Here is a 56,405-nt window from a genome sequence, read left to right as displayed (position 1 = left end):
GCGGCACCGAACAGCAAGCTGTCGACGACCTGGTCGCGCCGGGCCGGCCGCGCGGTGGTGTACCTCAGCAGATCTTCGAAGTGAGAGAACACGACGACCGCTTCTTCGAACTCTGGCTCGGAACCGTGGACGACTGCTCCGTCGTCTCGCACCGCCAGGTACTCGTATCCGTTGCGAACGGAAAGCAGGATGGGTGCGTGGCGCCTCCAGAAACGGGAGACCGCGACCGCCTCATCATCCGTCGTCGCAGCCTGGATACTCAGCAGTTCACACTCGTTCCACGCGAACGCCCCCTCCGCGCCGGTCGAGTAGTCGTCGCGGGACAAGAACCACACCGTCTCGTCTGAGCTCGACAGGAGTGAGAACGAGGACACCCAGCGGATCACCGTTTCGGGTGCCGAGCGCAGCGGGGAGGGAACGCCGTTCTCCATCGACGTCGGCGGCTCAAACGTCCACCCGGCTTCCTGCAAGCTTCCGGCGGCACTTCGGAAGAGTTCCGGCATGCTCCCAGGCTACCGATCCGCCTGGCATAGGCAGGCGGTCCACCGGTTGAAGTTCTTGTAGATCGTGTTCCAGTTCCCGAATCGCTCAGGGACATCCCGCCATGGCGCGCCGGTCCGGTATCCCCACGCGGTCGCCTCAACGACAGCGCGGCGATCCACCGGCGGACGCCCCGTCGCCTTCACGGCAGGAAACAGCGGCCCGATCACAGCCCAGGCCTCATCGGAGATCTCAGTACGCGACACGCTCCAAGCGTCACGCGCACACCACGAATCAACCTTCAGCAACACGCCCTAATCGAGTCCGCGACGAGTCGCGTCGTGCACGAGGGCAAGGAGGTTCTCGGCGAGTTCCTCGGCCGTGGTCTGCCACTTGTCGGTGTGGAGAAGACCGCTCATTTCCAGACCCACCGCACCATGTACACCCGTGAGGAGCATGGCGGCGTAGCGCTCAGCGTCGCCACGACCGGAAATACCGCTTACGATGCTCTGGAACTCATCGCACATGCGTTGTGCGGCAGTGAAAACAGCCGACGGATCCCCCTCCGGTGGGCGGAACATCAGGCGGTACAGATGCGGTTGGTGTCGGCTCATGGTGACGACTGTGGCCAGCGCGGTCCGCACCTTCTCGAGGGGTGAAAGGCCGGCATCGGCTCGCAACTCCGCCATCGCCTCCGCGAGGCGTTCCCAGCCGTCGGCGGTCACCGCCGTGAGTAGGCCGTCCTTATCGGCGAAATGCCGATACGGGGCACCGCGACTCACCCCCGCGCGGGCGCCGACCTCGCGCAACGTCACCGCCTCGAGTCCTCCACCGTCGAGCAGCTGGGCGGCCTGATCGATCAGCGCGCGGCGGGTAGCGGCGGCCGATTCCTTGCGATTCATAACACGATCACTTTAGTTGACAACGTCAACTCTCTACGTACGATCGTGAGATGACATTGTCAACTCAAACAGAGCTCATCGTGATTACCGGCGCCTCAACCGGTATCGGCGCGGCCACCGCCCGCGAGATGGCGCAACGAGGCTTCCACGTGCTCGCCGGGGTGCGACGGGAACGCGATGCCGACATCCTCCGAAGGGCGAATATCGAACCCCTGATACTCGACATCACCAATCCTGACCACGTCCGCGCGCTCGCCGAGAGAGTGCGCGACGATCCGCACCACCGCCCGCTGCGCGCGGTGGTCAACAACGCAGCCGTGCAGGCCAACGTTCCGGTTGAAGCCTTTGCGATCGACCGGTGGCGAGACATGTTCGAGGTCAACCTTTTCGGGCACGTCGCGGTGATCCAGGCGCTGCTGCCATCCCTGATCGGCAGCAGGGGGCGGGTGGTCAACGTCAGCTCGGTGGGAGGGAAGATTGCGATGGCCACCTACGGTCCGTACTCAGGCTCGAAGTTCGCGCTCGAGGCCGTGAGCGACGCCCTGCGCCGCGAGGTAGGCCCCCATGGGGTCGAGGTCGTCGTGATCGAACCCGGCGCTGTACGCACCGAGATGCTCGGCAGGGTGATCGCCGGCGCGCGCGACACAGTCGCGGCAATGACGGCAGAGCAGCGCCGCCGGTACGCCGGGCTGGTCCGGGCGGTGAGTGCGCAAGCCGAAGCGTCGACCAAATCTGGACTGCCCGCAGGGGCCGCGGCCGCGGTGATCGCCAAGGCGATCACCGCCCCCAATCCTCGACCGCGGTACACCGTAGGTCGCGAAGCCGCACTGCTCTCGGTGACACGACTGCTGCCCGACCGGCTCCTCGATCGCATCTTCGCTGCGGCGCTGGGGCGGTACCTGGTGAAAGATGCGAATGCGGCGGTGTGAGACTGGGCGAACCAAACGCGGACCGACCGGTTTCAACGCCCGGGAATCTCGGGCGCGGGCTCTGGCAGGGCGCTCGCCCCATCCGGACGGAGCCCATCGAAGATGATCGCCAGGTAGCGTCGCCACAGGTCGGGCGGTGCGGCGGGCAATCCTTCGGCCACGTGCACGGGTGCGCACATCAGTAGGAAGACGTCGGTCCCGGTGACGTCGGGGCGGATCGCGCCCGCAGCACGAGCTCTGGCAACGAGCTCCTCCACGCCGGCAAGCACATCGTCGCGGATGGCTATCACCCTGGCGTCGTTGGCGCTGAATGCCTGGAGGTAAGTCAGATCGTGCTGCCGGCGCTGGTCGGCAGCGATGGTGAGGAATTCCAGCAAGGCCGCACCAGCATCGTCCGCTTTGGCCAATCGCGCTGCGGCATCGGTGAGCGTCACCATGTGTTCGCAGACGAGCGAGGCGACCAGATCCTCCTTCGAGGCGAAGTGCCTGAAGACCGTTCCTTTGGCCACCCCGGCGCGCCGGGCGATATCCGCGATCGACGCCTCGACGCCGCGCTCGGCAAACACTTCCTCGGCCGCGGTCAACAGCGACTCGCGGTTGCGCGCCGCGTCAGCCCGCAGGGCGCGCGCAGGTGAGGTCATTTCCGCATTCTAGCAAGTTGACCGTACGGTCACCTTATGCCTATCGTGGAGGCGCAAGGTGACCAATCGGTCATTTTTTTGTGTGACTCGGATTGTCTTGGAGGACAGATGAAATTGGCAGGCGCTACGGCTTTGGTCACCGGTTCCAACCGCGGCATCGGCACCTCGTTTGCGACCGAACTCCTGCGTCGCGGCGCCAAGGTGTATGCGACGGCGCGACGGCCTGAGCTTGTCGACATACCGGGGGCCGACGTACTTCGTCTCGACATCACCGAACCGAGCTCGGTCCAGGCGGCCGCCGCCATCGCAGGCGATGTCGATATCCTGATCAACAACGCAGCCGAAACCGATGGTGGCAGCCTGGTGACCGGTGATATGCAGGCGATCAGGCGGGTGATGGAGTCGAACTATTTCGGCACGTTGAACGTCATCCGGGCCTTTGCACCGGTTCTGGGCCGCAACGGCGGCGGTGCCATCGTGAACGTACTTTCGGCGGCCGCATGGCTTACGGTCGAGGGCAACACCGCCTACGCGGCGGCAAAGTCGGCCGAGTGGGGGCTCACCAACGGAGTACGCCTCGAACTGGCCGGCCAGGGAACACAGGTCGTCGGTCTCATGCCTGGCCTCATCGGCACCGAGACCTTGTTCGACTTCGCCCGCTCGGCTGGGATCGAGTTTGCCGAAGGGACGGTCACCGAACCGGCCGACCTTGTCACACTGGCCCTCGATGGACTCGAGGCGGGTGAGATCGAAATCGCCGACGCGATCGGGCTTCAGGCCAAGGCGACTCTGGCCGGGCCGCCACAGGCCTTCGCACTCTGAGGTTCTGGGTCCGCGAGCCACTGCACCGCAGTGGAGCTTGGTGAGCGTTGATCAGGATGTGATCACGCGTTCTTCGGCCTGTCGAAGCGGTGGCGTCGTAGGCCCGGTGGGAGATCGACGACACCGGGCCCACCGTCACGCAGCCAGTCGGCAATAGCCGATCCCGCGTGGTCCTCCAGTACATCCCCGAGCCAGGTCGCCCGCCCGCCCCGGCGGCGCCCACCACTCGACGGCGAAACCACCAGGACGTTCGAACGCTCGCACGGGCCAAGGCAATCCGTCACCCGCAGATCGGCGATGTCTCGAACCAAATCGCGAAGTTCGGCAAGTTGGGCCTCGTGGTCGATACGCGGGTGCTTCTTGGCCGTGCCGCAGCAACACCCACGGCACACGGTGACGCTGGGTCGGGTTCGGTCCAACGGCACGGTACCCGTCCTCCTCGTTGTCTATGTAATGCAGACTGCTTGTCGTCGCCCACCGGTCGTCAGCATACGAGGCTGCTTACAGCCGGACGCGAGCGCGCGTTGAACGCGGTACACGCACTGCATGATCGCCCCACCGGGATCGAATCCACACGCAGCGCAGCGGCAGGCGCGCAGCTTCTCCGTCGCCCGAACTGTCGACTTCCGCGTCACATTCGCCTGGCTGTGCACTGATCGGTAGCTGACAGGTGCCGGCGAAGCGATTCCGTGATAGTAATGAGGTCTCTTTAATTATATCGCGGTGAGCAGAGGTGGCGCATGGATGAGTACGGCGTGAACGCACGATCTGATCGTCCCAATGTGGTGATGATCGTCCTGGACGACCTCGGCTTCGCCCAGCTGGGCTGTTACGGCTCCGACATCCGTACTCCGGCCATTGATCGCTTGGCCAGAAATGGTCTCCGGTACAACCGCTTTCACGTCACCGGCCTGTGTTCGCCTACACGGGCCGCATTGCTCACCGGCCGAAACCACCATTCGGTCGGGATGGGCTTTCTCGCCGACATCCCGACCGCGCACGCGGGTTACACCGGCAAGATCCCGGACTCGACGCCGACCCTGCCGCGCATACTCCGGGATTCTGGCTGGAGCACGATGGCCGTCGGAAAATGGCATCTGGCGCCCCGTGGCGAGCGGACGAGCGCCGGTCCGTTCAGCCGTTGGCCATTGGGACTCGGGTTCGAGCGTTACTACGGATTTCTGCTCGGCGATGCCAACCACTGGGACCCGCAACTGGTACGCGACAACAGCTATATCGACGGGCCCGATGTGCGCCCAGCGGGTTACCACTTGACCGAAGACCTCACCGACGAGGCGATTTCCATGGTGGTGAGCCAGCAACAGTCCGCGCCGGGCAAACCGTTCATTCTCTACTTCGCCACCGGGGCCATGCACTCACCGCATCATGTGCACAAGGAATGGGCGGACAGGTACACAGGGCAGTTCGACATCGGCTGGGACGCCTGGCGGCGCGGAGTATTCGAACGCCAGCTTGCCGAGGGCGTCGTGCCCGCAGGCACCACCCTCACCGATCGGCCCGGATGGGTCCCCGACTGGAACAACCTCAGCGACGACGAACGCGCCGTGTACGCGCGGATGCACGAGGTCTACGCGGGATTTCTCAGCCATACCGACAGCCAGATCGACCGATTGCTCACGGCTTTGGAACAACTCGATGTCCTCGATGACACCCTCGTCCTGATCATGAGCGACAACGGGGCCAGCGCGGAGGGCGGTGTCGCGGGAACCAGCAACGAACACCGATTCACCCATCGGGTGCAGGAATCAGCGGCCGACAACCTCGATCAGCTGACCGACTGGGGCGGAACGGCGGGATACCCCCACTATGCGTGGGGCTGGGCATGGGCCGGTAACACACCCTTTCGACTGTGGAAGCGGTATGCGTGGCTCGGCGGTACGCGCGTACCGCTCATCGCGCACTGGCCCCGTGGCATCCGCGGCGGTGGCGCGGTCCGCCCACAGTTCGCACACGCTATAGACATCATGCCGACGATCTTGGATGCCTGCGGAATCCGACCGCCGAAGCCTACTTCGGCCGCGGTCGACAGCGCGATGCACGGCGCAAGCTTCCTGACGACCTTCGACGATGCGGCGGCGCCGGCACCCCGATCCACTCAGTACTTCGAGGTAGTCGGTTCTCGCTCCATCATCGCCGACGGCTGGAAGGCCACGACCGACCATGTGAGCCACGGCGTCATGGACGAGGAGACATTGCTCGATGGCAGCCGTGACTTCGCCGCAGACCGGTGGTCGTTGTTTCACCCCGACGACTTCTCGGAAGCCGACGATATCGCTGCGACACACCCTGGCGTGGTTTCGCGCTTGAGCGCTTTCTGGGACCGTGAAGCCGCCCGCCATGAGGTGAATCCGCTGACCGACTCATTGGTGGCCCGAGCAGCAGACATGGTGTGGCCCGACTTCCCACCCGGCCAGCGTGTGGTGTTGAGACCCGAGGGCGGACCCGTCGTCGATGAGGCGCTCCCCTTGTTGTACAGCCGCATGACCGCCGACATCGAGATTCCTCCCGAAGGCGCCCACGGGGTGCTGTTCGCGATCGGCAACTGGACCGGCGGGCTCGCGGCATACGTGATCGGCTCCAGACTGCATATCGCCATCGCCGCACCCGGTGGCGACATTCGAGTGCAATCGGACCGAGTGCTGATGGGCGGCCGGCACAGCGCGGGTTGTCGGCTTCATCGCCTCGGCGACGGGACGCGGGTGGAAGCGGTGATCGACGATGCTGTCGCAGGATCGGTGTTCACACCGTTGACGCTGCCGCACGTCTGGCAGCACGGCGGAACAGCATTGATCCTGGGACGGGATCGCGGCATGCCGGTCTGCGCCGACTACCGGCCACCTTTCGAGTGGAATGGCCGATTGTATTCGGTGACAGTCGAATCCGATCTGGACTCGCTACCGGGCAGGGAACTTCTCGAGGCTGCGCTCAAGTCAGAGTGATGCGGCGTCGTCAAGGTTGCAAGGTGTCGGCGGTGTACGTCGATGCCGGTGCGCGGATGACCGCGGTCAGTGAATCGATGAGGTCGGCCGCGAACACGGCCGTCGGCGGTGCACCGGCCACGGTTGCGCGTTGGCGCTGGTGGTCAGCGACTGCGTTCAGACAACTGGTGTAGACGAAACGAAGACGCGCCGCTGCGACGACGTCAGATAGGTCCGAAAGATGCTGCCAGAGAATCTGGTTGAGCCGTTGACCATGCTCGGTCATGGCCGGATCGGCAAGAATCCACGCAGGCCCGCCCGGTTCGGCGTATCCGTGGAACATCAGCTGGGTTACCAGCTCGACATGCCGCTCTCCTCGGTTGATGCTGTCGATCTGCGGAAGGACCAAAGCTTGGAGCACGCTCCTGAGTTCGGGCGGTCGACGCGCCGAAAGAGCGTCGTCGAGAATGCGTCCGCGATCTCTGTCGATGCGTTCGAGACGGTACTCCAGAATCGCCTTGATGAGGTCATCCTTGGACCCGAAGTGATAGTTCACCGCCGCGGCGTTGCTTTGTCCGGCAGCAAGTCTGATCTCGTTGAGGCTCACGGCCGCGATCCCTCGATCGGCGAACATCGTCTCCGCGACAGTGATGAGCTTGATGCGCGTCGCTTCTCCGCTGCTGTTGCGGCCGCGTCTGCGCACCGGTTCCCCGATGCGGTCGGACTCCATGGGCATTGACTGATCGTACTTATCAACGGCGAGGGGTACATGAATGAGGTTTGGTTGTTTGCCGGTCGACCGCGTGGCGGCGAGGGTGTCCGATGTGGGCTGAGCTGATGTCGCTGGCCGTAGTCGTCGCAGTATCACCCGCATCGGTGGTTCCTGCGATCCTGATGCTGCACACACCGCGGCCACTGGCAGCCGGGTGGTCGTTCGCCACAGGATGGGTGCTGTCCCTGATGGTGGCAACAGGTCTGTTCGTGCAACTATCCGGGAGACTGGCCACGGCAGGAGGTTCCGCGCCCGAGTGGGTACGACCCGCCACCATGGCGTTGGCTGTGCTCCTCGTCCTGGCCGGCGTTGTCACATGGGTTCGTCGTGGGCGGAGCACTCGGGCACCGGTCTGGCTACGCGGATTGGATTCCGTCACCGCGTGGCGGGCGCTCGCGGCGGCCCCCGTTCTGGCGATCGTGAATCCCAAAGTGTTGTCCGTTTGTGCCGCAGCAGGTTTCAGCATCGGATCAACCGATGGCGTGAACGCGTTGGCGGAAATGGCCGCGTTCGCCGTGATGGCTGGTCTGACCGTGATCTTGCCGGTGCTGAGTTACGCGATCTGGCGCGAACGCATGGAAGGGCCCTTGCACCGTCTCCGTGTCGTCCTTGAGCGACACAACGCCGCGATCCTCGCGGTGGTTCTCGTCGCCGTCGGGTCGATGTTGTTACTGAACGCCGCTTGATCCTGCCGCTGCTGATTACCGATACCGAGAAGAGCGCCCATGTCAGAACCCACGCCGCACCGTCCCAGCCGTCGGCTGGCCACTTTTCAGAAGCTCGCGCTGTTGGCGGCATCGAAGGCACGCGGCCCCCACGACGTCGACAGAACACGCACGATCACCCGTTCGATGGAGATGCGCCAGCGCCGTGCGCGCGGAGTCGAGGAACACACCGCTACGGTGGCCGATGTTCCCGTTCGCTGGTTTCGTCCGGTTGGTGCCGGCCGAGGGTTGATCTTCCATGTGCACGGCGGGGCTTTTGTCGCAGGTAGTTCTGTGGCGGCGCGCTCACATAGCGGGTTGGCGCGTTCCAGCAGTGCAGAACTGGTCAGTGTCGATTACCGGCTTGCGCCGGAGCATCCGTTCCCGGCCGCGCTCGATGACCTGTGGGCGGTGTACTCGCAGGTGTCGCGCGGTCGACCGACGATCATCATCGGCGAGTCCGCCGGGGGTGGACTCGCCCTGTCCCTGACGCGGCGAGTCCTCGACGAGAGGACCGAGCCGCCCAAGTCGCTGGTAACCCTGTTTCCCTGGGCCGATCTGACCAACGTCTCCGACAGCTTCCTGTCCAACGAACACCGCGATCTTTTGTCCCGCGCGGGACTGAACCGCAGTGCCGCCGCGTATGCGGGCGACCACGAGCTGACGGCGCCGCTGGTCTCACCGCTGTACGGCTCATTCGCCGGCTTTCCGCCCACGCTCATCATTGTCGGCACGCACGATTGTCTGCTCGATGATTCACGCAATACCGCCGCCCGCATGCACGCCGCCGGCGTCGACACCACTCTCGTGGAGGTGCCCGGCGGATTCCACGGATTCATCCTGCTACCGGTTCCGGAAGCCGACGCAGCCAGGCAACGCATCGCGTCCTTTGTGAAGACGGCTCTCGCCGATCGGTGATGGTGGTCCGTGCTCGCCGAGCAGGGCTCAGCTGAGGGCGTCGATCAGCTGACCCACACTGTGTGCCGACTCCAGCGGGTGGCGCAGGCGTCCTGACCGGTTGACGCTGTAGCGATTGCGCCGCCCGACCTTGGACTTCTTCAGGTAGCCATCGGCGATCAGGTCGGCGAGGATTGCTTGCACCGAGCGCTCGGTGATGCCGATCAGCACGCTCAGCTCCCGCGCCGTCAGCGACTCCCCCTGCGCCAGACACAACAGCACATGGGCGTGGTTGGTCAGAAATGTCCATGTGCGCTGTGGCGCGACCGCGGGTTGCGCGGTCGCGGGCGCGGCCGCCTTCCGCGGTGCCGCTGCCTTCTCTGTGCTCTTCCGGGACGCAGGCATCCCGGACAGCATATGTGATTCGCGTAACGCACTTCGGTAATAGGCACGTTTCGTGTCGCGCCATATCTCCTGCTGGCAGCGCTTCTCCCGGATGCGTCGCACGGCTCGACAGTATTACGAAGCTTGACACGTGAGAACTAATACGCGTAATTTGCTTCGCATGTTGGAGCTCGCCTTGAAGCCACCCTTACTGACACTGCTCATCGCGCTGCTGGCGGTGGCTGCACTGGCCGCGACCGTCGGCCGACGCGCACCGGTGATCGTCGGACGGTTGGGCACATCGGTCGCCGTCGTCGGTGTGCTCGTGGCAATCGCGGGATTGGCCTCGGCGCCCGAACGACTCGGGGCAGCACTGTTGGTACTGGTATTCGGTGTAAGCGCCATCGCGCAGGGTTACGCAGTGCGTTACCTGGCCGGTGATGATCGATCACACTGGTTCTCCTGCGGTGCAACACTTCTCACAGCCGCGTCGGTGGTCATGGCGACTTCGACCACGATGGTGGCTCTGGCAATCGGGTGGACCGCAGTCGGGCTGGCGCTGTGCCTGCTGTTGGCCACTTATCGCGAACTGCCTGCCGCGCGCGATGGTGTTCGCCGCACCGCGCAGGCATTCGCGCTCGGCGACGGCGCGCTATGGGTCGGGGTCGGACTGCACCAACTGGACGCCGGTCGTTCCGCACCCGCTGTCGCGGTACTGATCGCCATCGCCGCACTCTCCCGCAGCGCGCAGATACCCTTTCATCGCTGGCTGCCGGCCACTCTCGCGGCACCCACGCCGGTGTCTGCTCTTCTACACGCCGGAGTGGTCAACGGCGGCGGAGTGCTACTGGTCAAGCTCGCCGACCTGGCAACCCCGCCGGCGGCCGGGATCATCATCGTTGTCGGCATCGCTTCCATGGCCTATGGCGTCCTGATGATGCTCGTGCGACCGGATATCAAAGGAGCGCTGGCCTATTCGACCATGGCCCAGATGGGCTTCATGATGCTCACCTGCGGCTTGGGACTCTGGGCGGCCGCGGTGATCCACCTGATCGGACACGGGTTCTACAAGGCCACGTTGTTTCTGTCCTCCGGCACGGCAATCGCCCGGCATCGGCGACACCATATGCGCGCAGCGCCTGCGGGGCTCGGTCGCCGCGCCGCATGGTGTCTCGCTGTGACCGCGGCACTGCTGCCGCTGAGCGCACTGGCCACCGGAGCTGCGATATCAGCGGCCTGGCAGGAAGGGCACGCCGCCGAACTCGCCTTGCTGGTCTTCGCGTGGTTGGCCGGTGCCGCCGCAACGTGGGGGTGGCTGCGCAGGCAGCCCACCGCGCTCGGTGTTCTCGGAGCGACGGCGGTGATGTTTGTCGCCGCGGTGGCCTATGTGACGACGATCGGCACCGTCAGCAGATATCTGGCTCCCGCGCTACCGGAATCGACCGCATCACCGATGACGGTGTGGGTGGTGATGGTCGGCGGCCTGGCCGTGCTCGGCACCCTGGCATCGGTGCGGACCTGGCCCCGTGCCCGCGGCGTTCAACGAGCCCTCTACACCCACGCGATCAGCGCCGGAACCCTTCATCCGACAGGAGCACATCGATGACAACGACCGATATCGCCGCACGGCGGGCTCAGCTCCGCAGTGACATCCGAATCGCTGCGCGGGCACTACCCACTCATCATCCCCTCGGTACCTTCATCGCGGTCAATCCGCTCGCCGGTCTGCAGAACATGCCCTTCGAACAGGCCATCCGGCGCGCAAGCGATGTCTACGGGATGCGGGGAAGCCTGTCGGAAAACGTCTTTCGAGCGCTGTACCGGCAGGGTCGCATCACTGACACCGATCTCGACGCGGTACTGCTGAGGCGGCACCCCAATTTGGCGGACGAACCGGACGTCCGGCTGGCCGAGCGCAACGTCGCAGCCATCGACATCCTGCGAGCCGATCTGCTTCATGGCCACGCCGCACCGGAACCGCAGCGCCGCTTCACAACCCGTGCCGAGCAGGCCTCACACGAGCTCGCTGACGATATCGACGCATACGCTGCCACCTGGTGCGCGGCCTTCCTCGGTGGCGGCAGTTGGGCCATGCCAGACCACGCGGAGGGCTTCTATACCGCCTGGCGGAAATCGATACGCCACGACCGGACCTTGTCCCGCGCGGCACGCCGCAAGCTGCGTGCGGCACCGGAACGGCCGGACGACGCCGTACTGAACGCGCTGGAGGTTCTGCGTATCGGCGATGAGGATCGCGTCGTTTATCTGCAGGCGCATCTGACCCGCTTGCCGGGATGGGCAGCCCATATTCAGTGGGGTGCCGACCGGGCGGCGGGGATCGATCTGCTGCAGTATCTGGCGCTCCGGTTGCAACTGGAGGCCACGTTGGTGCAACAGCCGTCGAGAACAGCGGTGGCCGAAGCACTCCGCTCGCCGGCGCCTACCGCGCGTGAGCGCGCGCACCACCTTCTGGCGCTCTGGCACGAAGGGACGTTTGATGAGACCGAACAGGCGACCGTGGCAAGGATTCTGGCCACGGTCCCGGTCGCTGTCCGGGAAGTCCTGTGGCAGCAGGCGTTTGAAGGCCACTATCAGGATCAGTTACTGAGTGCGCTGACAAAGGCGGATGCCGACAGGGAAGTCGATGCCGTGCCTGTGCACGCCCAGGTGGTCACCTGCATCGACACCCGTTCGGAGGGGTTGCGCAGGCATCTGGAGAGCCACGGCGGCTATCAGACGTTCGGCTTCGCCGGTTTCTTCGCCGTCGCCATCCGGTTCACCGGTCTGCTCGGCGGGGATCCGATGGATCTTTGCCCGGTGCTCATCTCACCCCGTCACCAGGTATCCGAGAAGCCGGCGGGCGATGTGCGTCGGCACGTTGCCGGAGTCACCGGCCTGGCCGCGGCCGAATCGTCATTCCACACCGCGAAGCACTCGCACACGGGGTCCTTCACCCTCGCCGAGGCGGCCGGTTTTCTGGCCGCCCCCCTTGCCGCGGCCAAAACCGCTGCCCCGGCCGCCAGCGGGACAATCCGCAGGCGCCTGCGTGAGTGGGTTGCGCCGACACCGCCGACCGTGCTGGCGGTGAGCGATATGCCGGTGTCCGAGCGAGTTCTGTTCGCCCAGGCGCTCTTCCAGTCGATCGGACTGACCGACAATTTCGCTCGGCTGCTGGTGCTCTGCGGCCATCACAGCACCACCGAGAACAACCCATATCAAGCGTCGTTGGATTGCGGGGCCTGCGGCGGGCAGGGCGGGGCCCCGAACGCGCGCACTGCCGCGCTGATCCTCAACGATCCCGAGGTTCGTGCCGGGCTGCGTGCTTCGGGGATCGCTGTTCCCGACGACACCGTCGTCATCGCCGCTGTACACGACACCACCACTGACCGCGTCACGATACTCGACGAGCATCTGATCCCGCCGGGGCACCGGGCCGATATCGACCGGCTCAAAACACATCTCGCCCTCGCCGGTGAGGCCCTTGCCGGCGAGCGGTGTGCCGTTCTGCCGGGCGCACCCCGGCGGCGCTCATCGGCCAGAGCGGCCCGGCACGTCGAAAAGCGCTCGCTGGACTGGGCTCAGGTGTATCCGGAGTGGGGTCTGGCGGGCAACGCAGCCTTCATCATCGGTCCGCGGGACATCACCACCGGAATCGATCTGCATCGCCGGGTATTCCTGCACTCCTATGAGGCCGAAGTCGACGCCGACGGGACCGCATTGGAGAACATCATGACTGCGCCCCTGGTCGTGGCGCAGTGGATCAACTGCCAGTACTACTTCTCGACGGTGGCCCCCGACACCTTCGGTGCAGGCAGCAAGACGATCCACAACGTCGTGGGTGATGCCGGTGTGCTGGCCGGGCATGCGGGTGATCTGCGTCTGGGTTTGCCGCGGCAGTCGGTGCAGTTCGCCGACCGTCTGATCCACGAACCTCAACGGTTGCTTGCCGTCGTCCAGGCGCCGCTGGCACGGATCGACGCGATCATCGACCGAAACCCATCGTTGAAGCAGTTGTTCGACAACGACTGGGTGTACCTGGCCGCACGCCAGGACGCCCGCCACAGCTGGCACCGCCGGACCCGTAACGGCTGGCGGTCCTGGGATGACAATGCCTTAGCGGCAACCACTTTCGACAAGGAGATGATTCGATGACAACCACCCTCGCCCGGATGACGAAAGTCGAAGTCGTCGTCTCCGGCCAGGACGCGGCCGCGGTGCGCGACGTGATCACCGGAGTCGGCGCCACCGGTTTCACCAGCGTGTCCGGCGTGTCCGGGCTGGGCCATCACGGCTACCACCAGGGACGCCTGCTGTTCAACCAACAGGCGACGCTCGAACTGATCATCACCGTGGTGCCCGATGACAAGGTCGAGGCACTGCTGGCCGGACTGCGCAGGCTGCTCGATGCCTCACCCGGCGTGCTGTTCGTGACGGAGACCTACGTCAGCCGCCCCGAGTACTTCAGCTGAAACACCATTACGAAAGGAATGACCGAGATGACCAGTGACGTGACCATGAGCGCGACCGATGCTACGGCGATCTGGCAGCAGCTGAGGGCCGGGCAACCCAAGACCGGAACCGGACCGCTGGCAGCGGTGTTCCGCTGTGCCGATGCCGGCATCAGTAGTGACACGGTGTTCGGGCAATCTGCCGGATCAATTGTGGATATCAGTACCTGGGGCCACACGGTCGACACCAGCGTGCTGGCCAGCATCGAGTACGCGGTCGACGCACTCGAAGTTCCCCTGGTGGTGGTCCTCGGCCATGACGACTGCCCTGCCATGCAGGCCGCGCTGCAGGCCTGGAAGAACGCGCAATTGCCTGACGGTGCGATGCGCACTGCGGTGGAGAACGCGCTGCTGTCGGTGGTGCGTCGCGGCGCCGCCGCCGATTGTGTGGCGTCGGTGACCTCGGCGCACATCATCGACACCGCAACGTCGTTGGTGCAGCGCTCACCTGCTCTCGCCCGCAAGATCGATCACCATGAGGTCGGGATCGTCTGCGCCACCGTCTCCCCCGGCAACCATGACATCACGGTGCACGCCACCCTCGGTGCGGTGCGGACCGACGATTCCGTCCTCGAGCGCATCTGAGCGGAAGTCCTCTGTGTCAGACGGGTGAGTACCTCATGATCCGTACTTCATGGTCCATGCCTGGACGATCAGGTAACCGGCGATCATCATGCCGGAGCCCAGCCCCACCGTCAGCCGTGCACCGACCCGACCCCATGGCACCGCAATGATTGCCGATGCGTAGAGGAGACCGATCACGATAAACGCGATCATCCATTGCTGATTCGGGCTGTATGAGGGCCCGAAACCGGCGCCGCTGCATCCGCTGACACCGCACACGGCCAACGTGCCCCAGTAAAGCGGACCGGCGGACAATGCCGTGGCGAGCGGCAGTGTCCACAACAGATGCAACGCATTGCGGCGTCTGGTCGCCATTCGTCTCCTCACGTCGACGGCGAAGTGCAGGGAGGTCTCGGATCCAGACTGGCACAACGGCTGATGACCGAGACGTCCAGGCCTGATCCGCAGATGTCGACGATCACCACCAGACACCCGGGGCTACAGCAGTGGGCAAACCGGTCGAGCGATACCGATCTTGATTCCGCGGGGAACGTGATCTACTCGATGCATGTCCACTATCGCCGAGGGCTACGCCGACCCGGCGTTCGCTCAGGTGAAGACGCTCTTCGAAGCCAGTGTGGCCGACGGCGACGATCTGGGGGCCGCGGTGGTCGTCTACGTCGACGGACGTGCCGTAGTGGACCTGTGGGGCGGTATCTCCGATCGAAGGACCGGACGGCCGTGGACCCGCGACACGGTGTGCCCCACGTTCTCCTGCACGAAGGGGGTGACGGCGACCGCGGCGCTGATGGTCGCCCAGCAGCGTGGCAGTCGAGTCGACGAACCCGTTTGTTCGTGGTGGCCCGAGTTCGCGCAGTGCGACAAGCGCGAGACCACCTTGCGAGACCTGATGACCCACCGAGCCGGACTGCCGGTACTGGAGCGCAAGGTGTCGGCGGCTGACGCCGCGAACCCCGCGCTGATGGCCGATCTGCTGGCGCAGCAACACCCTGTTTGGCCACCCGGCACCGAACATGGTTACCACGCATTGACTTTCGGTTGGCTGGTAGGTGAATTCGTGCGTCGTCACACCGATCTTTCGGTGGGCGAGTTCACCCGGCGTCACATCAATGGTCAACTCCACATCGGGGCAGACACAGCGACGGCATCCGATATCGCCAGGATGAGCTCGCCACCGCCCGAGCAGCGGATATGGGGCGCCGAGCACGCGCCGCCGATACCCGAGCACACCGTCGGCGAGATGGCCGCAGCGGCCACCGATCCGCAGTCACTCTTCGTCCGCGCAGCATCGAACCCCGTTCCGGCGTTCAACGATCGCGATGTACTGGCGGGAGGTTGGCCCGCGGCAGGGTTGGTCACCACAGCTCGCGCGATGGCGATGTTCTATTCCGACCTTGTCGGCGGCAACCTCCTCGCTCAGGGGCTGCTGCGCGAGGCGATCACCGAGCAGGTGCGCGGCCGCGACCGCGTGCTGCGGCTCGAAAGCGCCTTCGGGCTCGGTTACATGCTGCCGTCGCAGAACTTCGTGATACTCGAATCGGCACGCCGAACTGCTTTCGGCCATCCTGGCGCCGGAGGTTCGGTCGGAATGGCAGATCCCGAACACCGGGTCGCGTTCGCCTTCATCCCCAACCTGCGCCGGGACTGGCTGGCCGGGGATCGTCGCGCCCATCGGCTCATCGCGGCGGTCTACGACGCACTCTGACCATCCGTTACGACCGATATCCGGGTTTCAAGAGCCGCCGTGTGGGGCAAGATCAAACCATGCGAAACACCTTCGGTCGTTCGGCCATCGCCGTCCTCGCCGCAGCGCCGATTGCCGCGGCCTCGCTGTTCGTCGCCGGGTCTGCCACGGCAGAACCGCTGAACTGCATCAACGGGCAATTCTGGGATCCCATCACCAACACCTGCCAGACGCCGCGGCCGGCCGAGAACTGTGCGCCGGGCCAGTACTGGAATGCCCTGTCCAACGTGTGCCGTCCACTGGGTGTGCTCTAGGCCGGAGCGGAGCTAGACCTCGCGCGACCCGATCAGCGCCTCGGAGATCACCCCGGTCGCCCTCTTCAGGGCAGGCACCGCGCGCGTGATGGCTTCTTTTTGCATGCGCGCCGCCGGGCCCGAGATGCCGATCGCCATGGGCGTGGGTGCACCGGGTACTGCCATGGCCACCGACTTGATCCCCATTTCGCATTCCTCGTCATCGATCGCGTAACCATCGGCGCGCACCTGCTCCACCTTGGCGAACACTGCCGACAGGGTCGAGGCACTGTTCTGTGTGGGTGCCGGAAGACCGGACTGGGTGACGAGTTTGAGGATGCGTGCGTCATCGAGCTCGCTGAGGACGGCTTTACCGACGCCCGAGGTGTGCAGCCCGACCCGCTTACCGACTTCGGTGTCGTTGCGTAGCAGCGTCGACGGCAGCACCTGCCCGGTGTAGATGACCATGTCTCCGTCGAGCACGGCCAGGCTGGCAGTTTCGGATAGTTCCTCGGCCAGCGATTTCAACACCGGCAGGGCGAGGCCACCCAGCTGGCGGTTGGCGACCTCGCCGAGTCGAATCAGTCGCGGCCCCAACGCGTAGCGGCGGTTGGGCAGCTGGCGCACGTAACCCAGATTGACCAGCGTGCGCAATAGCCGGTGAATTGTCGGCGGCGGCAATGGCGACTCTGCCGACAACTCGGTCAGAGAGCACTCTCCGCCTGCGCGCCCGATCAACTCCATCAGCTCGAAGGCACGCTCCACCGACTGAACCCCGCCTGACCTTTCCGTCATGCGACTCACTTTCGGTAGAGGAAGTGTGTTCCATCCAACAGGTGATGATTTGTTTCCGCAATACGGAATCTTGACGGGGTAACCCGGACTCCTTCGTGTGGGGCGGGTGTCCGCGCTAAACTCCACATTGTGGAATTTCGGTCCGACCGGCTTTCCACCCCCGGAAGGAAAACCTGTGACACGACGCCTCGACGATGCTGCGCTGGCCGATGTCGACCGCCGGCTGGCGGCCGCCGACGCGCACCTGGCCGACCGCTATCCCGGTGACGACGGCCGCCGGCAGCCGGTGCACACCGTCTACATCCCGGCCAACCGATACTCGGCCGCCGTGCCCGCCGATTGGGGCGCCGCGGCCCGCGCCGCGGCGGGCGAGGCCGGCGGGCTCGACGAAGTGGCGACGTTGGTCGGCGCCAGCGACGCAACCGATTGTGCACCCGACGTTCTGGCCGCGCTGGTGGACCGCAAGCTGAGCACCGAGCCGATCGAGGACCTCCGTATCGACTTCGAGGACGGCTACGGCACGTTCGACGACGCCACCGAAGATGCCGATGTCGACCGGGCCGTAGCCGCCCTGCACAGCGCTGTGGCCGCAGGTGACTCGACGCCGTTCGTCGGCATCCGCTTCAAGTGCCTGGAAGCAGCCACCCGGGCCCGCGGATTGCGGACGCTCGATATGTTCATCAGTGGGCTCGTCGAATCAGGTGGTCTGCCCGATGGTTTGACCCTCACCCTGCCGAAGGTGACCTCGGTCGACCAGGTCGAGGCGATGGTCGCGGTGGCGAAGGCCCTCGAGGCTGCGAACGCACTCCCCGAGGGCCGCATCCGCTTCGAAGTTCAGGTCGAAACCCCGCAGGCGATCCTCGGCGCCGATGGCCGTGCACCCGTGGCCCAGTTCATCCACGCCGGCCGAGGTCGCGTCAGCTCATTGCACTACGGAACCTACGACTATTCGGCGTCCCTGGGCATCGCCGCCGCCTATCAGTCGATGGAGCATCCGGCGGCCGACCATGCCAAGAACGTCATGCAACTCGCCGTCGCCGGAACCGGCGTCCACATGTCCGACGGCTCCACCAACATCCTGCCCGTCGGCGACCCCGACAACATCGCGATGGCGTGGACGCTGCACGCGCGTCTGGTCCGCCGACACCTCGAACGGGGCATTTACCAGGGCTGGGACATGCACCCCGCCCAACTGGTCACCCGATACCTCGCGACGTATGCCTTCTATCGGCGGGCCTTCGCACCCGCCGCGACGCGCCTGCGCAATTACGTCCACCGACTCGACTCGACGGTCATGGACGAGCCTGCCACCGCTCGGGCGCTGGCGAGTGTGATCCATCGAGGCAACGTGTGTGGCGCGCTCACCGTCGACGAGATTGAAACCGCCACCGACCTTTCCACGTCCACCGTGCGTGATATCGCGCTCGGCCGCACAACCAGGAGCACCCCGTGACCCATCCAGTGAGCGCAGCGTCGTACTACACCCCTCGTGGCGGACTGCCGCCGCAGACCGACCTGCTGACCGATCGGGCCATCGTCACCGAGGCGTACACCGTCATCCCCCGCGGTGTTCTCTCCGACATCGTCACCTCGGTGTTCCCGGAGTGGACGGGCACCCGCGCGTGGATCATCAACCGCCCCGTGGCCGGTGGTGCGACAACGTACTTCCAGGCGATCGTCGAAGTGAAGCCCGGAGGCGGCGCCCAACGGCCAGAACCGCAACCGGAGGTGCAGAGCTTTCTGTTCGTCACCTCCGGTGCCCTGACCGTGGATGCGGCCGGCCAGTCGCAGACGCTGTCGGAGGGCGGTTTCGCGTACCTGCCGGCCGGTACCGGATGGTCGGCGCACAACACCGGCGATGCCGATGCGACGTTCGTGTGGATCCGAAAGCGCTATGAGGTCATCGAGGGCCACATGCCGTCGGTGAAGTTCGGCAACGAGCGGGACATCGAACCGTCGGCGATGCCGGGAACCGATGGGAAATGGCGCACGACCCGCATGCTGGATCCGCAGGATCTGGCCTACGACATGCACGTCAACATCGTGACGTTCGAACCCGGCGCGAGCATTCCGTTCGCTGAGACCCACGTGATGGAACATGGTCTGCTGATGCTCGAAGGCAAGGCCGTCTACCACCTCAATGGAGACTGGGTGGAGGTTCAGGAGGGCGATTTCCTCTCCCTGCGCGCCTTCTGCCCGCAGGCCTGCTACGCCGGTGGGCCGTCGAACTTCCGCTACCTGTTGTACAAGGACGTCAACCGTCAGATCATGCTCTGACAGAACGACGACTCTGACAGAACGACGATGGGCACCCCCGATCGGGTGCCCATCGTCGTCAGAGGCGTTGTCTCACAACTGGAATGGCCAGCCGATGACCTTCTTCTGGCGCGGCGTGGCATAGGTGCGCACCTTCGAGGTGGACAGCCCCATCCGGACCAGGCCTTCGGCAATGGTCACCGCCGAGCGGACTCCGTCGACGATCGGCACACCGGTGGCGGCCGACACCTTCGCCTCCAGTTCGGCCATACCGCCGCACCCGAGGCAGATCACCTCCGCATGATCCTTCGCCACGGCCTCGCGCGCCTGCGAGACGATCGCCTCGACGGCACGCTCGGGATCGGACTCGAGTTCGAGCACACCGAGACCCGATGCCCGTACCGACGCGCATCGTGCGTCGAGTCCTGCCAGCTTCAGGCGGTCCTCGATCAGCGGCACAGTGCGGTCGAGTGTGGTGACCACCGAATACTTGTGGCCCAGATACATCGCGGTCGACGCCGCCGCCTCGGTGATATCGACGACCGGCACGTCGAGCAGCTCCTGCAGGCCTTCACGACCGTGTTCGCCGTAGCCGGCCTGGATCACCGCATCGAAGGGCTCGGAATAGGAGGTGATCGCATCCATGACCGCGATGGCGGCAAGGTAGCTCTCGAAGTTTCCCTCACACGAGTCGGCGCCGAAACGCGGTGTGATGCCGATGATCTCGGTGCCGGGCGCTGCGACACCGCGCGCGGACTCGGCGATCGCCTCGGTCATCGAGGCTGTCGTGTTGACGTTGGCTACCAGAATTCTCATGAGGTCCCTAGTGGTGCGTGCTGGTCACGGCGATGGGCTCTCCCGATACATCGTTGAACGGGCCCCGACGGTCCGCGAACATCCAGTAGACGATCGCGCCGAGTCCGGCCCCGATGAACCAGGAGAACTCCGAGACGACCTTGAATGCCGGGACGAAGGCCATCAGCAGTGCGGCGACCGCGGTGATGGCAAGGGCGGCAACGGCACGCATGTTCACGCCCTTCGCATAGTGATACTCCCCGGCGGCGTCGACGGTGAACAGGGCCAGCACGTTGATCTTCGATCGGCGCACCAGCCAATAGTCGACCATGATGATGCCGAACAACGGGCCGAGGATCGCGCCGAGCCCACCGAGGAAGTAGTTGATGACCGCGGGTGAGTTGTACAGGTTCCACGGCAGGATCACCAGACCGATGACCGCCGAGATGAAGGCGGCGCGTCGGAAGTTGAGGTGCTTGGGGAAGAGATTGTTCAGCGCGTAGATCGGGGCGACGAAATTGGCCATCAGATTCACCGCGATGGTCAGGATCAGCAGCGCGAGCGCGGCCAGCACCAACAGCAGCGTGTTGGGCACCTCCTGGACGATATCGGCAGGCGCCTCGATGATGCGGCCGTCGATGCGGAACTGCGCACCGGCAAGCGTGATCACGATGCCTCCGAACACCAGCATGTTCAGCGGGATGCCCCAGAAGTTGCCGCGCACGATGGCGCCCTTGGATGTCGCATTGCGAGTGAAATCGCAGAAGTTGAGGACGAAGGTGCCATAGATGGCGACCCACAGGCTCGCACCGCCGATGATCTTCAACCACATGTCGACACCGGTCAGCGAGTCGGGAGTCGACCACGCAATGCTCCAGTCGGCGTTGCTCAGCATCCAGATCGCCAGGGCGATCATGGTGAACAGGATGACCGGACCGGCGAACGCCTCGTACTTGCGGATCATCTCCATGCCGTAGCTGACGATGATCACCTGGATCACCCACAGCGAGACGAACGAGATCCAGCCCAGCGTCGACAGGCCCAGGACGCTGTTCGAATCCAGGGTTGCCGCCGACGGCGCGAGCGCGATGATCATGATGCGCAGCACCACCGAGGCGAGGTAGGTCTGGATGCCGAACCAGGCAATCGCCACCGCCCCGCGGATCAGGGCGGGGATCTGCGCGCCCCGGATACCGAAAGCGATGCGGCTCATCACCGGGAACGGGACGCCGGTCTTCTCCCCCATGAACCCGGACAGGTTGAGGAGCAGGAAAAGGAACATCCCGCCGAGTCCGAGCGCCAACAGAATCTGCCACCCGCCCAGGCCGAGGGCGAACAGGCCGATGGCGAACGAGTAGTTGCCCAGACTGTGAACATCGTTGGCCCACAAGGTGAAGATGTTGTACGCACCCCAGCGTCGGCCGGCGCGCCGGGTGGGCGCGAGATCGGTGTTGTAGAGGTGCGGACTCACATCCGCCAGTGCTGCCGCGTCGTTACGGTCGGAGTCGCCGAGGAGACCGGTGGACTCTGTGCTCATGGGGTACGCCTGTCACGGTAGGAGCGCCGACACCAGGGGCGCCGCCGCAAAATTCCACTGTGCGGAAGAAAAGTTCCACAGATTTCATAAGTAACGCGTATGTGGACGTCGTGTGTCAAGCCTTCGTTCGCAATTGACTGTGTCCGCGCTCACATCTAACCTCGCACTACGATGGAGGCTTACTTCCACAATGAGGAATTCGATCGAGGACATGTGTACCTCGCTACGGAGAGCTGCCGATGACTTCGCACGTTGACGACCCGTCCACACCCTCGGATCGGCCCGAGTACGACCTGGTGGTCCGCGGTGAACGCACCCTGACGACCGCGGGCATCGTGGCACGCGAGATCGGCATCCGCGACGGCCGTATCGTCGCGATCGAGCCACTGGGCAGTGGCCTCACCGCGACCGAGATCGTCGAACTGACCGCCGACCAGGTGATGATCCCCGGCCTGGTCGATACTCACGTCCACGTCAACGAGCCGGGTCGTACCGAGTGGGAGGGCTTCGACTCGGCCACCCGCGCCGCTGCTGCCGGTGGCGTGACCACGCTGATCGACATGCCGCTGAACTCCATTCCGCCGACGGTCAACGTCGAGGCGCTCAACGCCAAGCGGGCAGCGGCTTCGGGAAAGACCCATATCGACGTCGGATTCTGGGGTGGCGCGATCCCCGGAAACACCGACGACCTGCGCGGCCTGCACGATGACGGTGTCTTCGGCTTCAAGTGCTTCCTGCTGCACTCAGGTGTCGACGAGTTCCCGCACCTGGACGCCGACGAGATGGAAAAGGACATGGCCGTGCTGGCCGGTTTCGACTCCATGATGATCGTGCATGCCGAAGACTCCCGAGCGATCGACAGGGCACCGTCTGCCGAGGGCAACAAATACGAACGATTCCTCGCCTCCCGTCCCCGTGGTGCCGAGAACGTCGCGATCGCCGAGGTGATCGAGCGCGCTCGCTGGACCGGGGTCCGCGCGCACATCCTGCACCTGTCCTCCTCCGATGCGCTGCCGATGCTCGCGACCGCTAAGCGCGATGGCGTCAAGATCACCGTCGAGACCTGCCCCCACTACTTGACTCTGCTGGCCGAGGAGATACCGAACGGCGCCACCGCGTTCAAATGCTGTCCGCCGATCCGCGAGGCGTCGAATCGGGAATTGCTGTGGCAAGGCCTGCTCGACGGCACGATCGACTGCATCGTCTCCGACCACTCGCCGTCGACCATCGACCTCAAGGACGTCGAGAACGGTGATTTCGGGATCGCGTGGGGTGGGGTCGCTTCACTGCAACTCGGCCTGTCGCTCATCTGGACCGAGGCCAAGCGCCGCGGTATCGAGCTGACCCAGGTGGTGGACTGGATGGCCGCCAAGCCCGCGGCATTGGCGGGACTGAACACCAAGGGCAAGATCGCGCTCGGTTACGACGCGGACTTCGCCATCTTCGAGCCGGACTCCGCTCAGGTCGTCGATGTGCACAAGCTGCACCACAAGAATCCGGTCAGCCCCTATGACGGGCGTGCGCTGGCCGGGGTCGTGACGAGCACCTGGCTGCGCGGCAAGAAGATCGACTTCACCAACCCGCACGGCCGGATGCTTCGTCGCGGCGGGGTTTAGCGATTTCTCACCCGGCACAGGTGATGCCGGCGTACTCCCGGATGCGCGGCAGGTCGTAATCGCCTGCGGTGGTGCCGATCCCCTGCGCCACCTGTGCGGCGACCGCGCAGCCGAGTGTTGCCGATTCACCGAGTCCGAGCCCCTCGGCGCGGCCGGTGAGGAAACCCGCGGAGAACGCGTCACCGCATCCGGTGGTGTCGACGACGTCGACGACGAAGGCCGGCACCTCCACGCTGTCCCGGTCGGTGACCACCAATGCGCCGTCACCGCCGCACGTCAGTGCGACGCATCCGACTCCACGATCGAGGAACGCCCGGGCGCCGGCGGTCAGATCGGTGATCCCGGTGAAACCGCGCACCTGCTCGTCGTTGGGCAGCAGGTAGTCGACATGAGGCAACGCGTCGGCGATCCACGCGAGTAGGCCGGGATCGCCGCCGGCGAGGATGTCCACCGATGTGGTGATCCCCCTGCCCTTCGCGGCGCTGAGCAGTGTCGCCGCAGCCGGTCCACCGTAGAATTCCGGCCCGCCGAGGTGCAGGTGGGTCACGCCGAGAGCTGCCATCTGGTCAATCTGGTCGAGCTTGTGGTGACCGTTGGCGCCGACACAGTGCCATGCGGGCCGGTCGCCGTTGGACCGGATCGGGATGACCGATGCCGAGGTCTGAGCCGCGGGCTCGCGCACCACCCCCGCGGTGTCGACTCCTTCGGCGTTCAGCAGTGAGAGCAGGGTGATCCCCAGCGCGTCCGCGCCGACAGCGCCGAACGTCCGCACGGTCGCGCCCAATCTGCTGAAGATCACCGCGGTGCCGGCCGCGGTGCCCGCCGGTGACATGCCGATGCTCTCCACCAGAGACCCTGTCGAGCCTTCCGGGATCGCGGCGGCGCCGAGGACGTGGACATCGAGAACGTGGACTCCCACGGCAGCGACGGTGAGTGCGGTCATGGGACGTCCTTCCGGGCTCCATACTGTAGTGCCACCGCCTGAATGATGGTGGCGGACTGTTGATCCGGCGTCAGCGCCCGCGGTGGTCCCATCGACCGGGTGCGCTGGTACAGCGCGGCCAACCACTCCAGCAGTAACGCATTCTGCAGCGCGGCCTCCAGGTCGGTACCGACGGCAACCGAGCCGTGATTGGCCATCAGCGTGGCCTGACGTCCGCGCAGAGCCTCGACGACGCCGGCGGCCAGGTCCGCTGACCCGAACGGTGCATACGGCACGATCGCTATGTCACCCCCGAGCACGAGTTGTTGGTAATGCAGCACCGGTAACACATCGAGGCCATCCAGACAGGCGACCGCCGTGCTGAACGGAGCGTGGGTGTGCACCACCGCGGCGGTGTCGAACGTCTCGTACACCCCGAGATGCAGACCCAATTCCGAGGTGGGCGCCAGCGTTCCGGTGATCACCTGTCCGGCGCGATCGACCTCGGTGACGTCATCGACATCGCATTCCGACATGATCACGCCCGTGGCCGTGACGGCGATGATGTCGCCACAACGGGCCGAGACATTTCCCGCGCTGCCGATGAGCAGTCCCTCTGCGGCCAGTCGCCGAGCGGTGGATGCGACATCGCGTCGAAGTGTTGCACGGTTCATCCGGACATTGTCACGGGTCCGCCGGCACGGTACGCGGTCGGACGTCCGAAGAGATATCCCTGACCGAGGTCCACGCCGAGATCGCGAAGGGTGCTCACCTGATTGAGGTCCTCGACCGCTTCGGAGACCGTCACGGCATTCAGTTCACTGCCCAGTCGTACGATCGACGATGCCAGCGCACGCCGGACCGGGTCGGTGTCGATGCCCGAGGTGAGATCTCCGTCGATCTTGATGATGTCCGGTCGGAGGCGCAACAGCTGGTTGAAGCTTGCGAAACCTGCGCCGGCGTCGTCGATGGCGAGGCGGATCCCTGCTTCCCGCAACGGGGTCAGCGCTTCGGCGAGATCGTCCGGGAACGGTTCGTGCTCGGTGATCTCGACGACGAGCGGCCGCTGCACCGAGATCAGGAGCTCCTGCACCGCAGGGTTCATCGCCGTCACCGGACTGAGATTGGCGGCCACGAAGGACGCCGGCGGAAGATCCTCGGCGTTGACGAGCAGGCGTCGCAGCGCCGCCAGTTCCAAACTGAGGCTCCGGCCGAGACGGCGCGCGACATCGAACCACTGTTTCGGGGTCAACTCGCCGTCGGTCGGGAAGCGGCACAATCCCTCGAAACCGGTGGCATCTCCGGTGTTCAGATCGACGATCGGCTGGAACACGATGTCCAGGTTGGCCGGATCGGCCAGCACGGCGTCGAGTCGCTGATGCAGTCGGTCCTCGCGCGCCATATCGGGAAGCAACACCGAGGCCAGGAATTGCGTGGTGGAGTCGTCCGGCAGGTTCGGATCAACCAGAAACGCATCCAGCAGCGCCGAGAGCTCGGTATGCGCGCTGATCAATCCCGAGATGAACGTGCTCGCCGCCGCCATCGCGGCGATATCGCGTTCGTCGAACCGGCCCGGTTGTTTCGACGTCATCGACAACGCGCCGATCGCGGTGTCGCGATGGCGCAGCGGAAAGACGGCCAGGGTCCGCAATCCCAGCTGCGACCCGATGGCGCGGACCTCGGCGGTCACGGCCGGATCGTTGGGCGCGTCGTCACTGAGCTGTGGTCGACCGGTGGCCACCGCCATCCCCTGGAACGTCCCGGCGACCGGCAGGCGCAGGCCCAGCAGGGATTCCACGACGCCAAAGGCCGAGACCACGACGAACTCGTCGGTGGGCGCCAGGATGCTGACGGCCGCGCCATCTGCTTTCGGGGTGAACAAACACATCTGTTCGGTGATCCGGCGGGTCAACGCCGCCGGATCGATGGACGCATTGATCGCAGCGATCAGGTTGCGCATCGCGCGATTCCGTGCCCGGCTGGCCTCTGCCACCAGCTCGCCCCGAACCGGCGTGGGACATACATCGTGAAACCCCTCACCCCCCGAACAGGTGGCGTCGCGATCAACTCTGCCCGGGTCCGCTCAGGTGGTGGACCCGGGCTTTCACACTACGGGTCAGGGGACCAGCTCAGCAGCAAAACTGCGCCGACTCGCCGCCGTTCTATTCGTTGTATCCAAAGATGGCATTCCACGCCCGCTGGTCCTGTTCCGACCACGCGGTCGCCTCCGCCGGGGTGATGCGATGAACGCGCGGATCATCGAAGTCCGGCAGCTGGACACCGCGCACGTTGGGGGCTGCGACATCGTTGCGGACCGAATATTCTCCGATGTCGCGCAACACGTTCTGACCGCGCCGGGACAGATTCCAGTTCAGGAACACCTTCGCGGCGGCCAGGTGCGTCGCGGTCGAGGCCACCCCGGTGTAGTAGTCATAGGCCGTCACCCCCTCGTCGGGCACCACGAATGTCACCGGGGCGTTCTCGTTGGCCGCGATGTTGACGCTGCTGACGACCACGGTGCCCGCATCGATTTCCCCGCGGGCAAGGCTGTCGAGTTCTGCACCGAGAGAGTCGAACACCCTTGTCTCCCCCGCATACTCGCGCAGATACTCATCGCCGAGGACATCACGCTGAAACCGGGTGAGCGCCAGAGCGCTCCCACCGGCACCGGCTTGGGCGATGCCGAGCTTGCCGGTCCATCGGTCCTGGAGAAGATCGTTCCAACTCGCAGGCGCTTCAGCCGGATCCACCAACGCGGTGTTGTAGCCGAACGTGTAGATCGGATTGAACGTGCGGTAATAGCTGCCGTCATCGAAGACGACGTCCTCGCGCAGATCGGTCGCTGTGGGTGGCGTATAGGGCTGGAACACACCGCGTCGACTCAGTCCGGAGACAAATCCCGCATCGGAGATGCGCACCACGTCGGCGTTGAGCTTTCCGGCACCGTGTTCGGCAACGATCCGCTCGTACAGGCGATTAGGGGTTAGCCGGATCAACTTCACTTCGAGTCCGGTGTCGGCCTCGAACTGATCCAGCAATGCGGCCTCGCTGTCGGCCGTCCACCCGCTGTACAGGGTGATCTGACCATCCTTTTGTGCAGCGGCCCATAGATCGGGATCGGCGATCTGCTCACCGTCGATCACCAACGCCGAATCGCGCGAGATCGACTCGGCAGACCTGGTCAGGTCCGGTGCCGGCGGCGGCGGTGAACAGGCGGCCAATACCGTTGTCGCGGAGACAAGTCCGATGACGAGGCGGGTGATCGATCTCATGAGATCTCCTTGGATCCGAAGCGGCGCGCCAGGACGGCGAGTACACCGATGACGGCGCAGTAGAGCAGGCTGAGCTCCGCCGCAGACTGGAATGAACCGTTGTCATAGGCGTCGAAGATCGCGATGGACAACAACCGGGTGTCGGAGGTGAACAGGAACAGCGCCGCGGTCAGCTCGCGCATGGCCAGCATCATCAGCAGCAGGAAGGTCGAGGAGAGGCCCACCCTCAGCAGCGGAGCGGTGACGAAGGTGATGGCGCGATGCCGACGCGCTCCCAGCATCACGGCGCTGTCCTCGAGGTCCTTGTCCAACTGGATGATCGAGGCGGAAACGCCCCGATAGCCCTGTGGCAGGAACACGGCCACGAACGCGATGACGAGCACCGCCAGCGTGCCGTATACGGGGACCGGTAGTGCCAGCCATGTCCACAACAGACCTAGGCCCAATACGATCGCCGGGACCGCAAGTGGCAGCATCGCCACGTACTCCAGCAGTTTGCGGCCCGGCGCCTGGGTCCGGTAGCGCGTGTACGCCAGCGCGAAGCACAGCGCGGTACCGATCGCAGCGGTGGCCACCCCGACCAGCACACTGTTGACGACAACCTGGTGGAACTCGGTGCTCTGCAGGGTCCGGCCCATACTCCACAGCGACAGCGCACCCGGGCGGGCGAGCTGACCGAGATCGGCGACATACGGGCTGGTCTGCATGGCAGCGATGATCAAGGCGCCGACGGGCAGCAGCACGGCCAGAACGAAATAGCTCCACGCGAACACCGCCGCCGGCAGTCGCCAGCGTCGAAGCGACACCTGCCGCGCCCGCACGCCCTTACCGCTGACGGTCGTGAACTCCTTACCGCTCATGGCACGCTGTTGCATCGCCACCACGACGACCAGTAGCACGGTCAGCACGACGGCCACCGCCGCCGCATCGTTCGAGCGCGCCGGGGAGGCGTTCATGAGCCGGTAGATCAGCGTGGGCAAGGTGTCCACTCCCCCCGGTACGCCGATCACCTGGGCGACGGGGAAGTTCTCGACGGTGAGCGCGAAGACCAGGATGGCTGAGCCGAGTACGGCAGGCATCACCAGCGGAAACGTGATCTCCCGCAGCATCTTCCGTACCGGCGCACCATGTAGGCTGGCCGCATCCTCCAGATCGGGGTTCATCAGCGACAGCGCCGAATGGACCATCAGAAACGGATACGGCGCGTAGTAGAGGCCGAGGACGAAGATCATCCCGGTGAAGCTGTAGATATCCATCAGATGTGGAATTCCCAGGGCACCGAAGGCCAGGTTGAGGTAGCCCGTCGCCGGGCCCGCCAGCAGCGCCCACGCCAGGGCACCGACCAGGGCCGGCAGGAACAGCGGCATGATCGCGATGCCATAGATCAGTTTGCGACCGGGGATATCGGTGCGGGCAGCAAGGAAGGCGAGCAGGCAGCCGATCACGAGGGCGACCACCGAGGACCCGATCCCGACGGCCGCCGAGTTCAACAGAGCCGTCCGCGCGGTTCCCGACCCCAGCACCGCGAAATTGTCGAGGGTGAAGCGACCGAAGTCGATGAGGTTGTCCCGCTCGGTGTTCGCGCTGAACGCACCGGCAAGGATGAAGAACATCGGGCACAGGACGATGACCGTGAGCACGGCGAGCTGCACCAGCACCGGCAGTGAACGTCGCGCCGACCGGTGGCGGCGGGGCTCGGCGCCGCGGACTCCCGCCGGGGCGGTCGTGGCCGGCGGTCGGTTCGTGGTCGGCGCGCTCATGCCGGCACCGCCGCAGGTGTCTCGGTGCGATCGTCGACCAGGAGCTGGGCCGCACCCGGTCTCGCGGTCACCACGGCCGGTTCGCCGATCCCCAGGACCGGACTGCCGTTACCTGTGGCGACCGCCTCGATCTCGGGGCCGTTGTCCAGGGTCACCCGGTAGCGAATCGACGCGCCCTGGTAGCTGGCCACCTCGACGCGACCGAGCCAGTGCTGGCCGGCGGGTGCCGGCTCGGCAGGTCCGGTGACCAGCAGATCTTCCGGACGCAGGCAGACGATCGCGGGGCCGTCGAACTGGCGTGCCGAGGCGACGACGACCGAGATGGCGGGATGTTCGGCCAGCGAACAGTCAAGCTCGCCGGGGGCGGCGTTGACCCTGAAAATGTTTCCGATACCGAGGAATTCGGCGATGGAGGCGCACGATGGGTTCTTGTAGATCTGTTCTGGGGAACCGATCTGGACGATGCGCCCCTTCTGCATCAACGCGATGCGGTCGGCGAGGGCGAAGGCCTCGACCTGGTCGTGTGTGACGTACACCGTGGTCAGCCCCAGCCGCAATTGCAGCTCGCGAAGTTCCATCCGCAACCGCTCCCGCAACCGCGCGTCGAGATTGGACAGCGGTTCGTCGAGCATCAGCACGCTGGGACGCATGACCAGACTGCGGGCCAACGCGACACGCTGCATCTGGCCGCCGGAGAGCTGGCTGGCGCCGCGGTCGGCCAAATGTCCCAGCCCGACAAGGTGTAACGCTTCGTCGACGCGTTGCACCAGTTCGGTTTTCGCCACCTTCTGCATCTTCAGCGCGAATCCGACGTTCTGCGCCACGGTGCGGTGCGGCCACACCGCATAGGACTGGAAGACCATCCCGACATTGCGCTTGTGCGGCGGAACGGATCGCCCCGTCGTGCTGTCGTGGACAATGCGGTCACCGATGCTGATCCGGCCGATGCTCGGTGTCTCCAGTCCGGCAACGCACCGCATGGTGCTGGTCTTGCCGCAACCGGATTGGCCCAGCAGCACCAGGGATTCGCCATCGGCGATCTCCAGGTCCAGATCTTTGACCACGGTATTGCCGTGGTAGGCCAACGTCAGGTTCTCGATGGTGACTTTCATGATTTCCTTCAGTGGTTGGGGCGGGTTGCGGACATGGCGTAGGCGGGTGCCGATTCCGCGAGGAACAATTCGGCTCTTGCGATCCGGCGGGCCGCCCGATGCAGGGAAACGTCGCGAGGGAGACCGGTGTCGGTCGTGGTCACGGTGGTCGGGATGACCCCGGCCGCGGTCCCCAATCGCAGGGTTGTCCCGGCATCTCCGCTGAGGTGCTCGGCCACCACGCTGCCCCGGACAGCCGCAGCGGCGGCCACCGCGACAGCCGAGGTGAGACCGATTGCCGGGTGGGGCGCGAGCATGGACACCATGCGCACAGCCACGTCGTATGCGCTGCCGGGGATCTGCGTGCCGTCGGCGGCGACGTAGTCACCCGCGGCGCCGATGATGCCGACCTTCGGCACGGCGTGCTGCACGGGATCGCCAGGCTTGGCCAAACCCATTGCCAGCGCTGCCTTCCGGCGAAGTTCGATCAGCACCGGTAGCCGTTCGGCCAGCTGAGCATTGTCTTCGGACCCGGTGAGGCCGAAGTCCGCGGCCCGAAACAGCGCCGCCGGTGCGCCCGCATTGACGAGTGTCCCCTGATAGCGGTGGCCGCCGACCTCCAGGACATCGGTCACCGTGCCGGTGGGCAGCAGGTCCACATGCGACAGCGCGACATTGGCGAACGTCAGCGATACAGGGACCCCGAGGGCGTTGGTGCCCGGCACCGCGGCGTCACCGTCGGCCGGGATGATTCCGCCCGGTGTGGCGATCCTGGCACTCAGCCGGGCACCGGTGTTCTGGTTGCGCATCCGCACGATCGTCACCTCGGAGTCGGCGGCGACCATCCCGGTCTGCAGGGCGTACAGGCCGATCGCGGTGGCACAGTTCCCGCAGTTGCTTGCCCATTCGACGGCACGATGGCCGATGGCCACCTGCGCGAACAGATAGTCGACATCGACGTCGTCGAGGCGCGAGCGTCGCACGATCGCGGCCTTGGAGGTTGTCGAGGTCCCCCCGCCGACGCCGTCGAGTTGGCGCGGGTCCTCCGAGCCGAAGACCGAGATGAGCACGGCGTCGAGATCATCGCTGCGCAACAGTGGATCGAGATCCACGGCATTGAAGAGCCAGCATTTGCTGGTCCCTCCGCGCATCCACGTGCCCAACAGGCTGGTCATGGTGATTTCTCCTCGCTGCCGACGGGTCATAGAGCGGATGGTGATGCCGCTCACGTCCTGGCTCCTGACCAGCGTGGCTCACATCAGGGTCGAGTACAATTACGAAAATCTCGATTACCCTTTAGGTGAACTGAATGGAGATGAGAATGCTCGATCCTCGCCGGTTGTTGTTGCTGGTCGACGTCGTACGGGCCGGCTCATTGACGGCCGCCGCCAACCGGCTGAGTTACACCACCTCGGCGATCTCGCAGCAGATCGCCAAGCTGGAAGCCGAGGCCGGTCAGCCACTGCTGGAACGGCACGCCCGCGGTGTGCGACTCACCGAAGCGGGTGCGGCACTCGCGCGACGTGCCGAGCGGATCGAAACCCAGCTGCAGGCGGCCCGCAGTGAGCTCGACGAGATCGCCGGTCTGCGGTCCGGAACCGTTCGCCTCGGCACCTTCCCCACTGTCGGATCGAGCCTCCTGCCGCAGGTTGTCAAGCTGTACAAGGCCCGCCATCCGGCTGTGAAGCTCACCGTGCGCAGCTCCCGATTCGCGGCCCTGCGAGGCATGCTCGACAACGGTGAGGTCGAACTGTCATTGCTGTGGGATTACGAGTGGGCACCGGTGACCGACCGCGAACTGGTCGTACGCGAACTGTTGGTGGACCCGCCGACGCTGGTGGTTTCGGTCAATCACCGCTTCGCCCATCGCGAGTATCTGGACATGGCCGAGCTCGCCGACGAGCAGTGGATCACCAGAGAGGATCATCACCCGGTCGGTGCCGCACTCGAAAAGGCTTGCCAGAACGCGGGTTTCACTCCCTCCGTCGCCTTTGCCGCCAACGATTACCAGGAGGCCCAGGCGATGGTCGCGGTCGATCTGGGGGTATCCATGGCGCCTCGGCTGGCACTGTCCAATCTCCGCGAGGATGTCAAGGTCATCCCGCTGCGGGGTGCGCCATCACGCCGGATCCTGCTGGCCCATCTGGCCGAACACCGGTTGACACCGGCCGAGGCGACCCTGGTCGACACGTTCGAAGAGGTCGCCTACAAGCACGACGGCAAGACGACGCCGGCAGTCCACCGCGCCCGACCCATTCGGGATCCCAAGAGTTAAGTTTTTCTACGCTCGGGTCAAGAAATCATCGATTGTGGTGAACGAACTTCATTCCTAGTGTGAGCTGGGTAATGAAGAATCGTCGTGTGTGACGCAGAGCGGTAACAATCAGCCGCCTCCGATACTGCGCACCACGGCGCCGCCACGGCGACGACGCCGCGCCTGGACCTGAGAGAACGCCCATGAGTTATGTAGAGATACTGCCGTTGATCGCGCTGGTCGCGATGTTCGTGATCGCCACCATCTGTCCGATCAACATCGGCATCCTGGGTTTCATCGGAGCGTTCGCCGTAGGGGCATTTCTCCTCGGCTACGACGACAAAGAGATCCTCGCCGAGTTCCCCAGTTCGATCGTGCTGACCATCATCGGCGTCACCTACTTCTTCGGTATGGCGAAACAGAACGGCACCATCGATTTGCTGGTCAACGCGTGTATCCGCGGCGTGCGCGGGCGGGTGACGGTAGTGCCCTGGGTGTTCTTCTTCTGCGCATCGGTACTGACAGCGCTCGGTACCTTCAGTCCGGCCGCAGTCGCGCTGATCGTGCCGGCCGCCATGACGTTTGCCGCGCGCACGAGGATGAGCCCGCTGGTCATGGGGATCATGACCATCAACGGCGCTCATGCCGGTGCCTTCTCTCCGATCTCGGTTTCCGGAGTGCTCGTCGTCGATCTGGTCGAGAAGAGTGGTCTGACGCTCAATCCCTGGCTGCTCTTCTTCGCAAGCTATGCCATCAACCTGCTGCTCTCGGTGCTGACCATCGTCGGTTATGCCGCCCTGTCGCGAGTGCGCGACCTCGAATACACCGCGCTCGGTTCGCAGCCGACGGCACCGGATGATCTTGGTGGTGTCGGGCGCGCAACCGGATCGGCGCGCGGGCCGGCCGGTGATGTCGGGGGTGTCGGTACCCAATTGCTGACCCGTCCGGCACCTACCGAGGCCGCGGTGACGGTCCAGCCCGCCGTGACCGGAGTCCAGAAGCTGACCCTGTTTCTCATCGCCACGGTGTTGGTACTGGTCCTGGTGCTCCACCTGCCGATCAGCTTCGTGGCGATCGCGGCGGGCGCGGTGCTGGCGTTCACCGATCTGTCCAAGCAGAGCGAGGCCATCGCCGGTATCAGCTGGCCGACCGTCCTGCTGGTCGCCGGGATGGTGACCTACATATCGATCGTCGAAGAGGTCGGCACCATCGATCACCTGGCCCAGATGGCCATCACGGTGGGCGCGCCGCTACTGGTGGCACTGGTGCTCTGCTACATCATCGGCGTGACGTCGGCGTTCGCCTCGTCGACTGCACTGTTGGCCGCGATCATCCCGTTGGCGCTCCCGTTGCTACAGACGGGCACTCTTCCGGTGGTCGGCGTCGTGGCCGCATTGGCGATCGCCGCCACCGTCGTCGACGTGTCACCGTTTTCGACCAACGGCGCCCTGGTTCTCGCCAACGCACAAGGTATCGACCGACCCCGCTTCTACCGGCAGCTGCTGCTGAACGCCGGCATCGTGGTCGCCGTTGCCCCCGCGCTGTGCTGGCTGCTCCTGGTTCTGGTTCCCGGGTTTGCCTGACGGCTGCGCGTTGCGGCCGGGTCTGGAAGCAGACGGCCACTCCCCGGCGGCTTTAGTAAAAGTCGATCCCTATCCAATTATCCGAGATTGTCCTTCACTCTTTCGCCATCGAGAATCGACGGTGAAGGGTTGCTCATCCCGCGCCGGTCAATGCCGACCGCGAACGCCGATGAGCGTCCAGCGTGGAAAGGTACCGATACTGATGCTCGTACTACGAGGTACATGGATGCGCGGCGGGACCAGCAAGTGCTGGCTGTTCAACGCGGTCGATGTCGATCCGATCGTGGACCGCGCCGGTGGTCTCGACGCGCTGCTGGCATCCGCCTTCGGCTCGGGCGACCCCCGCCAGCTCGATGGCGTCGGGGGCGGCAGCTCGACGACGTCCAAAGCGGCCATCGTGCGCCGATCGGGCCGGCCCGGTATCGACATCGACTATCAGTTCGCCCAGATCGCCATCGCCGACCGCCGCGTCGAATGGGCCAGCAATTGCGGAAACTGCGCCACAGCGATCGGGCTCTACGCGCTCCAGTCGGGGATGGTGCCGGTCGGTGACGAGGTCACCGCGGTGCGGATGCGCCACCTGACCTCTGGTGCGGTCCTGACCGCGACGATCGCGACTCCGGCAGGCAAGATTCCCACCGAAGGCACGGCCGCCGTCCCGGGCACCACCGCGCTCGGCGTACCGGTCGGCCTCGCCTTCACCGGTCTGGATGCGGCGCCGATCCTGCCGACCGGTCATTCCGTGGACGCTGTCGAGGCCGGTGACCGCAGCTATCGTGCAACCTTGGTCGGTACCGGCGCCCCCGCAGCACTGTTCGACGCGTCAGACCTCGGACTGGACGGCACCGAGAGCAACGCCGAACTCATCGACCACACCCCTCTGCTGATGGAACTGCGCAAGAATGCCGCTCTGCAGATGGGACTGCGCCGGTTCGGCGACCCGGTGAGCAACTCCGTTCCCAAGGTCGGGATCGTCGGTGCGGCAAGGGTTTATCGCACGACGTCCGGCGCCGAGATCGGGGCCGACGACTACGATGTCTCCGTTCGGATGTTGTCCATGATGGCACCGCACCCCGCCATAGGTCTGACATCGGCCGTCGCCGTCGCTGCCGCCGCCACGGTGCGCGACGGCGTGCTCGCCGGCATTGCCGTACGCGAGGGCGCGCCGCTGCGGATCGGCACGGCAGCAGGCGTGCTGCCGGTCGACCTCGGGTACTCCCCCGACGGCAGGCTGGCGACGGTGACGCTGCACCGCGCGGCGCGGCGGATCGCCTCGGCCGAACTCTTCGTCTCCGAGGCGGCCCGCCAACCGATCGGAGCCTGACGGAAGTTCCGGCCGCGCCGAATGGGGGCGAACCTGCGGCGTCAGACCATAGGCTGTTTCGGTGACACTCCTGCTCGGCCCCGTCCTGCGCCACGTGGGAGAGACCACTGCGATGGTGTGGGTGCAGACCGACGAACCTGCCGAGGTCGCCGTGCTGGGGTCCTCGGCCCGCACGTTCGAGGTGCAAGGCCACCATTACGCGCTGGTCGCGGTAGCGGGACTTGCCCCCGACAGCACCACCGAGTACCAGGTGCACGTCGACGGGGAGCAGGTCTGGCCGGAGCCGGATTCGCGGTTCCCGCCCAGTGTCATCCGGACGCGCGGGCCGGCCACCGCGCACCGACTGCGGGTGATCTTCGGCTCCTGCCGTTATCCCAAGACCGGTGACGACAAGATCGATGCCAAGCTCGGCCGCGACGCGCTGGACTGTTATGCCGAACGGATGACCACCCAGCCGCCCGAGTGCTGGCCCGATGTGCTGGTCCTGCTGGGCGACCAGGTGTATGCCGATGAGCTGACACCCGATGCGCGCCAACGGCTCACCGGACGCAGGACGAACAAGAAGCGGCCACCCGACGAGGTGGTCAGCTTCGACGAATACGTGGGTCTCTACTGCCACACCTGGGGCGATCCGGAGATCCGCTGGGTCATGTCGACATTGCCCACCGCCATGATCTTCGATGACCACGACATCCGTGATGACTGGAACACCTCGGCGGCGTGGCGGGTGTCGGTCAACACGAAGCCGTGGTGGCGAGATCGGATCCGTGCCGGACTGGCGTCGTACTGGGTCTACCAGCACATCGGCAATCTCAGTCCGCAACAGTTGGACGAGGACGCCGATTACCAGCAGGTCCTGTCCGCCGGCGGTGATCGCTGGCCGCTGCTTGCCGATCTTGCCGACCGCGCCGACCGAGAGGTCGACGGCGAGAAAGGCCTGCGCTTCAGCTTCCGCTGGGATCTGGGCCGCAGCCGGCTGTTGATGGTCGATTCGCGCAACGCGCGCATCCTGGACGACGGTAGCCGCAAAATGCTGGGTGACCGTGAGTTCGGCTGGGTGCAACGCCACGTGGACGAGGATCTGGAATCGTTGGACCACCTCATCCTGGCGACCTCGCTACCGTGGTTGCTGCCGCCGGCAATCGGCGATATGCAGACCGTGAACGAGATCGCCGCCGACCGGTCGGGGATACGCGGTCTGGTTGCCGAAAAGATCCGGCAGGCGGCCGATTTCGAGCATTGGCCGGCGTTCTCGACATCCTTCCTACGGCTCAGTGAGCTGATCGAGGCGGCCGCGGGCCACGCACCGCGAGGTCCGGCGACGGTCAGCGTGCTGTCCGGCGATGTGCACCATTCCTATGCCGCACGCGCGCGGTTCGGCGGCAGTCCCGAGAACCCGGATGAGCCTCAAGCGCGGGTTCACCAACTGGTCTGCTCCCCCGTGCACAACTATGTGCCCTTCTATGTCAAGCCGGTGTTCCGGTTGGGCTGGTCGTCCTGGGTTGCACGACGCGCCCGCCGCTGGGCGCGCAGGCACGGCGCACCGAATCTGCCGATGTCCTGGCACAACCTCAGCGGACCGCTGTTCGGAAACACGATCGCGACCCTTGACATAACGGAACGACGAGCCCGGGTGGTGTTCGAGCAACCCGACGATGATGGTGCGCTGAGCTCGGTGAGCAGCGTCGGTCTGACCGACTGACCGGGTGCTGTAACGCACCGACGGAAGCACTCGATGAGTACGGCGGTGGTGGGTGTCGGCGGAAATGACGGCACATCTGCCGGGGGTCTGTCACAGTCTGGGTACGAGCGTTTCTGGGGGTAGGAATTGGCTGCAGGTTCACAAGGTCCGCGGGGGCTATGGGGCCTACGGGGTGTACGAGTTCTCGCCCGGATGGTGGGGTCGACGGGTTTGGCGCTGGCAGCGCTACCGGTCCTGATTCCCACGGCTGTTTCCCAGCCGCAACCCTGTCCCGATATCGGCGTGGTCTTCGCCAGGGGGACAGCCGAGCCGCCGGGCGTCGGCGGCGTTGGGCAGCGTTTCGTCGATTCGCTACGTGCCCAGGCCTTTCCGCGGACGGTTGGGGTACATGCCGTCAACTATCCGGCCAGCAACAACTTCACCGGCGGCACTGCGTTCACGCAGAACGTCGTCGACGGTGTCCGGGATGAGACCGACCACGTCCGCGGTGTCACCTCGGTATGCCCGAACACCCGGATGGTGCTCGGTGGCTACTCGCAGGGTGCGGTCGTGACGGCACTGTCCACCTCCGGCGTGGTGCCCGCGGGGGTCAGCGGTCCGCCCCCGCTTCCCAGCGACGTGATCGACAACGTGGCCGCGGTGGTGTTGTTCGGGATGCCCGCCGGCTGGTCGGCGGTGAAGTACGGAGCACCGGTGATCGACGTCGGGTCCGCCTATGCCGCCAAAGCGCTCGAGCTCTGCGCTCCCGGCGATACGGTATGCGCAGGTTCACCGCCGTCCGGCTCCAGTGCACCGCATCAGCAATACGCGGTCAACGGGATGGCCGACCAGGCTGCGGCGTTCACGGTGAGCAAGTTGGCGGTCCCGGCCTGAGGTTCGGCCGCGTGCGTGCATCTGGTCAGGATGCAAGGCTGTGTCTTGCGGCTGAGAGTCAACTCGTCCTATACCGCTGCGGGTCGGACACGCAGAATCGACTCCAGATGGAGACCGATGACCCGAGGAAAGACGATGACCGCACGCATCAAGGCTGCCCGCGACCTGCTCGGGCTCGACATCCCTTTGATCGCCGCGCCGATGGCCGGCGGCGCCACCACCGCGGCGATGGTGATCGCCGCCGCCGACGCCGGGGGGATGGGGTTCCTGGCCGCCGGCTACAAAACCCCGCAGGTGTTGCTCGCCGAGATCACCACCGTGCGCAAGGCATCGATCCCGTTCGGCGTCAACGTCTTCGCACCGAACCCGGTTCCCGTGGATGCCGCTGCGTACCGGCGCTACGCGCAGCTGGTGCAGGAGGCGGCCGATCGGTTCGGGCTCGAGTTGCCTGTGCACCCGGTCGAGGACGATGACGCGTTCGACGCCAAGGTCGACCTGCTACTGAGCGATCCGGTTCCGGTGGTTAGCTTCACCTTCGGCCTCCCAGGTGGGGATGTCATCGCCAGGCTGAAAAAGGCAGGCACCACCGTCGTCCAGACGGTGACCGATCCGGTCGAAGCGATCGCCGCCGCCGAAGCCGGGGCGGACCTGGTGGTGGCGCAGGCCGGCGCCGCCGGTGGCCACTCGGGGACCTTCACTCCGGACCGGTTACCCGCCGCAGTCGTGTTGGCCGATCTGGTCGCCGAGGTGGGCGGTGCGGTGGACATTCCGGTGATCGCGGCTGGTGGGCTGGCGAGCGCCGGCGCGGTATCGGAGGTACTGGGCGCCGGTGCGGTCGCGGCAGCGGTGGGTACCGCGCTGCTGCGTTCCGACGAGAGCGCCGCATCGCCCACGCACAAGGCCGCCCTGATCGATCCGGCGCGAAACGACACCGTGCTGACGCATGCGTTCACCGGGCGACCCGCCCGCGGTCTGCGCAACGCGTTCATCGATCGGTTCGAGGCCCGCGCGCCGTTGGGCTATCCGGCCATTCACCACCTGACCAGTCCCCTGCGCAAGGCTGCCGCCGCGGCCGGGATCGACGACCTCGTTCACCTGTGGGCTGGGACCGGGTACCGTCGCGTCCGTGATGAATCGACCGCAACGATCCTGGCGGGGTTGGCTGGCAACGGCTGAGGTCGAACATGGTGGATGACACTCACCCGACCACGATGCTGCGGGACGCGATGCGCGCGGACCTCGTGACCGCGATGAAGGCGCGGGCCGCCGAAACGGTGGCGGCGCTGCGCGCGGGCTTGGCGGCCATCGACAATGCCGAAGCGGTGGCCGTGCCCGACCAGAGCCGAGCGCCCATCCCCGGCGGACAGAAGTCCGTGATTGCCGGAGCCACAACCGGTCTGGGATCCAGCGAGGTGCCCCGTCGCGCTCTCACGAGCGCCGATGTCCGCGTTGTGCTCGGTGATCTGATCGCCGAGTACAACGCCGAAGCGGACCGCTACGTCGCGCTCAACCGTCCCGAGGCGGCCGAACAATTGCGCCGCCAGGCGGCGGCGCTCAGCAAGTACACGGGAGCGTAGGCGCACTTCTTTCGCGGTGGCACAATGGGCCGGTGACCGACGGGGATGCGGCCGACGGCGTCCGCGCGAGGCGATCTGCGCGAGGGCGCGAAGTCCCCGTGCGCGAGACACTGTCCCAGCTGCGACTGCGTGAACTGCTCGGTGAGGTCCAGGACCGAGTCGAGCAGATCGTCGAGAGCGGCAACCGGGTGGACGGCCTGGTCGAAGCCATGCTGGCGGTCACCTCCGGCCTGGACCTCGACGTCACGTTGCGCACCATCGTGCACACCGCGATCGAACTGATGGACGCGCGTTACGGTGCACTCGGGGTGCGCGGCGGGGACGCCGACGGGCACGAGCTGGTGGAGTTCGTCTACGAGGGTATCGATGAGCAGACCCGTGCCGTGATCGGCAGGCTGCCGCAGGGGCGTGGCGTGCTCGGCTTGTTGATCGACGAGCCGACTCCGATCCGACTGGACAACATCACCGATCATCCGGCGTCGGTGGGATTCCCGGCGAATCATCCGCCGATGCGCAGCTTTCTCGGTGTGCCCGTGCGGATTCGCGACGAAGTGTTCGGCAACCTCTATCTCACCGAGAAGAACTCCGGTGGCCCGTTCAGCGAGGACGACGAGGTGCTCGCCCAGGCGCTTGCCGCGGCGGCCGGTATCGCCATCGACAATGCGCGACTCTACGAGCAGGCCAGAGCCAGGCAGTCCTGGATCGAGGCCACCCGCGATATCGCGACCGAATTGCTGTCCGGGTCTGATCCGGCACACGCATTTCGACGCATCGCCGAACTGGCCCGTTCGCTCACAGGCGCCGATGCCGCCTTCATCGCTGTCCCGGTCGGCGACCCGGACGAGGCGACCGAACTGATGATCACCGAAGTTGCCGGCCCGGCCGCGGTGGACATCAATGGACTGCCGGCAATTCCGCTGGTGGACAACATCGTCGGACGCACGCTTCTGGAGCGGGTTCCCCACCGTTGCGACATGTTGGCGCTCGCCTCCTCGATACTGCGGCCGCCCGGACCCGCGCTGGTCGTACCGCTCGGGGCGACCGGAGCTGTGGCCGGGGTCCTGGTCGCCGTGCGCGCCGGCCAGGGGCGACCGTTCACGGTCGATCAACTCGATATGGCCGCCTCGTTCGCGGGGCAGGCCGCACTGGCCTGGCAGTTGGCGATGACTCAGCGGCGGATGCGGGAGCTCGACGTGCTGGCCGACCGCGATCGGATAGCGCGGGATCTGCACGACCATGTCATCCAACGACTCTTCGCGGTCGGTCTGTCACTGCAGGGTACGGTGGCCCGCAGCCAATCCGAGGAAGTGCGACAACGCCTCTCGTCATCGGTCGATGATCTGCAAGAGGTCATCCAGGAAATCCGCACCGCCATCTTCGATCTGCACGGCGCACACGCCGGCTCGACCCGGTTGCGGCAACGGTTGCAGGATGCGGTGGATCAGTTCGGCTCGGACACCCTGCGCGTCAGAGTGCAGTTCGTCGGGCCACTGTCGGTGGTCGACGCCGAGTTGGCCGAGCACGCCGAAGCCGTGGTTCGAGAGGCAGTCAGCAATGCGGTACGGCACTCCGGTGCAACCGAACTGACTGTTGTCATACGCGTCGATGATGACCTGAGCATCACCGTCACCGACGACGGATGTGGTATCGCGGCGGACGCGATGACCGAGAGCGGACTGGGAAATCTGCGGCATCGGGCCGAGGAGATGGCCGGCACGTTCAGTGTCGGACCCGGCCCGCGGGTCGGCACGGTGTTGCGGTGGTCCGCCCCGCTCCCGTTGGCCACGAGGACCTAAGTCCCTGCCCCGCGCCCCTGCCGACGACTACGGTGGATGGTGGTCGATCAAGGAGGAGCGACACCATGGCCAGTCCGGAAGAGTCCAGCCCGCAACACCATCTCGGCATCGTGGTGGCCGTCGACGGGTCACCCGGTTCGGACGCCGCGGTCACCTGGGCTGCGGCCGAGGCCGTGCGTCGCGCCGCCCCGGTGACCCTGATGAGTGTTTCGGCTCCTGTCATCGCCACCTGGGCGACACCGAGTGACGCATCGACAATTTCCAAGGCCCAAGAGGATTCGTCCCACGACATCCTCGGGCGTGCCGAGAAGGCCTTCTCAGCCGCGGTGGGTGGCGTCCATGCCCCGGGTGTGCGCACAGAGAGCCGCCCCTCCCCGGTGGTCGGCACGCTGGCCGAGGCGTCGCGGCAGGCCTTGTTGCTGGTGGTCGGCAACAGGGGTACGGGTAGACACTCGCGGTTGCCGCTCGGTTCGGTGGCGGCCGGATTGCTCCACCACGCGCGCTGCCCGGTGGTCATCGTGCACCCTGACCATGCGGGTGACAGCAGCGCCCCCGTCGTCCTCGGTGTCGACGGATCGACATCATCGGATGCGGCCACCGAGCTCGCCTTCGAGGAGGCCGCGCTGCGTGGTGTGGAGCTGGTCGCCGTGCACGCATGGAGCGATGTCGGCTTGCTGCCGCTCTACGGCACCGATTGGCAGATCTACGAGGATCAGGCACGGTCTGCGTTGACCGATCGGCTCGCCGACTGGCAGCGGCGTTTCCCGGATGTCCGTGTGCAGGTCCGGTTGGTACAGGACCGACCCGCTCACTGGCTCACCGAGGAGTCACGCAGCGCCCAGCTGGTCGTCGTCGGTAGCCGCGGCCGGGGCGGATTCGCCGGGCTGGTGCTGGGGTCGGTCGCCTCGACGGTCGCGCAACTGTCGACGGCGCCGGTGATCGTGGTGCGCGGGATCGATCACCAGCGGCAGTAGTTGGGCTCCCCCGGTTGGATGACCCGAAAGTCCAGCAGCACCATGGGCAGTGTCCTGTCCGGGGTGCGCCAGATCGGATCGGTCACGATATCGTCGGTGGTGTAGCGAATTCCGCGATAGCCATAGGTGAGCGGAACGCGGTAACCAGCCTGGTCCCAGTCGTGGATCCACTTGCGGAACTCCACGACCGGAAGCGCATAGCCACGTGCCCCCGCGTCGTAGTGGTGGATGACGTCACCGTAGCGATCGTCGATATCGATGATCCAGACGATGTCTTCCTGATATCCCCACATCTTGAGTGGATTGCCGCCGAGCAGAAGATGATTGGAGCGCTCCCCCTCGGTGCGAAGATTGCTGAACATGGAGAAGTTACCTGCGGTGCGCAACCCGAGGTAGGGCGTCAGCGCGATGCCGATCAGCGCAGCGGGCACCAGATACAGCACCACCGGCGTGCGCGCGTCGATGATGCGCACGCCGCCCCACTCGGGTCGCGGCGCAGGTGAGAAGACGGCGGCCAGGATCGGCCAGATCACCATGAGGACCGCCGCGTCGAACGCCATGCCCGAGATCAGTGTCCAGTGGGGAATTCGGTCGAGGTGGGCGTTGACTCCCGACACCAGTGCTATCGAGATCGCGATGCCGACGTAAACGCCGATCAGTGGCACCGTGCGCCCGCGTAACCGGAAGGCCCCGTCCATCAGCACCTGCCGATAGGAGGCGGGCAGGAAGGTGAACAGCAACGCCGCCGCCATGGACCCGAAATCGACAAAGCCGATGAGTGCAAGGGCGGCGTGCATGGACAAGGCGAACGCCACGATGGGGGCTTGCAGCCGTGGTACCGCCAGCAGCAGTCCGCCCACCAATTCCCAACCGAGTACCGCGACGGCCGCGGTGAGTCCGATGGCGGTGAGCAGCGGACCGAGTCGGGCGTAGAACACGACGACCGCGACGATCGCCAGACCGGCCAGTCCCACACTCGCGGCAACCGCGGTGAAGAGCCGGTTTCCGGCGGCACCGAACCTGCCGCGGCGCGCCAGCCGGTAGCCCAGGAACATGGCGCCAAGGGCGACGGGCATGACGACCGGGATGCCGAGTAGGTCGGTCTGCAACGCGCGGATGACCGAGGTGAGGATGCCTGCCGCACAGGAGGCGGCGGTGTCGAAGTAGTCGCTGTTGAGTTTGTGGAAGCCGGCCAGCGCGTAGATCAGCATCAGGCTGATACGCAGAATGGGTGCGATCACGGCGTAGTCGTCATCGGCGCTGCGCTGCTTGCGGAGCATGGATACCGACAAGAACCCGATCATCGCGATGTTCAGGCACAGCATGAGGTTGACGTGGTTGGCCACCTCGGGGAACTGGAAGAAGGTGACGTACCCGGTGGCCGCGACCAGGAGCGCGACGAACGCGATCCGGCTCATCCCGGTGGCGACGGCGATCGTCGTTGCGATCAGGAATGCACCGGTGAACCAGGGCGTGGGCCAGCGCTCGGAGAATTCCAGGACCATTGCGATGGTGTAGAGCGTCGCGAACGTCGAGAACGGGCCCCTGGGCGAGCGTAGCGACGGGAATCGGCACCGCGCGGCGACCTGCACCCGAGCAGCCTAACCGCGGCCGCCGTTGTAGTGGATCTCGATGCCATCGGCGTTGATCGGGGGTTCGCCGTCGGCTGCGGTCACACGCACCGCGAGCGGGCGACCGGCCTCGTCACGAAAGGTGAATGGCGGCCCGTCCTCCTGCAGATGAGTGTCACCCCATTGGATGATCGACAGGAGGACTGGCAGCAGATCCTCCCCCGCCTCGGTGAGGCGATACTCGTCGCGGGCGCGCTGCCCGGGCTCTCGATAGGGCACCCGGCTGACCACGCCGGCACTCTCAAGCTGGCGCAGCGCTCGGGAGACAGCCGGCGCGGATGCGCCGATGCGTTCGACGAAGTCTTCGAATCGCGTTGTGCCGTAGAAGCATTCGCGGATCGCCAGGAACGCGGTCTTGGTGTTGAGTAGGTCGAGAACCTTCACCACCGAGCAGTTGTCGCCGATGGTCCAGCGGCTGCGGTCACGGAGCCGGTCCTCGAAGGTCATCACCATGGACCCATCTTAACTAACACTTGCATTACCCAGAGGAAAAGCCTACGGTCTGGGTAATGTATTCGTTATTCAGAAAGGTGGGTCCGTCATGGTGGCGATCGATGGCAAAGTGGTTCTGGTGACCGGGGGCCGGCGCGGCCTCGGTTCGGCGCTGGTGGACGAGCTGCTCGTCCGGGGCGCAGCGAAGGTGTACTCGACCGCACGCGAGCAGTACACCGACCCACGCCCCGGTGTCGTCGGCATCGCGCTCGAGGTGGGCGACGAGTCCTCGGTCGCCGCGCTGGAAACGACGGCCGCCGATGTCGACATCGTGATCAACAACGCAGGCATCCTGCTGCCCGGATCCCTGTTGACCGGTGACTTCGGCGATATCGCCACGACTTTCGACATCAACGCCTTCGGTCCGCTGCGCGTGGTCCGTACTCTCGCGCCGGTACTGGCCCGTCATGGCGGCGGCGCCGTGGTCAACGTCCACTCCGTCCTGTCTTGGCTGGCAGGCAGTGGCGCCTACGGCGCCTCGAAGGCCGCGATCTGGTCGCTGACGAACTCGTTGCGCGTCGAACTTCGTGAGCAACATACCCAGGTTCTCGGCGTGCACGTCGGTTTCATCGACACCGAGATGGTTGCCGATATCGCGATGCCCAAAACATCGCCTGCCGATGTGGCCACCCGTGTGCTCGATGCGCTGGAGGCGGGTGCGCACGAGGTGCTCGTCGACGATGTCACCGCCGCCGTCAAGTCGAAGCTCTCGGGTCCGGTGGAAGACCTCGCCTTCGACCTCGCGCGCTGATCGCCATTTCGACAACACCGCCCCGACAACATCGCCCCGACAACACCAAGGAATCGATATGCCGCTTTGGACCATTCGCCATTCACCGGGAATCTTCACCGCCGAGGACAAACATGCGCTCGCCGGCCGGATCACCGAGCTCTACGAGCTCATCGGATTACCCCGGTTCTATGTGGTCGTGGTCTTCGACGAAACCCGTTCCGAGGACTTCTACGTCGGCGGTGAACCGTCACCAATGGGTGTCCGCGTGGTCATCGAACATATTGCCCGGCACAGCGCCGACACGGCGGGCCGGCGCCGGATCACCGCCAAGATCAAGGAGATCCTGCAACCGTTCGTAGACCAACACGAGGGGGTGCACTGGGAGTTCCACGTGGACGAGACCAGCGAGGAACTATGGATGATCAACGGGCTCATCCCGCCGTCGGCAGGATCGGAAGCCGAACGCGAATGGGCACGCACCAACATCGCCTCGGTGTACTGATCTCATGAACGCACTGTCAATCACGCCGGCACACGACCACGGCTGCGATTGCTGCGGGCGTCTGGCACTCGTTCCAGACCCAGATGCCCACGCAGGGTCGCGTGTCGGTATTCGCGCCGGAACAGTCCCCGGTCGCGCAGAATGGGGATCACATGGTCGACGAACAGCTCGAGGCCCGACGGGAACACATCGGGCATCAGGTTGAACCCGTCGACCGCACCCGCTACGAACCACTCCTCGATGGCGTCGGCGATCTGCTCGGGCGAACCGACCACCAATCGGTGCCAGGTGATCACCCGGTCGAGCAGTTGGCGCACCGTCAGCTGCTCCCGGCGGGCCAGATTCACCACGATATCGCGGGCACCCTGCGAACTGCCGGTCGCCTCCGAGCCCGCCAGTAGCCACTGGGGAAGCTTTTTGTCCCAGTCCAGTTCAGCCGCATCCACACCCAGCTGCCATGCCAGATGGGCCAGCCGGCGCTCGCCGGCAAGTTCGTTGAGTTCGTCGTTTCGTCGGCGCGCTTCGGTCTCGGTGCTGCCCAGCACGAAGGACAACCCGGGCATGATTCGGATAGCGTCACGCGGCCGACCGTATGCCGCCGTGCGGGAACGCAGTTCGTCGGCATTGCGCAACGCGTCGGGCAACGAGGCCTGCGCCGCGAACACGCCATCGGCGTAGCGGGCCGCCAGGTCCAGGCCGCCGGCCGAGCCGCCGGCCTGGAACAGCACCGGGTGTCCCTGCGGTGACCTCGGCAGCGTCAACGGCCCATCCACGTCGAAGTGGTCGCCGCGGTGCCCGATCGTGTTGATCGATCCGGGTCTGCTGAAGGCCCCGGTGCGCTTGTCCCCCAGCACGGCATCATCGTCCCAGGAGTCCCACAGGGTGCGCACTACATCGACGAATTCGGCTGCGCGCCGGTAACGTTCACCACGATCCGGCTGCGCATTGAGCTGCCCGGCACGGCCGAAATTGCGCCACGTCTGGGGATCGCTGGTGGTCACGACGTTCCACGCCACCCGGCCCCGGCTCAGGTGATCCAGCGACGCGAACCGGCGCGCGACGTTGAACGGCTCCTCGAACGACGTCGACACCGTGCCGATCAGACCCAAGTGCGTGGTCACCGATGCCAGCGTCGACAACAGCACGATCGGGTCGAGGGCCAGCGGGGGCGCTCCGAGCGGCGCATCGCCCGAGACCGAAACCGACGGCGTATCGGCCAGGAACAACGCGTCCAGCGTGCCGCGTTCGGAGATCCGGGCGAGTTCGATCCAGTACGCGGGATCGATGAACCAGTTCGGGTCCGCAGAGGGGTGCCGCCACGCCGCTGGATGCATGCCATCGGAGAGGACGTTCACCCCGAAGTGCAGTTCGCGTGCCGTCATGCCGGCGCGCCGGGCAGCGCCAGCTTCTTCACCTCGGGATCATCGGCGATGAAGGTCTGTACCCGTGGATCCTTGAAGGCCTTGATCAGGTTCTGGATGTTGTCGGTGTCGATATAGTTGCTGCCCACCGTGAGAACCGAGGCGAACTCGTCCGGGGACTTAGGGGCGAAGATCAGCTTGTCCTCCGGAACTCCCGCGGCCAGAAACGATTCCGCGTACCCGACAATGGCGTCCAGATCGGGCAGCGCCCGAGGTTGGGCACCGAAGTCGAGCAGGGTGAACTTCAGATTCTTCGGGTTGGCGATGATGTCCTTCTGGGTCAGCGCCGTGATGTCGGCGTCGGGTCGGATGGTGATCAGGCCCGCCTGCGCCAGATACCAGATGCCCTGCGAGTTGTTCGCGGGGTCGGCAAGCAGTGACACCGAGGCGCCGTCCGGGATGTCGTCGACAGACGTGTACTTGTCCGACCAGATGCCGAAGACCCAGTGGAAGAACGGACCGGTTCCGGCCTCCTCCTTGAAGGTGGGGTTGGCGTCGAGCACCTGCTGCAACCAGTGCCGGTGCTGGAAGATGGTGCCCGCATACCGGCCGTCGTTGATGGCGCTGTTGATCTGCGTGCTGTCCCCCAGCCCGACGGCGGCGACCTTCACCCCATAGTCGGGGGCGATCTGTTCACCGATGTACTCGATGATGCGCTTTTCGGCCGGGTTGGAATCCAGGTACACCACCTCGAGCGTGGCGCCGGCCGTCTCGTTTGCCGATTTCCCGTCGCCACCGCGGAAAGCGATGAAATACACCGCCACCCCGATGATCGCGACGACGGCCCCCGCAATGTAGGGCCACTTGCGGCGGGACTGCAGGGTAAAGCCGTGCGAATCCGCTGCGGCACTTTCGGACTGGTCGATGCTCATAGTGTGTGCCATTCTGAGACCCCGTCAGGACCGGAGCAATGTTTGCGATCACGCTGGCCGCAAAGGACATTCGCCGCACAGGCTCATGATGAGCACAAAGGTATCCGTCCACGCGGACAACTGGCACGGTGGACACCCATGATCGAACTCACCGATGTGACCAAGGTGTACGGACACGGCGAGCAACGTACGGTGGTTCTGGATCGGATCAATTTCCGTGTCGACGCCGGAGAGGTCCTCGCCGTGGTGGGACCCAGCGGCGCAGGGAAAAGCACCCTCGCACAATGCATCAACCTGCTCACCCCGCCCAGCACCGGGTCCGTGGTGGTCAACGGTGAGGACCTGACCACTCTGTCCGCAGGCAAGCTGCGGGTGGCACGGCGCCGAATCGGCACCATCTTCCAGTCATCCGGGCTGCTGGAACGCCGTACCGCAGCCGAGAATGTCGCGCTGCCATTGGATTACCTGGGAGTCACGCCGGCTGAATCCAAGCAGCGGGTCGCCGAGCTGCTCGACCGGGTCGGCCTGTCCGAACGGGCCCAGCACTACCCGTTCCAGCTCTCGGGCGGGCAACGTCAGCGTGTCGGCATCGCCCGGGCACTTGCGCTGCGCCCTGCCGTGCTGTTGTCGGATGAAGCCACCGCAGGTCTCGACCCGACAACCACGCAATCGGTGGTGGAACTGCTGCGCGAGCTTCGCGACGACCTCAACCTGTCAATCGTCTTCATCACCCACGAGATGGATACGGTACTCAAGGTTGCGGACTCGGCAGCTCGGCTCGAGCACGGTCGGATAACCGAATCCGGCTCCCTCGCCGACCTTTTGACAAATCCGGAATCCCGGCTCGGCGCGGACCTGCGACCGGGTGGCGTAGCCGCCTCCCCCGGCGCCGATCAGCATGTCTGGCGCGTCGTATACGACCGACCCGATGTGCCCGCGGACTGGATCAACCGGGCCACCGCCGACCTGGGCGTCCCGCTTGCCGTGCTCGGCGCATCCGTCCAGGTGGTCGCCGGGGTAACCATCGGCACCGCGACCCTGGGCATCCCCGCCGAGGTCAGTGACCAGGTGGTCGACGTGTTGGGCCGGCACGGCCTGTCGGCCACCACCGACAACGATGTCGAGCGGACCCTGGAAGGCGTGGCATGAGCGAATCGCTGCTGGCCAGTTCGAAGGTGCCGCTCAACGAGCTTCCCGCACTGCTGTTTCCGGCGTTGCTCGACACCCTGATCATGGTCGGCATAGTCATGTCGATCGTGGTCGCCGTCGGTATCCCATTGGGCGCACTCATCCACAACCTGGCCCCGGGCGGGCTGTTCGAGAATCCTTCCCTGCACACGACGCTGAGCTGGGTCATCAGCATCGGCCGGTCACTGCCGTTCCTGATCCTGATGGCGGCGATCATGCCGCTCACCCGGTTCATCACCGGCACCAATATCGGCATCGCCGCCGCGGTGGTCCCGATGTCGTTGGCCGGGATCGCGTTCTTCACCCGCATCGTGGAGAACGCGCTGCGCTCGGTTCCGCCGGCGGTGGTACAGGTGGCGCGAGCCTCGGGCGGCTCAAGGTTGCAAGTCATCCGGTCCGCGCAACTCGGTGAGGCGGTGCCGTCCATCATCGGCGGGTTGACCATAAACATCATCGCGATGATCGAGTACTCGGCGATTGCCGGAACGATCGGCGCCGGCGGCATCGGCTATGTCGCCGTCACCTACGGCTACCAGCGGTTCGATCAGGGAGTCATGCTGGCCACCATCGTCATCCTGGTGATCACCGTCGCGGTGGTGCAGCTGACCGGCGACGCGCTGGTGCGGTACACCACCCCGCACCAGCGCGCCCGGGCCTCGGTGCACTGAACGGCCGCACCGTGGTGGACACTACGGTGTGGCTCTTTCCGCAACGGTGTTCAAGGTCGAACTCGGCATCTCCGACGTCGATCACGGTTACTACGCCGATCACATGCTGACCGTGGCACGCCATCCCAGTGAGAACGATGAACGAATGGTGGTGCGCCTGCTGGCGTTCGGGCTACGCGCACACCGACTCGCCGATATCGACGGTGAGCTGGCATTCGGGCCGGGTCTGTCCACCCCGGGCGTACCGGACCTGCGACTCGCGGACTATACGGGCCGGGTCCTGGAGTGGATCAACGTCGGCCAGCCCGACGAACGTGTCCTGTCCAAGGCCGCCGGCCAGGCCGACAAGGTGCTGCTGTTCCCGTTCGCCGCGGGCGTGGCCACCTGGTGGCGCACCGTGGGCGCCAAGGTGGCGGGGTTGGCGAACCTATCGGTGATGCGGATTCCGTACGCACCCGTCCAGCAGCTCGCCCAGAGCGTCGAGCGGCGGATCGCCGCCCAGGTGATGGTGATGGAAGGTGAGGTCACGATGACCGTCGGTGGCGTCGATGCGACCTTCACCCCCGTACCGCTACAGTGACGTCTGACAAGATCAGGATCGCCGTGGGTGGGACTACCGGCCCCTGGCCGGCTGCGCCGATACCGAACCCGACGAGGACGGCACGGTCGACGGTCGGTCGATGATCGTCGAATTCGGGCCGCCCACACGGTAACTGGCGCCCCGATGTTCCGCGGGCAGTCGATCGCCCCGGCCGAGCAGCTTGTGTCGCAGCGTGCCCGGCGCGTACGCCCGCTGATAGGCGCCTCTGGCGGTGAGCACCGGCACCACGTGGTCGATGAAGTCGGCGAACGAACCCGGGGTCACGGCGTAGGCGAGATTGAAACCGTCGACGTCGGTCTCCTGTACCCAATCCTGCAACGCATCGGCCACCCGCTCACCGGACCCGACGAACCGTGGACCGATCCCGCCGATCTTGCCCCACTCGGCGATGTCACGAATCGCCCACTCGCCGCCATCGGGATCGGCGGACTGGAACGCGGCCACCGCAGACAGGATGGCGTTGGAGTCGACGTTGCCGACGGGTTCGTCGAGGCCATAGCGTGCGAGGTCCACGCCCATCCAGCCGGACATGAAAGTCAACGCCCCCTCGGCATCGGCGTAGGACAGGTACTCGGCGTGCTTGGCATGGGCCTCCTCGTCGGTCGCCGCGGTGATGACGGTCGAGAGGTTGAAGATCTTGACCCCGTAGGGATCTCGGCCAGCGAGTTCCAGCTCGCGGCGAATGGTGCTCACGTTCTCGCGCAGGATCGCCTTGGTGGGCGCCGCGGTGAAGATGGCCTCGGCGTTCTCGGCCGCGAAGCGCACACCACGCGGGGACGCGCCGGCTTGGAAGATGACCGGGGTGCGCTGCGGCGACGGTTCGGAGAGATGAATGCCTGGAACGCTGAAATGTCGTCCGTCATGGCCGATGTGGTGCACCTTGGCCGGATCGGTGAACACGCCGTTGACGGTGTCGCGGACGACCGCGTCATCCTCCCAGGAACCCTCCCAGAGCTTGTAGAGCACCTCCAGGTACTCGTCGGCATGGTCATATCGGGCATCGTGTGCGGGCTGGTCGGTCTGGCCCATATTGCGTGCCGCGGCGGGCAGGTAACCGGTGACGACGTTCCAGCCGACCCGTCCCCCGGTGAGGTGCTCCAGGGTGCTGATGCGCCGCGCGAACGGATACGGGTGCTCGAAGCCGGTGCCGGTGGTCACCCCGAAGCCCAGATTCTCGGTGACCAGGGCCATGGCCGACACCAGCAGCAGTGGATCGTTGACCGGTACCTGGGCGGCCTGGCGCACGGCCGACTCGTCGCCTGCGCCATAGACGTCGTAGGTGCCCAGAACATCGGCAAGAAACAGACCGTCGAAGCGGCCCCGCTCGAGCAGCGTGGCCAGCTCTGTCCAGTAGCGGAGGTCCTTGTATCGCCACGACTGGTCCTCGGGGTGCTTCCAGAGTCCCGGAGACTGGTGGGCGACGCAATTCATGTCGAAGGCGTTGAAGCGGATCACACGTGTCACCGGGTCAGCCTGTCGTCTGTGCCGCACCGTGTCAGCGGTTGTGTTCAGCGCGATTCTCAAGGCCGTACCCTGGGCCGGTGGCACGTGCAAACAACCATGCGGTGTGGTCGGTGGCGGTCGCCTGCGGTGTGACGCTGGCAGCTGCCGGGTGCGGCTCCCCCACTGTGATCGACACCGGCGAACCCTGGACCTCGCCGCAATCAGCCTCGCCCACACCGGAATTGCCCGCGCATCGCACGAATCACCAACTCGCCGACGCCGCCGAGTTCTATGTTGCCGGGCCCGGACAGAAGTCATATCACTTCACCACCCCGAGCGGGCGTTGGCAGTGCGCGATAGTCCCGCACACATCCGCAGGGTGCCAGCCGAGCGGCGGATCTGCGCTGTCGATCACCGGCGCGCCCGAGGAAGTTCCCGGGCCCGACGGCGAGCCGACCGCGCCCAACACCATCCTGATCGACCGACACGGTGATGCCCAGTTCGTGGCGGCAGATCCGGACTCGTACGCCGTCACCCCGGGCCCGGCGGTGACGCTCCCGTTCGGGCAGGTGCTGATGGTCGCGGGATTCCGTTGCAACGTGCAGGAGACCACCGGCATCTCGTGCGGCAGTGAGACCAGCGCACGGGGTTTCACCTTTTCCGCCGACGGCTATCTGCCGGTGTACACCGATGTCGCCCACTGAGGGCTGAGCCCGCCGTGTCACGATGACCGGCATGACCGATGTGCACCCGTTCTGGATCGATGTCAGCGACGAGGCCCTGCAGGACCTGTGTCGGCGACTGACCGAGACACGTTGGCCCGATGCAGAATGCGTGGACGACTGGAGCCAGGGCATCCCGCTTGCCTACACCCGCGATCTCGCCGCGTACTGGGCCGAGGGCTACGACTGGCGGGCGCGCGAACGGGCGCTGAACCGCTTTGCGCAGTTCCGCACCGTCGTCGACGGTCTGGACATCCACTTCATCCACCAGCGTTCGCCGCATGCCGAGGCGCTGCCGTTGATCATCACCCACGGGTGGCCCGGGTCGGTCGTCGAATTCGCCAAGATCATCGAACCGCTGACCGACCCCACCGCCCACGGCGGCCGCGCCGAAGATGCTTTCCACGTGGTATGCCCGTCGCTGCCGGGTTACGGATTCTCCGGTAAGCCCACCACCACCGGATGGGGGGTCGAGCGCATCGCGCTGGCCTGGGACGCTCTGATGCAGCGCCTCGGCTACCCGACCTACGTGGCCCAGGGTGGCGACTGGGGTGCGGCGGTCACCACCCAGATCGGACGAAACGGGCTGGGCTGCAAAGCGATCCACACCAATATGGCCATCGGCAAGCCGACCGAGGCCAGTCTGCGCAACCCGTCGGAGGACGATCAACGAGCCTTCGCTGCCATGAAGCACTACAGGAAGTGGGAAGCCGGGTACTCCAAGCAACAGTCGACCCGTCCGCAGACCATCGGCTACGGCCTCGTCGACTCACCGGTGGCCTTGCTGGCCTGGATCGTCGAGAAGTTCTGGTCCTGGAGCGATTGCGACGGCCATCCCGAGAACGTCTTCAGTCGTGACGAGCTGCTGGACAACGTGATGCTGTATTGGATAGGCGGCACCGGAGCCTCCGCAGCGCGGCTGTATTGGGAGAGCTTCGCCGCGTTCGGGCCGCGCGAACCGGTCAGGGTGCCCACCGGTATCGCCGAGTTCCCCAAGGAGATCCTGCGCTCACCGCGGGCGTGGTGCGAGGCGCACTACAACATCACCCGGTGGACCACGATGCCGCGCGGCGGCCACTTCGCCGCCTTCGAACAACCCGAGTTGCTCGTCGAGGACGTCCGCGCCTTCTTCAGGACCGTGCGCGGCTGAGATACCGGTAGCTGCCGTACAGCACCGCCGCGACCGCGAAGTTCACGAAGTAGGCGATATCGGCGCCGTGCCAAGCGGTGGCGACCGGACCGGCGATGAGGGTCGTGTTCATGAAGGGAACGGCTGCGGCGTAGGAGATGACGAACACGGCCACCGCGGCGATCGCGTCGCTGCGCGTGGTTCGGGCGGCGGCCACGTCGACGAAGGCGCCCGCCGACCGTGTGCGCAGGACCCAATCGATGCCGATCACGGCAACGAAGGCCGGGATCCAGTAGCCGATCAGCAGCAGCACGTCGAGAAATCGCGTTGCCGTGTCCGCCGCCTGCAACCACAGGATAAGGAAGAAGGCACACACGGTGACCAGGACCGCCGAGATCGGACGCCGTACCCGGACCCCGAGGGTCTGCAGCGCGAGCGATCCGGAGTAGTCGTTCATGACCCCGGAGCCCACCGACGCCAAGGCGATGACGAGCAGGGCGACCGCGCCCAACGCGCCACCACCCATGACATCACGCACGCCCTCGGCGGTGTGATCGCCGAGCACACCGGCCGCGGCGATGCCGATGCCTTGGACGAACACGTAGGCGAGCACCATGCCCGCGAAGGTGTAACCGAACACCCGCGCCCGCGACGACTCGACCGGAAGATACCGACTGAAGTCCGCCGCATAGCTCGCCCACGAGATGGTCAGGCTGAGCGCAATCGTCACCTCCATGACGAATGCACCGACCAGGTCGGCGCCTGACAGTGTCGTCGGGGTGACGATCTGGTGTCCGTGCACCAGGTTGATCGCGAAGACCACGAACATGGCGAACAGCACGACCGTCAGCACCGCCTGCAGCCGGTGGATGAGCTCATATCCGATGAATCCGACGGCGCCCTGCACGGCCAGCACGATCAACACGGCGATCCAGAACGGGATGTCCAGAAGCAACGCCAGTGCCTGGCCGCCGAACAAACCGACCAGGGCGTCCCAGGCGATCGAGGAGAGCCACTGCAGCGCGGCGGGCACGGCGACCCCGGATCCGAACGCCAACCGGGCGCCGGGCAGCTGGGCGGTTCCGGTGCGCGGGCCCCACGTCGACAGATAGGCCACCACCAGACCGCCCAGTACCGTGCCGATGACCATCGCCAGCAGGCCCAACCAGAACCCGAGGCCGAGCAGGATCGCCAGGGTTCCGGTGAAGACGCCGGTCATGTTCACCTGCGGGGCGAACCACACCGTGAAGAGGCGGGCCGGTGAACCGTATCGCTTGTCCGGTGCCACCGGGGCGATGCCGTGTGTCTCCACCGAAAGATCCCCGACACCGCTGGGTGATCGACCGGTGAACGAGGGTGAGGTCAGCGATCGATTCGTGGTCGGAGTGGCCCCCGAGCTGTTGCCGGTCATGGCAGTATTCGACCACGCCGCGTCCGCCACCAGGCGGCGGCCCGATTCCGACACCGATGGCCGTCAACCCATCAGCGCAGCGGAATCTGACCTCTTGCGCCGTGGAACCTATGGAATCCATTGTCGGAATGTAAATTCGTTGCGGAATCGCTTGCGAAGGTCAGTGTGATGGGCGATTGTTGACCTACCGACCGCAATGCTGAGGAGGCCCAGTCCTGTCCGGTACAGACACCACCGCCGCGGACCCTGACACTGGCGAGGGCGGAGCGACGCTGCGCAAGGGCGATCCCGTCATCGAGATCGACCATGTGGTCAAGCGCTTCGACGACTACATTGCCGTCGCCGACGCGGACTTCACGATCGCCTCGGGCGAGTTCTTCTCGATGCTGGGCCCGTCGGGCTGCGGCAAGACCACGACGCTGCGCATGATCGCCGGTTTCGAGACCCCCACCGAGGGCGCTATCAGGCTCGAGGGCGTCGACGTCTCCAAGGTTCCGCCGCACAAACGCAACGTCAACACGGTCTTCCAGCACTACGCACTGTTCCCGCACATGACCGTCTGGGACAACATCGCCTATGGGCCGCGCAGCATGAAGCTGGACAAGACCAAGGGCAAAGGGGAGATCGCCCGCCGCGTCGACGAGATCATCGAGATCGTCCGCCTCACCGATTTCGCCCAACGCAAACCCGCCCAGCTTTCCGGCGGGCAGCAACAGCGCGTCGCACTGGCCCGGGCACTGGTCAACTATCCGAGCGCCTTGCTGCTCGACGAACCCCTCGGCGCGCTAGATCTCAAACTGCGCCACGCGATGCAATTCGAGCTCAAACGTATCCAGCGCGAAATCGGGATCACCTTCATCTACGTCACCCATGACCAAGAAGAAGCACTGACGATGAGTGACCGCATCGCGGTCATGAACGCCGG

The 56,405-nt window shown here is 65.6% G+C and carries 55 protein-coding genes (2 of these 55 only partly in view); 31 read left to right on the top strand and 24 right to left on the bottom strand.

Annotated elements, in window-relative coordinates; genetic code table 11:
- The 3 genes in view from PGN27_RS01785 to PGN27_RS01780 are tightly spaced (at most 48 nt apart) and all read right to left on the bottom strand, a layout consistent with a single transcriptional unit that may run on beyond the window.
- Nucleotides 1–503: the 5' portion of a hypothetical protein gene (locus tag PGN27_RS01785; protein WP_335324547.1), read on the bottom strand. 31 nt of this gene lie to the left of the window's left edge; only the first 503 of its 534 coding nucleotides appear in the window; its start codon is at nucleotides 501–503; the stop codon falls past the left edge of the window.
- A 9-nt stretch (nucleotides 504–512) separates the two neighbouring features.
- Nucleotides 513–746: a transposase gene (locus PGN27_RS25685; RefSeq protein ID WP_418888513.1), complete on the bottom strand. Its 234-nt coding sequence runs from the start codon at nucleotides 744–746 to the stop codon at nucleotides 513–515.
- A gap of 48 nt (nucleotides 747–794) precedes the next feature.
- Nucleotides 795–1,382 (bottom strand): TetR/AcrR family transcriptional regulator, encoded by a 588-nt coding sequence (locus PGN27_RS01780; RefSeq protein ID WP_335324546.1) that lies wholly within the window; start codon nucleotides 1,380–1,382, stop codon nucleotides 795–797.
- A 50-nt stretch (nucleotides 1,383–1,432) separates the two neighbouring features.
- Here PGN27_RS01780 and PGN27_RS01775 point away from each other — a divergent pair, with 50 nt between their 5' ends.
- The gene (locus PGN27_RS01775) at nucleotides 1,433–2,311 is read left to right on the top strand and encodes an SDR family NAD(P)-dependent oxidoreductase (protein WP_335324545.1); all 879 of its coding nucleotides are present in this window, start codon (nucleotides 1,433–1,435) and stop codon (nucleotides 2,309–2,311) included.
- A 32-nt stretch (nucleotides 2,312–2,343) separates the two neighbouring features.
- Here PGN27_RS01775 and PGN27_RS01770 read toward each other — a convergent pair whose 3' ends face one another.
- Complete coding sequence (locus PGN27_RS01770; RefSeq protein ID WP_335324544.1) at nucleotides 2,344–2,952, bottom strand: TetR/AcrR family transcriptional regulator; 609 nt, start codon at nucleotides 2,950–2,952, stop codon at nucleotides 2,344–2,346.
- Between the two features lie 108 nt (nucleotides 2,953–3,060).
- Here PGN27_RS01770 and PGN27_RS01765 point away from each other — a divergent pair, with 108 nt between their 5' ends.
- Nucleotides 3,061–3,774: an SDR family NAD(P)-dependent oxidoreductase gene (locus PGN27_RS01765; protein WP_335324543.1), complete on the top strand. Its 714-nt coding sequence runs from the start codon at nucleotides 3,061–3,063 to the stop codon at nucleotides 3,772–3,774.
- A gap of 62 nt (nucleotides 3,775–3,836) precedes the next feature.
- On the opposite strand, the gene PGN27_RS01760 is transcribed toward PGN27_RS01765, so the two are convergent.
- A complete protein-coding gene (locus tag PGN27_RS01760) occupies nucleotides 3,837–4,199 on the bottom strand; it encodes a (2Fe-2S) ferredoxin domain-containing protein (RefSeq protein WP_335324542.1) in 363 nt (120 codons plus the stop codon).
- 330 nt (nucleotides 4,200–4,529) lie between these two features.
- Between PGN27_RS01760 and PGN27_RS01755 the strand changes: the two genes are divergently transcribed.
- Entirely contained in the window at nucleotides 4,530–6,734 is a 2,205-nt protein-coding gene (locus PGN27_RS01755) for an arylsulfatase (protein ID WP_335324541.1), read from the top strand.
- A 10-nt stretch (nucleotides 6,735–6,744) separates the two neighbouring features.
- Here PGN27_RS01755 and PGN27_RS01750 read toward each other — a convergent pair whose 3' ends face one another.
- Nucleotides 6,745–7,587, bottom strand: a complete 843-nt coding sequence (locus PGN27_RS01750; protein WP_335324540.1) for a TetR/AcrR family transcriptional regulator — start codon at nucleotides 7,585–7,587, stop codon at nucleotides 6,745–6,747.
- Here PGN27_RS01750 and PGN27_RS01745 point away from each other — a divergent pair.
- Together PGN27_RS01745 and PGN27_RS01740 are read left to right on the top strand one after the other, a co-directional pair.
- On the top strand, nucleotides 7,536–8,171 hold the full coding sequence (locus tag PGN27_RS01745; RefSeq protein WP_335324539.1) for a GAP family protein: 636 nt from the start codon (nucleotides 7,536–7,538) through the stop codon (nucleotides 8,169–8,171). The two genes, PGN27_RS01750 and PGN27_RS01745, sit on opposite strands and share 52 nt — an antisense overlap.
- Nucleotides 8,172–8,210: 39 nt before the next feature.
- A complete protein-coding gene (locus PGN27_RS01740) occupies nucleotides 8,211–9,107 on the top strand; it encodes an alpha/beta hydrolase (RefSeq protein ID WP_335324538.1) in 897 nt (298 codons plus the stop codon).
- Nucleotides 9,108–9,134: 27 nt separating this feature from the next.
- Here the strand turns inward: PGN27_RS01740 and PGN27_RS01735 are convergent, their stop codons facing one another.
- Nucleotides 9,135–9,491, bottom strand: coding sequence for a helix-turn-helix transcriptional regulator (locus PGN27_RS01735; RefSeq protein WP_335324537.1), 357 nt, complete (start codon nucleotides 9,489–9,491; stop codon nucleotides 9,135–9,137).
- Nucleotides 9,492–9,651: 160 nt separating this feature from the next.
- Between PGN27_RS01735 and PGN27_RS01730 the strand changes: the two genes are divergently transcribed.
- The 4 genes from PGN27_RS01730 to PGN27_RS01715 are packed head-to-tail and all read left to right on the top strand — an operon-like array spanning nucleotide 9,652 to nucleotide 14,563.
- Entirely contained in the window at nucleotides 9,652–11,076 is a 1,425-nt protein-coding gene (locus PGN27_RS01730) for a proton-conducting transporter transmembrane domain-containing protein (RefSeq protein ID WP_335324536.1), read from the top strand.
- Complete coding sequence (locus tag PGN27_RS01725; protein WP_335324535.1) at nucleotides 11,073–13,622, top strand: DUF2309 domain-containing protein; 2,550 nt, start codon at nucleotides 11,073–11,075, stop codon at nucleotides 13,620–13,622. The genes PGN27_RS01730 and PGN27_RS01725 overlap by 4 nt, the downstream gene beginning before the upstream one ends.
- Entirely contained in the window at nucleotides 13,619–13,939 is a 321-nt protein-coding gene (locus PGN27_RS01720) for a P-II family nitrogen regulator (protein WP_335324534.1), read from the top strand. The genes PGN27_RS01725 and PGN27_RS01720 overlap by 4 nt, the downstream gene beginning before the upstream one ends.
- Nucleotides 13,940–13,966: 27 nt before the next feature.
- Nucleotides 13,967–14,563, top strand: coding sequence for a carbonic anhydrase (locus PGN27_RS01715; RefSeq protein WP_335324533.1), 597 nt, complete (start codon nucleotides 13,967–13,969; stop codon nucleotides 14,561–14,563).
- Between the two features lie 33 nt (nucleotides 14,564–14,596).
- On the opposite strand, the gene PGN27_RS01710 is transcribed toward PGN27_RS01715, so the two are convergent.
- A complete protein-coding gene (locus PGN27_RS01710; protein ID WP_335324532.1) occupies nucleotides 14,597–14,917 on the bottom strand; it encodes a hypothetical protein in 321 nt (106 codons plus the stop codon).
- Between the two features lie 193 nt (nucleotides 14,918–15,110).
- On the opposite strand from PGN27_RS01710, the gene PGN27_RS01705 reads away from it, so the two are divergent.
- A complete protein-coding gene (locus PGN27_RS01705) occupies nucleotides 15,111–16,268 on the top strand; it encodes a serine hydrolase domain-containing protein (RefSeq protein WP_335324531.1) in 1,158 nt (385 codons plus the stop codon).
- 59 nt (nucleotides 16,269–16,327) lie between these two features.
- A complete protein-coding gene (locus tag PGN27_RS01700; protein WP_335324530.1) occupies nucleotides 16,328–16,561 on the top strand; it encodes a hypothetical protein in 234 nt (77 codons plus the stop codon).
- A gap of 12 nt (nucleotides 16,562–16,573) precedes the next feature.
- Here the strand turns inward: PGN27_RS01700 and PGN27_RS01695 are convergent, their stop codons facing one another.
- A complete protein-coding gene (locus PGN27_RS01695; RefSeq protein ID WP_335324529.1) occupies nucleotides 16,574–17,335 on the bottom strand; it encodes an IclR family transcriptional regulator in 762 nt (253 codons plus the stop codon).
- A 175-nt stretch (nucleotides 17,336–17,510) separates the two neighbouring features.
- Between PGN27_RS01695 and PGN27_RS01690 the strand changes: the two genes are divergently transcribed.
- Together PGN27_RS01690 and PGN27_RS01685 are read left to right on the top strand one after the other, a co-directional pair.
- On the top strand, nucleotides 17,511–18,788 hold the full coding sequence (locus PGN27_RS01690; protein WP_335324528.1) for a DUF6986 family protein: 1,278 nt from the start codon (nucleotides 17,511–17,513) through the stop codon (nucleotides 18,786–18,788).
- Between the two features lie 8 nt (nucleotides 18,789–18,796).
- Nucleotides 18,797–19,612 (top strand): bifunctional allantoicase/(S)-ureidoglycine aminohydrolase, encoded by an 816-nt coding sequence (locus PGN27_RS01685; RefSeq protein WP_335325193.1) that lies wholly within the window; start codon nucleotides 18,797–18,799, stop codon nucleotides 19,610–19,612.
- 72 nt (nucleotides 19,613–19,684) lie between these two features.
- Here the strand turns inward: PGN27_RS01685 and PGN27_RS01680 are convergent, their stop codons facing one another.
- Entirely contained in the window at nucleotides 19,685–20,407 is a 723-nt protein-coding gene (locus tag PGN27_RS01680; RefSeq protein WP_335324527.1) for an aspartate/glutamate racemase family protein, read from the bottom strand.
- A gap of 7 nt (nucleotides 20,408–20,414) precedes the next feature.
- Nucleotides 20,415–21,923 carry an NCS1 family nucleobase:cation symporter-1 gene (locus tag PGN27_RS01675; protein WP_335324526.1) on the bottom strand — a complete coding sequence of 503 codons (1,509 nt, stop codon included), beginning with the start codon at nucleotides 21,921–21,923 and terminating at the stop codon, nucleotides 20,415–20,417.
- Nucleotides 21,924–22,162: 239 nt separating this feature from the next.
- Here PGN27_RS01675 and allB point away from each other — a divergent pair, with 239 nt between their 5' ends.
- On the top strand, nucleotides 22,163–23,539 hold the full coding sequence (gene allB, locus PGN27_RS01670; protein WP_335324525.1) for an allantoinase AllB: 1,377 nt from the start codon (nucleotides 22,163–22,165) through the stop codon (nucleotides 23,537–23,539).
- A gap of 7 nt (nucleotides 23,540–23,546) precedes the next feature.
- Here allB and PGN27_RS01665 read toward each other — a convergent pair whose 3' ends face one another.
- The 7 genes from PGN27_RS01665 to PGN27_RS01635 form a co-directional block, all read right to left on the bottom strand.
- Nucleotides 23,547–24,482, bottom strand: a complete 936-nt coding sequence (locus tag PGN27_RS01665) for a carbohydrate kinase family protein (RefSeq protein WP_335324524.1) — start codon at nucleotides 24,480–24,482, stop codon at nucleotides 23,547–23,549.
- Nucleotides 24,479–25,135 carry a class II aldolase/adducin family protein gene (locus PGN27_RS01660; RefSeq protein WP_335324523.1) on the bottom strand — a complete coding sequence of 219 codons (657 nt, stop codon included), beginning with the start codon at nucleotides 25,133–25,135 and terminating at the stop codon, nucleotides 24,479–24,481. Before PGN27_RS01660 ends, PGN27_RS01665 begins: the two co-directional genes overlap by 4 nt.
- Nucleotides 25,132–26,421, bottom strand: coding sequence for a sensor domain-containing phosphodiesterase (locus PGN27_RS01655; RefSeq protein ID WP_335324522.1), 1,290 nt, complete (start codon nucleotides 26,419–26,421; stop codon nucleotides 25,132–25,134). The genes PGN27_RS01660 and PGN27_RS01655 overlap by 4 nt, the downstream gene beginning before the upstream one ends.
- Nucleotides 26,422–26,623: 202 nt before the next feature.
- Entirely contained in the window at nucleotides 26,624–27,733 is a 1,110-nt protein-coding gene (locus tag PGN27_RS01650) for an ABC transporter substrate-binding protein (RefSeq protein WP_335324521.1), read from the bottom strand.
- Nucleotides 27,730–29,493, bottom strand: a complete 1,764-nt coding sequence (locus PGN27_RS01645) for an ABC transporter permease (protein ID WP_335324520.1) — start codon at nucleotides 29,491–29,493, stop codon at nucleotides 27,730–27,732. The genes PGN27_RS01650 and PGN27_RS01645 overlap by 4 nt, the downstream gene beginning before the upstream one ends.
- The gene (locus tag PGN27_RS01640) at nucleotides 29,490–30,605 is read right to left on the bottom strand and encodes an ABC transporter ATP-binding protein (RefSeq protein ID WP_335324519.1); all 1,116 of its coding nucleotides are present in this window, start codon (nucleotides 30,603–30,605) and stop codon (nucleotides 29,490–29,492) included. The genes PGN27_RS01645 and PGN27_RS01640 overlap by 4 nt, the downstream gene beginning before the upstream one ends.
- An 8-nt stretch (nucleotides 30,606–30,613) precedes the next feature.
- Entirely contained in the window at nucleotides 30,614–31,759 is a 1,146-nt protein-coding gene (locus PGN27_RS01635) for a PrpF domain-containing protein (RefSeq protein ID WP_335324518.1), read from the bottom strand.
- 146 nt (nucleotides 31,760–31,905) lie between these two features.
- Between PGN27_RS01635 and PGN27_RS01630 the strand changes: the two genes are divergently transcribed.
- The 9 genes from PGN27_RS01630 (at nucleotide 31,906) to PGN27_RS01590 (ending at nucleotide 42,667) form a co-directional block, all read left to right on the top strand.
- Nucleotides 31,906–32,859: a LysR family transcriptional regulator gene (locus tag PGN27_RS01630; protein WP_335324517.1), complete on the top strand. Its 954-nt coding sequence runs from the start codon at nucleotides 31,906–31,908 to the stop codon at nucleotides 32,857–32,859.
- A 182-nt stretch (nucleotides 32,860–33,041) separates the two neighbouring features.
- Entirely contained in the window at nucleotides 33,042–34,421 is a 1,380-nt protein-coding gene (locus PGN27_RS01625) for an SLC13 family permease (protein ID WP_335324516.1), read from the top strand.
- A 226-nt stretch (nucleotides 34,422–34,647) separates the two neighbouring features.
- A complete protein-coding gene (locus PGN27_RS01620; RefSeq protein WP_335324515.1) occupies nucleotides 34,648–35,745 on the top strand; it encodes a PrpF domain-containing protein in 1,098 nt (365 codons plus the stop codon).
- A 61-nt stretch (nucleotides 35,746–35,806) separates the two neighbouring features.
- Nucleotides 35,807–37,447, top strand: a complete 1,641-nt coding sequence (locus PGN27_RS01615) for an alkaline phosphatase D family protein (RefSeq protein ID WP_335324514.1) — start codon at nucleotides 35,807–35,809, stop codon at nucleotides 37,445–37,447.
- 192 nt (nucleotides 37,448–37,639) lie between these two features.
- Nucleotides 37,640–38,320, top strand: coding sequence for a cutinase family protein (locus tag PGN27_RS01610; protein WP_335324513.1), 681 nt, complete (start codon nucleotides 37,640–37,642; stop codon nucleotides 38,318–38,320).
- A 135-nt stretch (nucleotides 38,321–38,455) separates the two neighbouring features.
- A complete protein-coding gene (locus PGN27_RS01605; protein ID WP_335324512.1) occupies nucleotides 38,456–39,496 on the top strand; it encodes a nitronate monooxygenase in 1,041 nt (346 codons plus the stop codon).
- An 8-nt stretch (nucleotides 39,497–39,504) separates the two neighbouring features.
- The gene (locus tag PGN27_RS01600; protein WP_335324511.1) at nucleotides 39,505–39,897 is read left to right on the top strand and encodes a GatB/YqeY domain-containing protein; all 393 of its coding nucleotides are present in this window, start codon (nucleotides 39,505–39,507) and stop codon (nucleotides 39,895–39,897) included.
- Nucleotides 39,898–39,929: 32 nt separating this feature from the next.
- On the top strand, nucleotides 39,930–41,693 hold the full coding sequence (locus PGN27_RS01595) for a sensor histidine kinase (protein ID WP_418888512.1): 1,764 nt from the start codon (nucleotides 39,930–39,932) through the stop codon (nucleotides 41,691–41,693).
- A 65-nt stretch (nucleotides 41,694–41,758) separates the two neighbouring features.
- The gene (locus PGN27_RS01590; RefSeq protein ID WP_335324509.1) at nucleotides 41,759–42,667 is read left to right on the top strand and encodes a universal stress protein; all 909 of its coding nucleotides are present in this window, start codon (nucleotides 41,759–41,761) and stop codon (nucleotides 42,665–42,667) included.
- Here PGN27_RS01590 and PGN27_RS01585 read toward each other — a convergent pair.
- Entirely contained in the window at nucleotides 42,652–44,259 is a 1,608-nt protein-coding gene (locus PGN27_RS01585; protein WP_335324508.1) for a hypothetical protein, read from the bottom strand. The genes PGN27_RS01590 and PGN27_RS01585 overlap by 16 nt on opposite strands.
- A gap of 9 nt (nucleotides 44,260–44,268) precedes the next feature.
- Nucleotides 44,269–44,745, bottom strand: a complete 477-nt coding sequence (locus tag PGN27_RS01580; protein ID WP_335325192.1) for a winged helix-turn-helix transcriptional regulator — start codon at nucleotides 44,743–44,745, stop codon at nucleotides 44,269–44,271.
- 94 nt (nucleotides 44,746–44,839) lie between these two features.
- Between PGN27_RS01580 and PGN27_RS01575 the strand changes: the two genes are divergently transcribed.
- Together PGN27_RS01575 and PGN27_RS01570 are read left to right on the top strand one after the other, a co-directional pair.
- Entirely contained in the window at nucleotides 44,840–45,541 is a 702-nt protein-coding gene (locus tag PGN27_RS01575) for an SDR family oxidoreductase (protein WP_335324507.1), read from the top strand.
- A 58-nt stretch (nucleotides 45,542–45,599) separates the two neighbouring features.
- Nucleotides 45,600–46,025, top strand: coding sequence for a tautomerase family protein (locus PGN27_RS01570; protein WP_335324506.1), 426 nt, complete (start codon nucleotides 45,600–45,602; stop codon nucleotides 46,023–46,025).
- Between the two features lie 20 nt (nucleotides 46,026–46,045).
- On the opposite strand, the gene PGN27_RS01565 is transcribed toward PGN27_RS01570, so the two are convergent.
- Together PGN27_RS01565 and PGN27_RS01560 are read right to left on the bottom strand one after the other, a co-directional pair.
- The gene (locus PGN27_RS01565) at nucleotides 46,046–47,407 is read right to left on the bottom strand and encodes an LLM class flavin-dependent oxidoreductase (protein ID WP_335324505.1); all 1,362 of its coding nucleotides are present in this window, start codon (nucleotides 47,405–47,407) and stop codon (nucleotides 46,046–46,048) included.
- A complete protein-coding gene (locus PGN27_RS01560) occupies nucleotides 47,404–48,318 on the bottom strand; it encodes a MetQ/NlpA family ABC transporter substrate-binding protein (RefSeq protein WP_335324504.1) in 915 nt (304 codons plus the stop codon). The genes PGN27_RS01565 and PGN27_RS01560 overlap by 4 nt, the downstream gene beginning before the upstream one ends.
- 138 nt (nucleotides 48,319–48,456) lie before the next feature.
- On the opposite strand from PGN27_RS01560, the gene PGN27_RS01555 reads away from it, so the two are divergent.
- Genes PGN27_RS01555 through PGN27_RS01545 form a run of 3 tightly spaced genes read left to right on the top strand, consistent with a single transcriptional unit; the run spans nucleotide 48,457 to nucleotide 50,754 of the window.
- Nucleotides 48,457–49,467 carry a methionine ABC transporter ATP-binding protein gene (locus PGN27_RS01555; RefSeq protein WP_335324503.1) on the top strand — a complete coding sequence of 337 codons (1,011 nt, stop codon included), beginning with the start codon at nucleotides 48,457–48,459 and terminating at the stop codon, nucleotides 49,465–49,467.
- Nucleotides 49,464–50,174 (top strand): methionine ABC transporter permease, encoded by a 711-nt coding sequence (locus PGN27_RS01550; RefSeq protein WP_335324502.1) that lies wholly within the window; start codon nucleotides 49,464–49,466, stop codon nucleotides 50,172–50,174. The genes PGN27_RS01555 and PGN27_RS01550 overlap by 4 nt, the downstream gene beginning before the upstream one ends.
- A gap of 28 nt (nucleotides 50,175–50,202) precedes the next feature.
- Nucleotides 50,203–50,754 (top strand): YaeQ family protein, encoded by a 552-nt coding sequence (locus tag PGN27_RS01545; RefSeq protein WP_335324501.1) that lies wholly within the window; start codon nucleotides 50,203–50,205, stop codon nucleotides 50,752–50,754.
- A gap of 33 nt (nucleotides 50,755–50,787) precedes the next feature.
- Here PGN27_RS01545 and PGN27_RS01540 read toward each other — a convergent pair whose 3' ends face one another.
- Nucleotides 50,788–52,239, bottom strand: coding sequence for an LLM class flavin-dependent oxidoreductase (locus PGN27_RS01540; protein ID WP_335324500.1), 1,452 nt, complete (start codon nucleotides 52,237–52,239; stop codon nucleotides 50,788–50,790).
- 77 nt (nucleotides 52,240–52,316) lie between these two features.
- Between PGN27_RS01540 and PGN27_RS01535 the strand changes: the two genes are divergently transcribed.
- Together PGN27_RS01535 and PGN27_RS01530 are read left to right on the top strand one after the other, a co-directional pair.
- Nucleotides 52,317–52,922, top strand: coding sequence for a hypothetical protein (locus PGN27_RS01535; protein ID WP_335324499.1), 606 nt, complete (start codon nucleotides 52,317–52,319; stop codon nucleotides 52,920–52,922).
- A 40-nt stretch (nucleotides 52,923–52,962) separates the two neighbouring features.
- Complete coding sequence (locus PGN27_RS01530; protein WP_418888544.1) at nucleotides 52,963–54,090, top strand: epoxide hydrolase family protein; 1,128 nt, start codon at nucleotides 52,963–52,965, stop codon at nucleotides 54,088–54,090.
- Here the strand turns inward: PGN27_RS01530 and PGN27_RS01525 are convergent.
- Nucleotides 54,071–55,480, bottom strand: a complete 1,410-nt coding sequence (locus PGN27_RS01525; protein ID WP_335324497.1) for a purine-cytosine permease family protein — start codon at nucleotides 55,478–55,480, stop codon at nucleotides 54,071–54,073. The two genes, PGN27_RS01530 and PGN27_RS01525, sit on opposite strands and share 20 nt — an antisense overlap.
- A gap of 272 nt (nucleotides 55,481–55,752) precedes the next feature.
- Between PGN27_RS01525 and PGN27_RS01520 the strand changes: the two genes are divergently transcribed.
- Nucleotides 55,753–56,405: the 5' portion of an ABC transporter ATP-binding protein gene (locus PGN27_RS01520; RefSeq protein WP_418888543.1), read on the top strand. It continues 499 nt past the right edge of the window; only the first 653 of its 1,152 coding nucleotides appear in the window; it begins with the start codon at nucleotides 55,753–55,755; its stop codon lies beyond the right edge, outside the window.

The organism is Mycolicibacterium neoaurum, from assembly GCF_036946495.1.
GTDB classification, from domain to species: Bacteria; Actinomycetota; Actinomycetes; order Mycobacteriales; family Mycobacteriaceae; genus Mycobacterium; species Mycobacterium neoaurum_B.
Note: the sequence above shows the minus strand (reverse complement) of the source record. Positions and strands in the feature narration are given on the sequence as shown.

Coding starts and splice junctions, on each gene's coding strand:
- PGN27_RS01780 (WP_335324546.1), bottom strand. CDS start 1,382: ATGAATCGCAAGGAATCGGCCGCCGCTACCCGCCGCGCGCTGATCGAT.
- PGN27_RS01775 (WP_335324545.1), top strand. CDS start 1,433: ATGACATTGTCAACTCAAACAGAGCTCATCGTGATTACCGGCGCCTCA.
- PGN27_RS01770 (WP_335324544.1), bottom strand. CDS start 2,952: ATGACCTCACCTGCGCGCGCCCTGCGGGCTGACGCGGCGCGCAACCGC.
- PGN27_RS01765 (WP_335324543.1), top strand. CDS start 3,061: ATGAAATTGGCAGGCGCTACGGCTTTGGTCACCGGTTCCAACCGCGGC.
- PGN27_RS01745 (WP_335324539.1), top strand. CDS start 7,536: ATGTGGGCTGAGCTGATGTCGCTGGCCGTAGTCGTCGCAGTATCACCC.
- PGN27_RS01750 (WP_335324540.1), bottom strand. CDS start 7,587: ATGCGGGTGATACTGCGACGACTACGGCCAGCGACATCAGCTCAGCCC.
- PGN27_RS01740 (WP_335324538.1), top strand. CDS start 8,211: ATGTCAGAACCCACGCCGCACCGTCCCAGCCGTCGGCTGGCCACTTTT.
- PGN27_RS01735 (WP_335324537.1), bottom strand. CDS start 9,491: ATGCCTGCGTCCCGGAAGAGCACAGAGAAGGCAGCGGCACCGCGGAAG.
- PGN27_RS01730 (WP_335324536.1), top strand. CDS start 9,652: ATGTTGGAGCTCGCCTTGAAGCCACCCTTACTGACACTGCTCATCGCG.
- PGN27_RS01725 (WP_335324535.1), top strand. CDS start 11,073: ATGACAACGACCGATATCGCCGCACGGCGGGCTCAGCTCCGCAGTGAC.
- PGN27_RS01720 (WP_335324534.1), top strand. CDS start 13,619: ATGACAACCACCCTCGCCCGGATGACGAAAGTCGAAGTCGTCGTCTCC.
- PGN27_RS01715 (WP_335324533.1), top strand. CDS start 13,967: ATGACCAGTGACGTGACCATGAGCGCGACCGATGCTACGGCGATCTGG.
- PGN27_RS01710 (WP_335324532.1), bottom strand. CDS start 14,917: ATGGCGACCAGACGCCGCAATGCGTTGCATCTGTTGTGGACACTGCCG.
- PGN27_RS01705 (WP_335324531.1), top strand. CDS start 15,111: ATGTCCACTATCGCCGAGGGCTACGCCGACCCGGCGTTCGCTCAGGTG.
- PGN27_RS01700 (WP_335324530.1), top strand. CDS start 16,328: ATGCGAAACACCTTCGGTCGTTCGGCCATCGCCGTCCTCGCCGCAGCG.
- PGN27_RS01695 (WP_335324529.1), bottom strand. CDS start 17,335: ATGACGGAAAGGTCAGGCGGGGTTCAGTCGGTGGAGCGTGCCTTCGAG.
- PGN27_RS01680 (WP_335324527.1), bottom strand. CDS start 20,407: ATGAGAATTCTGGTAGCCAACGTCAACACGACAGCCTCGATGACCGAG.
- PGN27_RS01675 (WP_335324526.1), bottom strand. CDS start 21,923: ATGAGCACAGAGTCCACCGGTCTCCTCGGCGACTCCGACCGTAACGAC.
- allB (WP_335324525.1), top strand. CDS start 22,163: ATGACTTCGCACGTTGACGACCCGTCCACACCCTCGGATCGGCCCGAG.
- PGN27_RS01665 (WP_335324524.1), bottom strand. CDS start 24,482: ATGACCGCACTCACCGTCGCTGCCGTGGGAGTCCACGTTCTCGATGTC.
- PGN27_RS01660 (WP_335324523.1), bottom strand. CDS start 25,135: ATGAACCGTGCAACACTTCGACGCGATGTCGCATCCACCGCTCGGCGA.
- PGN27_RS01655 (WP_335324522.1), bottom strand. CDS start 26,421: ATGCGCAACCTGATCGCTGCGATCAATGCGTCCATCGATCCGGCGGCG.
- PGN27_RS01650 (WP_335324521.1), bottom strand. CDS start 27,733: ATGAGATCGATCACCCGCCTCGTCATCGGACTTGTCTCCGCGACAACG.
- PGN27_RS01645 (WP_335324520.1), bottom strand. CDS start 29,493: ATGAGCGCGCCGACCACGAACCGACCGCCGGCCACGACCGCCCCGGCG.
- PGN27_RS01640 (WP_335324519.1), bottom strand. CDS start 30,605: ATGAAAGTCACCATCGAGAACCTGACGTTGGCCTACCACGGCAATACC.
- PGN27_RS01635 (WP_335324518.1), bottom strand. CDS start 31,759: ATGACCAGCCTGTTGGGCACGTGGATGCGCGGAGGGACCAGCAAATGC.
- PGN27_RS01630 (WP_335324517.1), top strand. CDS start 31,906: ATGCTCGATCCTCGCCGGTTGTTGTTGCTGGTCGACGTCGTACGGGCC.
- PGN27_RS01625 (WP_335324516.1), top strand. CDS start 33,042: ATGAGTTATGTAGAGATACTGCCGTTGATCGCGCTGGTCGCGATGTTC.
- PGN27_RS01620 (WP_335324515.1), top strand. CDS start 34,648: ATGCGCGGCGGGACCAGCAAGTGCTGGCTGTTCAACGCGGTCGATGTC.
- PGN27_RS01610 (WP_335324513.1), top strand. CDS start 37,640: ATGGTGGGGTCGACGGGTTTGGCGCTGGCAGCGCTACCGGTCCTGATT.
- PGN27_RS01605 (WP_335324512.1), top strand. CDS start 38,456: ATGACCGCACGCATCAAGGCTGCCCGCGACCTGCTCGGGCTCGACATC.
- PGN27_RS01600 (WP_335324511.1), top strand. CDS start 39,505: ATGGTGGATGACACTCACCCGACCACGATGCTGCGGGACGCGATGCGC.
- PGN27_RS01590 (WP_335324509.1), top strand. CDS start 41,759: ATGGCCAGTCCGGAAGAGTCCAGCCCGCAACACCATCTCGGCATCGTG.
- PGN27_RS01580 (WP_335325192.1), bottom strand. CDS start 44,745: ATGACCTTCGAGGACCGGCTCCGTGACCGCAGCCGCTGGACCATCGGC.
- PGN27_RS01575 (WP_335324507.1), top strand. CDS start 44,840: ATGGTGGCGATCGATGGCAAAGTGGTTCTGGTGACCGGGGGCCGGCGC.
- PGN27_RS01570 (WP_335324506.1), top strand. CDS start 45,600: ATGCCGCTTTGGACCATTCGCCATTCACCGGGAATCTTCACCGCCGAG.
- PGN27_RS01565 (WP_335324505.1), bottom strand. CDS start 47,407: ATGACGGCACGCGAACTGCACTTCGGGGTGAACGTCCTCTCCGATGGC.
- PGN27_RS01560 (WP_335324504.1), bottom strand. CDS start 48,318: ATGAGCATCGACCAGTCCGAAAGTGCCGCAGCGGATTCGCACGGCTTT.
- PGN27_RS01555 (WP_335324503.1), top strand. CDS start 48,457: ATGATCGAACTCACCGATGTGACCAAGGTGTACGGACACGGCGAGCAA.
- PGN27_RS01550 (WP_335324502.1), top strand. CDS start 49,464: ATGAGCGAATCGCTGCTGGCCAGTTCGAAGGTGCCGCTCAACGAGCTT.
- PGN27_RS01525 (WP_335324497.1), bottom strand. CDS start 55,480: ATGACCGGCAACAGCTCGGGGGCCACTCCGACCACGAATCGATCGCTG.